Origin of the sequence: Paenibacillus sp. 2TAB19, from assembly GCF_052115185.1 — a bacterium.
GTDB lineage: Bacteria > Bacillota > Bacilli > Paenibacillales > Paenibacillaceae > Pristimantibacillus.
In genome coordinates this window covers 1-47,647 of the sequence record NZ_JBFRGE010000049.1, presented here as the reverse complement: position 1 = coordinate 47,647, position 47,647 = coordinate 1, and the positions used below count along the sequence as shown (strand labels likewise).

Sequence of the window (47,647 nt, the reverse complement as noted above, 5' to 3'; positions counted from 1 at the left end):
GGGTTATGGCAGGCCGCAGTCTACCCTATGTACAAGATTTATTTGCAGTGTTATCCGAAATCTATCGCATTTCCATTCATAAATCGATCGTTTGCATACTGGCTCCCTATGCCCACAGCTTCAAGAACGTGACCAACCCCATGCTCCGGCATCGTTTCGACGAACACACCCCGCGTTATTTCACTAAACATTTTTATCAGCCGCCACACGGACCCGAGTCTCCGGCCGTCCCGCATTATCTCGACCTAGGCGATCTTCCATTCGATTTCCGCTTGATTCGGATGGAATGCTTTTACAACGATATCTTTCATTCGCCTATTTACGAATCCGAAGAACTGGACGAACTTGGGCGGCTTCAGAACAATATCGTGGATGAAATCATGTATCATTTTGTCGTTGTAAAGGAGAACATCTCCCCATTCGAGCTTGACCAATTGTCACGCCAATCCCATATGGAACCCTCCTGCGTACAATCACTGCGCAAAATCGAAGAACCACCGGAATTAATGGAAGAACTAGAGCCGCACCTTCCAAAAGAGAGTGAAATCGTACCGCCAACGCCCCCGAAACGTTCCTTGGCGCAAAGACGCCACCACAAAAAGGCTCCGCGAATTTCAAACAGCCCCAAGAAACGATTCCGCTATTTTCGATAAATTAATTGCCTCGTCCCCATATGGACAGACAAAATCAAAAGTTTAGGCTCATACTAATGAGTTGGTAGAAACTTTTATGGAGTTGTCTTTCGGAAAGGGAGGTGAATCAACATTCCACTCATCGTGCGGGCAACTGTTAATGCAACAGGCGCCATTACCTTTACGGGAAACACTTTGGGTCTCAGTCGTTCCGAGGTGTCCGGCGTTCCCGGAACTTCCGATAGCATCGGCGCATTCGTTACAACCAACACCGCTTTGCGATACGGCACCTATCCTTTTGGCACCACGGATAATTATTTGCTCAACAGCTCATCGGCCGTCCTGAATCTTCCCGCGGGCAGCTCCGTGCTTTACGCAGAGCTAATCTGGGGCGGCACTTACGTTAATGGCACCACCAATCTGACGGCAGCCATTAATAATCCGGTATCCTTCGCGACCCCCGCCGGTACCTCCAATGTATCGCCGGACTCCGCTACGAGCAACATCTTTGACCTGGGCGGAGGAGCCCTTGGTTATGTTCGAACGGCAAATGTGACGTCGCTGGTTCAGCAAGGCGGCGCAGGAACTTATACAACAGGTCGGGTTGTCGGCACATTAGTTATCAGCAATGATCCGACCGCCAACAATGCCGGATGGACGCTCGGCGTCATTTATCAGAATGCCTCGCTTCCATTCCGCAATATGTCTCTGCGGGCAGGAGCGGTTCTTGTTCAGAGCACCTCGTCGGCTGTTACGACTACGCTTACCGGTTTTTCGACGCCTGTATCCGGTGTGCTCGGAGGGCGTGCCTTGTTCAGCGCCCAAGAGGGAGATGCCAACCGTACCGGCGATCAAGCGCTCTTCGGCCCTACAACTGCGGCCTTGGTCGCTTTGTCGGGTACGAATAATTTCGCCAACAACTTCTTTGCCTCCCAGATTAACAACGATTCAGGAGCGGTAAATACATCAGGCACCTTCGGAAGCCGCAACCAGACCAACGGCGCTCCCGGAAGTAATATTGTGGGGGGAAGACAAGGCTGGGATATTACCAATGTGGATGTATCAGCCCGATTGGTCAATAATCAGACATCTGCCGTACTTCAATTAACAACCTCGGGCGATGCCTATGTACTGAACGCCAATGCCTTGCAGATCGATATTAACGCACCTAGAGTCGGCGTGACCAAATCCGCTAATGTAGCCGGCTCACTGACCGGGGATACGATCCGATATACGGTTACCGTCACCAATACAGGAACGGCCAATGCGACCGACATGATCGTAACTGACAGCCTTCCGGCCGGATTAACCTTCGTTGCGGGAAGTGTCACGGTCGCAGGCGTACCGCGACCGACGGGCGATATTATAGCCGGCGTTCCGGTTGGCACGCTGACGCCCGGTGCGTCCATTGCCGTGGCTTACAGTACGCGAGTAACGTCCATGCCCGGCACGCAACAGCTCGTCAACACAGCCAATGCCTCCTTCAACTTCCAAAGCGTTGCCGGCGGCCCGATCACCCCTGCCGTGATTCCGTCCAACGGAGTAACCGTGCCGGTGTATTCGCCGATTCTGGCCATGAACAAAACGGCAAKCACGGCTAATGCGACTGTAGGAAGCACGGTCACCTACACCATTGTTGTCGCCAACTCCGGCAATATTGCCGGCACGACGACCGTAACGGACCCGATTCCCGCTGGCACTTCATTCGTGCCGAACAGCGTGACCGTGAACGGCGTGACGGTGCCGGGAGCCAATATTGCTACCGGCGTTTCGGCAGGGTCCATTCCGGCGGGCGGCTCGGCTACCGTTACCTTTCAGGTATTGGTTCAAAGTCTGCCTTCTCCCCCGCAGCTGGTGAACCAAGCTAAGGCCGCGTATACGTTCACCGTTCCCGACGGCCGAACCTCATCCGGCTCGGCAGCATCGAACACCGTGACCTTGCCTGTTGCCCTTCCGAATGTAACTGTCGTCAAAAGCGCCAGCGTACCGGACGCTTCTGTTGGAGAAGCTTACACCTATACCGCCGTGATCGCCAACAACGGGACCGCTGCCGTCACGAATATGACTCTGACCGATGCCATGCCGAGCGGGGCTGGTCTTGTATCGGGCAGCGTAACCCTGAATGGAACGCCTCAGCCGTCAGCCAATCCCGCAAGCGGCATTGCCATCGGCACCTTGTCTGCGGGCAGTTCTGCAACCATCTCGTTCCAAGTAACGTCTTCATCGCTCCCCACGCCCGCGCAATTTGTCAACCGAGCTTCCGTGGCGTACAGCTCCGGAACGTTCAGCGGCGTATCGTTGTCCAATACCGTCACCGTCCCTGTCTATCAGCCGATTATCGCTACAGTGAAATCGGTTAACCAAAGCGTCGCCACCGTCGGAGATACATTGACCTATATGGTATTCGTCTCGAATACCGGCAATTTGGCCGCGCAAGCAACTTTAACGGATACACTTCCGGCAGGTACCTCCTTTGTACCCGGAAGCGTGACGGTCAACACGGTCTCCATCCCGGGCGCTTCGCCGATTGTCGGCATATCTCTCGGCTCCATTGCGCCAGGAAGCTCTGTTCCTGTCACGTTTCAATTCGTCCTGAACACGCTGCCCTCACCGCCGCGGCTCGCGAATCAAGCAACGACGGCGTATTCGTATCAACTGCCGAGCGGGCGCCCATTTACAGGCTTTACGTCGTCTTCCAATGTGGTCGACATTCCGGCTACCTCGCCTAATCTGACCGTCACCAAAGCAGTTAACAGCACGATTGCTACGATTAACGACATTTTGACATATTCGATCGCCGTCACCAACAACGGCGTTGCAGCCGTTACGAATGCCGTTTTCTCAGATAACCTTCCAGCCAATACGGTTTTTGTAACCGGCAGTACCGTCGTGAACGGCATACCCTTGCCAAACGCCGACCCTAGCGGAGGCATCTCGCTTGGAACCATTGCCGCAGGGGCTACCGTGCCGATTACCTTCAACGTCCGTGTAGCAGCCGTAGCGCCGACCATCCCGGTACAATTAAATAATCGGGCCAATGTGAGCTTTACTTCGGGCAGTTTTACCGGTTCCTCCTCTTCAGCAGTGATCACAACGGCCGCCTACTTACCTGTCATTGACATAGTCAAGGACAGCAGTGTCAGCACATTGACCGTAGGCGATACCTTTGCGTATTCACTGACTGTCAATAATACCGGCAATTACCCGGCTGAAGTTCGATTGGAGGATATGTTACCGCCTGAGGTTGTTTTCGTGCCGAATAGCGTCATTATTAACGGTTTCCCGAATCCGGGTGTCGATCCGACTACAGGCATCCCGCTGGACACGGTATCCGCAGGCGAAATCAATGTCGTAAGCTTCTCGGTTACGGTCGTATCCCTGCCCAATCCACAGCAGCTCTCTAACCAATCCAATGCTTTATACAGCTATACTTTGCCAGACGGAAGAATGTTTGAGAGCAGTTCCGCTTCCAACACGGTCGTCGTCTCCGTATCCGCACCCAATGTCTCCACATTCAAAAGCAGCAACAGCAGCTTATCGGTAGCCAGTGGAGATGCGGTCATGTATACCGTATTGGTCACAAACAACGGGGCGGCTCCGATCAACAACGCGGTCGTAAGCGACATGATGCCGCAGGGCACCAGCTTTATTACCGGAAGCGTGTTTGTAAACGGTGATTCCGTGCCGCTTGCAAATCCAGCTCTCGGCATTCCAATCGGTACATTAGCCCCCAACGCTTCTGCTACCGTAACTTTCGAGGTGATGGTCAACATGCCCACTCCATCCGTAATTTCGAACCAATCTACGGTCAGCTTTACTTCGGGCGCTTTCTCGTCGGCGTCCCAGTCCAACAACGTGAATATTCCCGTTACGCAGCCTGTCTTTACGCTCGTGAAGTCTTCGGATACGACCAACGCTTCAGTTGGAAGCTCGGTTACATATTCCGTCGCCGTCTCCAACACAGGCAATCTGGCGGCACAGGTTATATTGACCGATGCCATTCCCGCCGGCACAACGTTTATTCCGAACAGCGTGGTCGTTGGAGGCTTACCTGTAGCCGGTGCCGATCCGGCTACGGGTATTCCGGTTGGGTACGTGGCTGCAGGGGCAACCGTGCTCGTAACCTTCAGTGTGCTGGTCGCTACTCTGCCGAGTCCTCAGCAGCTTGCCAACCAGGCCACGGCAGACTATACCTTTGTACCGCCGGATGGACGTACGCTGTCAGGCATTGCTCAGTCCAATATACTGACCATTTCCGTTTCCGCCCCCAACATTTCAATTGTTAAGAGCTCCACGAGGACCAATACGACAATCGGAGACATCGTTCCCTATTCCGTTAGCGTCACCAATACAGGCATTGCGGCAATAACTAACACGATATTTACCGACCCTATTGCTCCCGGCTCGTCCTTCGTGACCGGATCGGTTACGATCAACGGCGTGCCTAACACGGCCGCAATACCGGCCGCGGGCATTTCGCTAGGTCCGATCGCGCCGGGAGCAGTGATCACGGTCGCCTTCAATGTCCTGGTGGAATCCCTTCCTCCTTCCGGCTCTCTCATCAACCAATCGTCTGCAACCTTTACTTCCGGTGCCTTCTCGGGGACAGCCTTCTCCAACACCAACGTCACACCGGTTAACCAACCGATTGTGACAGCTTTGAAATCAGCGGGAGTCACGGCCGCAACGGTTGGGGATACACTGAATTACACCATTGCCGTTACGAATTCCGGTAACTACGCCGCTACGGCAACAGTAACAGACACCATTCCGACGGGAACCTCTTTCATTCCGAACAGCGTTATCGTGAATGGCGTGCCTCATGCCGCAGAATCGCCCGTAACGGGAATCGCTGTCGGCTCCGTTGCACTGGGAGCAACCATTCAGGTTACCTTCTCCGTCTTGATCGAGTTCCTGCCTACGCCGCAGCAGCTTCTCAATCAGGCCTCGGTCAGCTTCGCGTACACGCTGCCTGACGGACGTCCGTTCAACGGCTCGATTACGTCCAATACAGTTACGGTAGGCGTAACCGCACCGAACGTTTCTGTAGTCAAGACAACGCTCACTACCGCCTCCACCGTCGGGGACACTATCGCGTACAACATTAATGTAACGAATAACGGAATTGCGGCAATCAGCAATACACTGTTAACTGATCCGCTTCCTGCAGGCACTGCTCTAGTTCCGGGCAGCGTGACCGTCAACGGCGTAACTCAGCCATCTGCAAATCCGGCAGCAGGCATACAACTCGGCGATATAGCGGCGGGAGCCTCCGTCCCGGTCACCTTCAGCGTCACGGTTACTTCGATTCCGAATCCGGCTGTCGTCAATAACCAGTCGTTCGTCAGCTTTACTTCCGGCGCCCTCTCGGCAACGGCATTCTCGGAGATTATAGCTACACCCGTGTTCCAGCCATCTCTGACCGTCAACAAAACAGTCAGCAGCACGAACGCCACTGTCGGAGATACCATTGTGTACTCGTCAACGATTACGAACGGCGGAAATATCGGAGCAACGACTACGCTAACCGATCCGATTCCGGCCGGAACCACTTTGGTACCGAACAGCGTACTGTTGAACGGAGCCAGCTTGCCCGGCGCAGACCCTGCCGCTGGCGTACCGCTTGGCGTGGTTGCGCCTGGAAGCCCCGTTACGTTAATGTTCTCTGTCATCATCACATCTTTGCCGCCAACCCAGCAGCTGGTGAATCAGTCTATGGCGGGCTTCAGCTACACGTTGCCGGATGGACGCGTCTTTACGGGATCGGCCCAGTCGAACACAGTCACCTCGACCGTTTCTTCGCCAAATGTGACTACGGTCAAGAGCACAACCTTTACAGCAACAACGATAGGCGACATTGTTCCTTTCTCCGTTACCGTAACCAACGCCGGAATTCAAAACGTTACAGACGCTACTCTGTTTGACCCAATCCCTGCCAATACGGCGTTTGTTCCAGGCAGTGTCAGCGTAGACGGCGTCCCGCGTTCCGGCAGCAATCCGGCATCCGGTATCCAGCTTGGAACGATTGCGCCTGGCGGCAGCKTTGTGGTCAACTTCAACATCACCGTCACGTCCTTGCCGACTTCCGGCTCCTTCAGCAACCAGGCTACCGTCAGCTTCACGTCCGGCGCGTTCTCGGGAACATCTCTGTCCAACACGGTTACGCTGCCTGTAGCGCAGGCGATTATCGGCGTTGTCAAGAGCTCCAGTGTACCTGTCGCAACAGTTGGCGATACAGTCGTCTACTACTTGAACGTCACCAATACCGGAAATACGACAGCTACGGTTACGCTCACGGATCCGGTTCCAGCCGGAGCGGAGTTTGTCCCCAACAGCGTCATTATCAACGGCGTGCCTCAGCCAGGCGTTGATCCCGACATGGGCATCGTAGTCGGTACCGTTGCGCCTGGAGGAACGATTACGGTTACGGTTTCCCTTCAATTAACCATCGAGACGCTGCCGTCTCCGCAGCAGCTGGTCAACTCGGCCGTGGCTAATTTCTCCTTCTTGCTACCCGACGGAAGAACGGGCATCGGCTCGGCGCAATCCAATATCGTTATCATTCCGGTATCCTCTCCGGATGTCAGCGTGGTCAAGAGTACGCTCGCTGTTGACGCTGTTTCCGGAGATGAGATTACTTACTCGATTCTTGTTACGAATAACGGCATTTCCACCGTCAACAATGTCGTGGTCATTGACCCGATTCCGGTCGGCAGCACCTTTGTCGCTGGCAGCGTCACCGTGGATACCGTATCGGTACCGACGGCGAATCCTTCGGTCGGCATCGCCGTAGGCTCCATATTAGCAGGAGCCACATCAACCGTAACCTTCCGGGTGCTTGTGTCATGACACCCGATATGGCCAAGGAAGAAATTCTGCTGAACCAATCGCGGATTCTTTATAACGCAGGCGGTACTGCATTCGTTACGTATTCCAACACGGTGWGCACGCCTATCGTTGGCCCTGTCATCACCTTGGTCAAAAGCTCGGAATCGACTCAAGTCTTTCCCGGCTTGCCGGTCATATTCGCCGTCAACATTACTAATACGGGTAACCGGGAAGCGGATATCACCCTCTATGACCTGCTGCAGGAAGGAACGGACTTTGTCCCCAACAGCGTACACCGGGATGGCGCGCCTCTTCCGGGCGCCAATCCCGTGACCGGACTGTATCTAGGCAGAATCGGAATGAATCAATCCGTGAGAATTACTTTCCAGCTTATGACCTCCATGCAGATTACGAGCGAGCAGCTTGGTAACCAAGTGCGGGCAGATTATACGTTCCTCGCGGCTGGAGGGAGGTTGGTCGAGGACAGCGTTTTTTCCAATACCGTCACGCTTCCGGTCATCCGAATGAATAAACCGGATGTAACGATTACCCTTACGGTGAACAAAGCCCTCGCAAGTCCGGGGGAAACCCTTCGGTATACCGCACGTGTATCGAACAATGGGGACGTCGCCGCCGATGTGATTCTGTTCGCCGTCATACCGGGCGGCACGCTATTCGTTCGTAACAGCATTACCTTGAACGGCGTTATGCAAAGCGGGGAATTGGTGACGACAGGTATCGCGCTAGGAACGGTTGCCCCTAGAAAGCAGTCTGTCGTCACCTTCGAGGTGATGATTACAGGCAGCAATATTGTGTCGCCGGCTCAAGTTTTAGTTAACCAAGCCAGCACGGAAGGCACTTACAGAAGTACGGGCGGAGCGGTTGCACGACTGGATCCTTCGTTTTCCGGAACGGTTTCTACAGAGGTCTGTTATCCGCACTTTCAGCTTGAAGTAACAACGAATCCTCTCGTCGTAGAACCAGAGGCGGTTGTCGATTATAACGTCGTGCTGACGAATACCGGGAATTGGGCAGCGGATGTTACTCTGAATCGCCTTACGATCAGGCAAACCTCCCTAATACGCGGATCAATCCGCATAAATGGGGTGCCTGCCGCAGATCCGGATGCCTCCGGCTCCATTTCTTTGGGGTATGTATCACCGGGAAGAGCCGTTCAAATCAGTTATCAGATTTATGTGAGCCCGCTAGTAACGAGCTATGTCCTGCGAGGCATTGTCACAGCTCACTATTCGTATGAGCTGAACGAAATCTATCATCATGGAGAAGTGAACTCGGGCGGTTACGTCATTTACATTGAAAACTCGGATGAATAGAAAGGTGCCCCTCGGGGCACCTTTCTTTGTTGTTTCCGGCCATGTCTTATACGATTTTTCGTACAATGCCCCTGACTCCTTACGACTTCCTTCGCACTTTATGTGGTTTATCGTACAAAAATCTTATCTTATAACCGTTGCCAGCCTGTATTATACGATATTTCACACAATGCCCTACCTGAGGAACATTACCTGTCTGAATTGTACGATTTCTCGTACAATCTTCTGACTCGAGAGCGCTTTTTATCTATGAGAGCAATGGTCCTTCCAGCGATGTCCGACTCTGAATTAACGAACAAGAGGGTGCCCTTTGGGGACACCCTCTTGTTGTTAGATTGTACTAAATCTTGCTGACTACTTCCCTATTCTGAAGCAAGGCTACCAGGTAAGCCAATGTCAATCCTTGGCCCCAGCCTTGCACTCTCTTCTTGGAGATGACTTTATAATCCTCTGAACTATACATGACCGCCGTGCCTGCAGATACATTGCGGACCGAGCCGTCTTCATCAATGTTGGCCAAGATCCCTTTATAAGCCTTGGCCATATAGTCTTGATGAAGAGGATGCGCATAGGATACCAGCGCGGCAGCAATACCGGCGGAAGCAGACGTTTCCTCGTAGGAAGTATCATCATTCAATACCGTGCGCCACAGACCGTCCGGTGATTGCAGCCTCGCTAGAGAGCTTAATTGATCGCCAAGCGCACCGCCGATTTGCATCCACATCGGCATGAAGGGATTCAACATTTTGTAAGCTTGTGCCATCGTATAAGCGGCCCATGCATTAGCTCTGCCCCAGTAAATGCCGGACAGATGATCTTGCCTCACATTATCCCAGGCGTGATAGAATAAGTTCGTCTTCGTGTCCTGCAAATATTCTTCATGCCAGTAAAATTGATTAAGCGCATCGTCGATGTATTCCTTTTTGTCTAGTTTGAATCCAAGGCGAAGCAGGAAATAAGCTGCCATGAACAACGTGTCCGCCCACGCCTGCTCCGGAAAATCATTTTTGGACGATACCGTGTGCTGGAACACGCCATTCCCGAATCGGATCGCTTCCTTGCTTAAATATTCAGCTTTCATCAAAGCCAAATCCAGATACTTCTTGTCTCCCGTGGCTTCATGCAGGGTCAGCATCGTATGGCCCATGGCACAAGCATTAACCATCATTGGCGGCAGACCGAGCTCCAAATACTCGTCCACCCATTTGACTAGAAAATCGATGTATTCTTGATTACCCGTTACTTCCCAAGCTTTGCAAATCCCGTAATAAGCTACCCCGCAAGACCAATTCCAAGTGAAATCCATGTTCATGGTTCGGCGAACTACACGGTCAATAAGTTCTTTTACTTCCGCTTCGTTGCATTCGAATTTGCGCATATCATCTATTCCTCCCTATCCTTTCTCTTGTCAAAAGAAACGATTCTCATGCTCCAAGATTAACATGAAGATAGGAGTGATTTCTCCGCATTTATACACATCTATTCTCCAAACCCCGCAAATATTGATATAATAAAAACAGTCTAACGCCAGTGAAAGGAGCTTTCCATATGACTGTTCAATCGCTTCCCGACACGCTGCTCCTCGGCTCAATAAACGAACCCTTGTGGATCGAATTCGACCGGAGATTCGGCCATCATTCCATGACGAACACCCACTACCATAAGTCGTACGAAATTTATTATTTATACAGCGGAGAGAGGAACTTCTTTATCGGAGACTCCGTCCACCATGTTCACCCTGGCGATATGGTGCTCATCGACTCCGACGTCGTCCACAAAACGTCAGGGCTCAGCGAGCCCAATCACGTACGGGTCGTTCTTCATTTCGGCGAAGCCTTCTTTAATGGCATTTCGCAGGAGGATATAGATCTGCTTTTGGCCCCTTTCCATGATGGTCATCCGCTAATCAGACTGAACCTGCAAGAACGGATGCACGTGGAAGAGCTGCTTGGTTCTCTGTTGACCGAACTTAACGAGCAGCCTCCAGGCTATCAACTGCATATCCGGAACATGGCTATTGAACTAATGCTGTTCACCGCTCGCCATATTCGGAAGCGCAAAACATTGCCTAATATGGAGCTTACACCCGTCCAGCAGAAAGTAACGGATATTATACGTCACATTAATCTGCACTACCGGGAACCGCTCCATTTGGACGATATTGCCAACCATTTTTATATTAGCAAAGGCCACTTGTGCCGTGTCTTCAAGGAAGTCACAGGCTTTGGCTTTACCCAGTACATCAACATTACCAGGGTCAAAGAAGCCGAAAACTTGCTGCGCGAAACGAACTGGAGCATTACTCAAGTGTCGGAACACTGCGGATTCGAGAACTTCTCCCACTTCGGCAGAGTGTTCAAAAAGCTGTCTGGCCTATCTCCCCGTACGTATCGAAAAGAACGATCTCGATCGGTCTAAATATAATATGAGCTTTTTAAAAGTAATTATTTGACATCGGCACCGCCTCAATGTTATATTGTGCATACACAACATACACAATTATGGAGCGGAGGTACGATATGCTGGCCTTAGAGATCAAAGCATTAAACAAAAAGTATGAGCATTTTCAATTGAAAGACGTGTCTTTTCAACTGGAAAAAGGTTATATTATGGGCTTTATYGGAGCCAATGGCGCAGGAAAAACAACCACTATCAAATCCATCCTGAACTTGACTCGCATGGATAGCGGCGAGATTCGTATTTTGGGCAAAGATTTGATCAAACACGAAGTCGAACTAAAACAAAATATCGGCTCGGCGTTTGGGGATATCGATTTCTACACGCGCAGCAAAATCAAGACCTTAACGAACGTAATCAAAAAGTTCTATCGCAATTGGGATGATCAAGCCTATCATAATTATCTAAAAAAATTTAACTTGAATGAGAATAAAAAAATTGCCGAGCTATCCACCGGTATGAAAGTAAAATACAACTTGGCCTTAGCTTTATCGCATGGCGCAAAAATCCTTATCCTGGATGAGCCTACGAGCGGACTTGATCCGGTTGCGAGAGATAATCTGCTGGATATTTTTCAAGAGCTGGTCGAAGATGGCGAAATCACCATCCTGTTCTCCACCCATATCACTTCCGACTTGGAAAAGTGCGCGGACTATATTACTTACATCCATAACGGACAAATTATTAACAGCTCCGAGAAAGAACAATTCATCGACACCTATCGTCTGGTGAACGGGAGCAAAGAGCAATTGGATTCGATCAAGGACAAGTTGATTTCCTATAAGAAAAATTCATTCGGCTTTACTGGCTTGATCCATACGAGCGATTTCGATTCCTCTTCGGATATCAAATCAACCGCGCCCAATCTCGAAGAGATCATGATCTACTTCTCGAAAAAGGAGGATAATGATGTATAACTTACTGATGAAAGAAATGAAGTTAGGCGTAAGTCCCTTCTTTTATGTGATGCCTTTTTTGACGGGCGCCTTAATGTTTATTCCCTCATGGTTGTATTTCCTAGTCATCCTTTACTTTTGCTTCATTACGATACCGAATATGTTCGCAGGCTATAAAACGCAAAACGATCTCATATTTACGAGCATACTGCCTGTAACCAAAAATGACATGGTAAAAGCAAGGGTATCCGTTATTGTCATTATGGAATTGCTGCACCTTGTAGTGGCCATGATCTTTGGCTTCATCAGTATCCGCTTATATCCGAATTTGATCTACTATTTCTTCCAGCCCTCGTTAGGATTCTGGGGACTATGCTTCGTCATGGTTGCGATCTTCAACATCATCTTTATATCCATGTATTATAAGACAGCCTACAAATACGGCGCTGCGTCGATTGTTTCCATAACGGCTGCCATTTTGTTCGCCATAGGGGCGGAATGGCTCGGAATACAAAATTCGTTCGTGCATGATCTTTTCAAAGGAACCGGTGCCGATAATCTCGCTCTTCAATTTGGAATCCTGATCACGGGCATAGCCATATTCGCGATTTGTACGTATATCGCTTATCGTATTGCCATTAAACGGTTTGAGAAAGTGGAAATCTAATGAACATAGCTATATCGAACACCTCTGAGAAGCCTATTTATCAGCAGCTTTTTGAACAAATCAGCGCACAAATCCTGAAGGGCGAACTAGAAAACGGATATAGCTTGCCTCCCATACGCCAAGCGGCCACAGAACTTCGCGTCAGTATCATTACCGTCAAAAAAGCATGGGAGGAGCTCGAGCGGCTTGGTTTGATCTACACCGTAACCGGCAAAGGATGTTTTGTTACCGAGCTCTCCCCCGATGAAATGCTCCAAAAACGAAATGAAATGATCCTGAAGCAAATGATCATCGACACCTCGTATTACAAATCCTTCGGGCTTTCTGTAGAGGAAGTGTTTGAGCTTTTGAAGGAAATTTATTGATTATAATTTAATTGGAAAAAATCAGCAAACAAAAAAACGCATCCCTCAGGGTGCGTTTTTTCAACTAATATTACACCGTAAACTTCTCGTTATTTTGAGTAGTTAAGGAGCTCTCCTTCTGCGACACTCAAGATCGCATCCATAGATTGAATCGTCATCCTCCTCTGCCAGATATTTGTACGGATGCTGCAGATATATGTTGAATTTGCCCTTTCAAATCAAGCTAATAAGGCCGTTGCGGACAGAGACGTCTCTATCAATGGCATCCCGTTCAGTGTGAGATCATTACGGACCGAACGAACCGTAATCATCCCATTTCAACAGTAATTACGGGTTTGGCATGCTTTTAAAGCTATCTGGGTCCGTAATGACTACAAATTGTCCGATATGCACCGTTTAGAGCCCATATTGTCCGTACTTCCACAGCCTCATTATTTTACAGATCGAGACCGAGATCAAGTACGTTGTTCAGCATGTGCATGATGATCGCCACCGACTGATTGCGGTTAGCGGTACCATTCGGTGCGAACTTACCTTCGCCGACACCGTTCACGATGCCTGCTCGGCTAAGCTGATCGATATGGTCTGCAGCCCAATGACCGCTGATATCGGAGAACTTTGATACTCCGTTAGCCTCGCTCATGTTCAGCACACGAGCTAGGATTGCAGCCATCTCGGCGCGAGTGATCTCTTGGTTAGGATTGAACGCGCCATTGCCTGCACCATATACGATACCTGCGCGATGCAATGCTCTAATGGATGCATCTGCCCAGTGACCATCCGTGTCGGAGAAGGAACCGTCCTCTCCTGTCGTATCCATACCTAACGCACGAACGATCATCGAAGCGAATTCAGCTCGGGTTACATGATCCGAACCTTTGAACTCACCGTTAGGATCGCCTTCGACAATGCCAAGCTGCGAAGCATATTCGATTGCTTTTGCAGCCCAATGCGTCCCCGGTACGTCAGAGAAGTTGGCCGGCGAATTCGCTTGCAGCGCTTGCTGTACATTAGCCTTTATCTGCTCTGCGTTCGCGATGGCTTTGTTCAGTACCGGCTTCTCCGGAGTGGGCTTCTGTTCCGCGGTACCGGAATCCGTTGACGAGTCAGGAACCGTCGGAGTTTCCGGATTCGGTGTCGGATTTGGCGTCTGCTTCGTCGTCACCTTGATCTTCAGTTCCGCTGGCTCGCCTGCGCTGAACACGAAGGTCAGGACATCATCATTCGATAGCGTTGCCAAGTAGCTCTTCTTGATCGTAACCGTTTGCTTGCCGTCCAAAGTTGCAGCAGCGAGGCTGTAATCGGTGTCAGCAAGTACAGTATCACCCTTCTTGATTCCTGTGAGCGTGTTTCCTTTTAGTATAACCGTAACCGTGATGTCAGCTCTAGCATTCTTATAGAACGTTGCCGTCGTTGCCGAAAGCGTAGAATTCACCGCTGGCGCATCCGTATAGTAGAGGTTGGGCGCCGGAAGCTGCATCGCCTGAACTTCGTCTCGTATGTCTTCACCCAGGTAGAAGCTCAAATGCTCCGGCTGGTTGTACATAGCGTTCTGCGAGTTCGCCGCCAAACGATACTGCGGATCATGCATCAGCGTGAAAATCACATTGTCCGTCGGAATATCCGTCGTGTAGATTCTTAAAGAATTGTTGTCGCTAGTGCGAACAAGAACCTCGTCGCGCCAGTCTCCGAGGATATCGGCGATCAGGCTTGGATTCGCCTTTGTTCCGTTGTTGGAATAGGTTCCGGTCAAAGTCTGAAGCGTTGTAAGCTCGCTGTTCCCGGTTTCAATCTCATAATTAAACTTCGTGATGGATGGCGCGCCTGTTGTGGTCGAATTATCCGGCCCGTCAAAGAACTCGCTAAGCAGGTCTCCGTCCCAATACAGGATGAAGTTAACGGGAGCCTTGTTAGCTACGCCAATGCCTCCGACATCGGTTGTAATAACCTCGCCGCTCACAACATTGTACATAGGCGTCGATATTCCCCAAACCTCGAAGCCCGGCAAAGGAGTTACATTCGCCGCAACGCCGCGCCCAACATCGCCTAGGTTTGCCGCATACGTCCACACAGGCTCCCCTGTAGAACCGCGAACCAAGGTTACATTGTTCGGAGGCCCGGCTTCATGCGGCTGGAACACATAGATCTCGTTGCTGCCCGGAACCATTGCGGCTACGTGCAGAGCGTCACCGTGACCCGCAGCTACTGTACCCCTGGTTCCGTTGGTGCTCCACAGGAGCGTTCCGTCTTGGTCGATCGTGACGCCGCCCAGCACTACCTCGGTATAACCGTCAAAATCCACATCGGCAATCTGTAAGTTATGATTGCCTTGATTACTGCCGGCGTTCCAATTCGCTAGCGTAAACGTCCAGAGTTCCACAATGTTGCCGTCTATGAACTGATAAGCAGCTGCAAAATGCGGACCGTAGTGACCTCGCACCTCGATAACCGTAGGATAAGGCTCCGCGCCATACTCGCCATTCTTCGGCATATAGGCCGCCGCTCCGTTGAAGCGATCGCTGCGGTTATTGTTGGTGTCGCCCCAGTTGGAGGTTATGTTGTACGGCGCAAAATAATCGACCGTATCACCCGGCGTGCCTGTTTCGCCGTTGAATACCGTTAAGGTTTCCGGGCCGGACGCCACTCTGCCAAGCGCCGTATTGTTGACCTGGTTATCATTTGACGGGTTTTGAAGTCCGCCTACCCATACCGCTTCAGGGTCGCCCAATACCCAAGCCGGAGTGTCAGTCAGGTCATCGATCGTACCGTCCGCTTTAGGAAGATACCCCCTGGTTCCGTCTGCTGTTTTAACCGAGAACTCGGCTTTTCCGTCCTGATCCAGATCATAGAAGTTGAACGCGCTGTGATGCGCGCTGGATACGATATTGATACCCAGGTTGATTCTCCACAGCAACTTGCCCTCAAGGGTATACAAGTCGAATATCGTCTCGCCGGTATGCCTGTTTGTAAGGCCCGGGTCTTGCGCCTGAGACGGATACCATTTTACAAGAATCTCATATTGTCCATCACCATCAACATCCGCTACGGAAGTGTCGTTGGCTGTGTAGGTAATAGGATCCGCACTGGATGTCGCGCCGTAAGCAAGCGCCGGGTTTGGACGATCCGCCGGCCTCTGCATCGGAATATCGATATGATTGTTGGCCCATGCAGTTGCAGGATTGCTTATTGCGCCGGTACTTATCGTCTCTACCTCGTAGAAATCTCCGGTTGTACCGCCTGCGTCAACATAATCCAGCACAGCAACCGGTGACGTGTTGACCTTATCGCCGTTTCTGTACACGTTAAATGTTAAGCCCTTGTTATATTCCGAAGCGAGCAATCGCCATGTTACAAGTATGCCTTCTCCGCTGTTTGCCGGAACGGCTACAACTCCTCTGTCCAGCCACTCCATTGAGTACGGCTCGGATGTCATTTTGTCTTCATAGCGGTTCTCAATGTAAAGCTTCGCTGATACTCCCATTCTGTTGACTGCTACGCCAGGTACACCCGCAAGCGTTCCTACATAGGAGAATACGCCCTGCTTATTCGGGTCATAAACCAACTCCGCGGCTGTTGCAGACCATGGGGCTTCTGTCAATTCCCAGGTTACGCCTACCGATTCGGTAGTGCCGCCCGCCACCTTAACATTAATGGTTGCCGGCAGATTAAGCCCTGCCTCATCAGCCACATCCCCGATGTAAACCGTCTTAAACCAACTCTGCCATGTATTATTGTCCGCTGCCCCTGGACGCTCCGGCAAGAAGTCATATGGCAGCACTTCTGTTATCGTGTCCGATGAAAGAGGCTTTGTAAAGAAGTACAAGTTATCGACGCCATTATCTACAACGCCGAGGTTATTTCCTCCAGCACGCTCGCCAGTAAGAACGAACGAGCTTATCTGGCTTCCCTCAAAAGGAACCGTCAGCACCGACGGCTCCGCCGCGGCATTATCCCTCGGAACAAGGGAAACCGTAGCGATCATCGTGTCAAAATCAAACTCTATGCCTACCGTATACCATATATTAACCTCGTTATAAGTAAACGCATGGTAACGGTTGCTGCTCCAAAAATTAGCCGGGTTAGAGCCGGTTGGTCCCGGTAAAGCCCCTGCAAACGCGCCTATTGTCCTTGCGCCGTTATAGGTGCCTGTTCTTAAACTAAGCAGAACATTGGATCCATCCTGGAAACTTAAATTAAACGTATTCTGCGCGGTGGAAACCGCTGGAACCTTCCAGTCCAAATTAGCATATACCTTGCTGCCGGAAACGGCATACGGCAAATCTCCCTTACCGCCGCGGTTGCCTGAACCGGACGCGGCAAATCCGAAATAATTATTGACTTGCGGAGCRTCTTCTCTGGCAAGCGTATGGTATGTACCGCCAGCGAATATCCATAGCGGGGTTGCAGCGTCACCTGCAAAATTGCTTCCGAATTGCTGCGTGTACCCATCTGCTAATAGGGCAGAAAAGTCCGGAGTAGGCTCCGTAATCGACGGCACATAGGTTACATTGATACGTACGCTGTTCGTAATGGAACCGTCCATATTGGACACAGCCGTAAGAGTGGCCTCGCCTTCGCCGACCGCAGTAACGGTTACGCTGTCATCATCGTTTACAACGATAGCGGCAATGGTATCGTCACTGATCGACCATTTAAACGTTCGGTCGGTTGCATTGATAGGCATGACAACCGCGCTGAATGTGGCTGAATGCTTGTCGGCAAGCGAACCTTCTCCATATTCCAAATTAGCGGTGGAAGTTGGGGATATGGTTATTTCGCTCGGGTTGATGATCGGTTTTACTCCACCGGACGAAGCGGCCTTGAATAGGATATTATCAACGCGCATTCCATAGGTGCTTTCATCCCAGTCAACGCCCGTAACCGCGTTAAACCTTGCCCAGGTCTGTCCGCTTGCCCGGCTCGCGCCTATGCTCATGCTGGTCAGCTCATCGGAGCCTATTGCGATTGGCTGAGGCGTGGTGTATGCCAGTGAACCGCCGTCGGTAACGCTGATTGATGCCTCTTGTGCCAGAAGATCAACGTTTATAGTTGCCGAAAGTTTGGTCAAGCGCGGCACGCCTGTTAGCGCGTTAGTGGCACTTCCTATTGCCGGAGCGTTATTGGCTGTCATATTTCCTGTGTAGTAGGATACGGTTGCCGGTGAGTTCGCATTAGTTCCGCCTCCGGCAGTTCGAAGCGTTACGACTTGATCCGCACCGTCGTTAAGGCGGACATCGAGCGAGTTCGCGCTAGGGCGGGTAATGTCAACCCACCAGTCAAAGGTGACTTCAACCTGATCTTTGCCGGTAAGGTCATATTCGCCGCTATCAAGAGGAAGAGTCCACCAATAACTTGCTTGTTTGGCCGTGCTCGAATCGGTATCGGATGGAGGTTGAACGCGAAGTACTTTGGAGTCAAAATCAGCTACCGTAATTGATCCGGAGCCAGTGGCTGCCGGAGCGCCGGTTACGGTCCCTGCCAGCTCGCCATCCTCAAAATCCAATACATTGCCCACTTCTGTCAAAGGGGTTGATGCGGTGCCCCCATCTTCTTCCGCGCCCAAAACCACCGCGGGCATAAGCATAAATGCCATGGAAACGACGAGCAGTACAGACATGTACTTCTTAAGCCTTCTCTTCATTTACTTCACTCCTCCTAGCCATGCATAGAGTTGCAAGTCCCGCCTCATTAAGCTCATTCTCCGGTTCCCCTTCGCTAAAGCGCTTTCAATTCTCGTGCTCTCACCTCGCGTCTGTAGGGATATACTGAACCGAATATGGATGTTCTTACAGTGGCAAGAATGTGTTTGAAGTATAATCCATCACCGACTTTTTCGTATATGATGATTATTGATTGTCATTGTCATTTTTGATTTTGTATCAACAATCATAGGTAGAATCAAAAATGTTCTATACGGCCAAGACAATTCAAGTAAATCGAATCCATCATTCTCCTCAAATCAAAAATCCACAACCTCACCCGGTTGTGGATTTACATCGTCTCGTTACTTCTCCCGCTCCAGCAAATATCGGGCCGAAAATTGGTCCGTAATTAGTACGTTCGCGTACCCACCGGTCAACGCACCGAAGATACCGTCTACCTTCTTTGCCCCGCCGGCAACTAGAATGGACTGTTCCTTCCGCTTTAGCTCGTCCAGGCTGATGCCGATCGTCCGTTGATCAAGCTCCTCCGAGCAAATGTCGCCGGCCGTGTCGATATAACGGGAGCAGATGTCTCCTGCCCCTTTCGCTCGAATAATAGCCAGTTCCTCCTCGGTAAAATAGTTCGCTCGAATCAGCACCGAATCCTCGGACGGAGCTCCTACTGTCACCACGGCGATATTAGACTGCTTGCCTAGCTCCAAAATATTGCGGATATGGCGATCCTTCTCGATCGTCTGCTTCACGATCTTATGATCGACCAGCGCCGGCAACGGGATGAAATACGGCATGGTGTGGAATGCTTTGCCGAACAAATGTAAAACTTCATACGCATATGTATTCGTCTCCGAGTGGCTGACGCCGCCGTTCAACTGTACGACCTTGACGTCGCGGACAGGCTTGTCCTTCAGATGAAGCGCCACTTGATACAGCGTCGTCCCCCATGTAGCGGCGATAATGTCGCCATTCTTGACCGTATCATATAGATAGTGGGCCGCTGCCTCGCCGATGTACTTTTTGACAACGCCGTCCTCGTAATGCGGCACCGATGCGACTACCGCTTTCCTCAGCCCGAACTTCGTCTCCAATCTTACCGCAAGAGCACCGTTGTTTTCTCCCGGGTGGACGATCTTGATTTGCACATACCCTTCGTCCTTCGCTTGCTGCAAGAATCTCGAGATCGTCGGACGCGAGACGCCAAGCTTCTGGGCGATTTCCTCTTGATTGTGATTTAGTTCATAATATAGTCTTGCCGCATCTATCATTTTGCTAAGCTTATCTTCCGCTCGCTCATCCGCCATTAGCACCCAACTCTTCTCAACATGAATCATTATTTTCTTCAAAACTATACCAAATGGCCGTCCTATTGACAATGACTGCCGCGCATGCAAAAGAGCCCCTGCCCACTCGCGAATGCAGTGAACCGGGACTCTTGCACAATCTGGTTAGCTTATGGTCTCCTTATTGCTTGTTCTTCAAATACTCCAGAACGGAAAGCAGCAAGGTAACGACCTCAGCCCTCGTTGCGTTTAATTCCGGCTCGAACCGGTTGCCGCCCATGCCTTCAATCAAGCCCTCTGCATAAGCAGCCGCAATATACGGACGAGCCCACAGCTTGATGTCATCGGCATCGGTAAACGTTGGCACTGCATCGGGATCGACCTCAATGCCCAGCGCCCGCACTAGAATGATGGTCATCTCCGTCCGTGTCAACGGATTGGACGGACGCAGCGTATTGTCCTCATAACCAGCGATGACTTGTTCCTTGACCAACTGGGCGAAAAATGATTGCGCCCATGCCGGCACTTGATCGGCATCCGCAAAGTTCAATTCGCCGCTCGATGAAACATCAAGCTTAAGCGCTCTGCCTATCATCGTAACAAACTCCGCTCTTGTCGTTTGGCCATCAGGACGGAACGTACCGTCCCCGTAACCGCTAATAAAGCCCGCTTCGATAGCAGATTCGATCGACTCCGCGGCCCAGTGGTTGCCCACATCCGTAAACGAAACTTCCGGCGCCTCCGGAGTAGGAGTAGGTGTCGGTGTCGGTGTAGGTGTAGGTGTCGGTGTCGGTGTCGGTGTTGGCGTTGGTGTCGGCGTTGCCGTCGGTTCCGGTGTTGGCGTTGTTACCGGCGGTTTTGGCGTTGGCTTCGGTGTCGGTGTCGGTGTCGGCGTCGGTGTCGGCAGCGGACTACCGTTCAAATCAACGATCCTTCCCTCGACTGCTGACGTAGACGCCGTAATCGTTCCAACCTTCTGGATATACTTCGTAAATACCTCGTAATCCGGCAAATAAAGCAGATTAACGCGTCCCTCTTTATAAGCCTTCTCCAGCGAAGCGTAGAAGTCTCCGCCTTTGGCCGTGAACGCATTAGTTGCCACTTCATAGGTCGCGTTCAGATCAAGAGGAACATAGCTGTTGCCATTCTTCACCTCTATGCGCACGACGCGCTCGTTCACCGGCTTGGTTGAATCATAGTCGAATCGCATGCCCGCAACATGCGGGAACCGGCCGTCCTTTGTCGTCGTAATGGTGGAGACACCGTTCTCCATTGCTTCCTTGATTTCTTGTCCCGTTAACGAAATGGTAACCAGATCGTTATTGAACGGAAGAACCGTAAGCACTTCGCCTTGCGTAATCGCACCTGCATTGATCGAGTCGCGGATGCCGCCGCCGTTCTGCAGCGCGATGACCGCATTCGTGCCAGCCGCCTTGGCTGCGGCCAGCATGCCGTCAGCAATCAGATTGCCGAGATTCGTCTCCTTCGAGCGTACGTCCGCTCTTACGCCGTTCAGTATGACTTCCGTATTGCCGACCTCCGTACCCGAAAGCTCAACAATACCCGGTTTATACTTGGTATCGAGGATCTCTTTCGCTTCCGCATCCTCGGCCACGACATACGCCGTGCCGTTCTTCGCGTCAATGGAGATCAGCTCTTCGTCCCATTCCGTCAGAACGCCTTCATCGTTAAACATAACTTCGAGTCTGCCAAGGAATTGGCCCTTCTCCCCGGTTTGCACGATAAGCTTCGGCGCGTTCGGGTCGGTATTGTCGACAACCGCTTCGTCCAGCTTGGTATGGCTATGACCGCCGACAATAATGTCGATGCCGTTAACCGCTTTGGCAAGCTCAACGTCCGCATCGTAGCCCAGGTGGGATAGCACGATGATTTTATTAATGTTTTGCCCCTTCAGCATGGCAACCGCAGCAGCAGCCTTAGCCTCCGCGTCCTCGAACTTGACGTCGCCAGGCGAAGCGATATTCGCCGTATCCTCCGTCGTCAAGCCGATGATTCCGATCTTCTCGCCGTCAACATCCATAATAAGCGCCGGATAGATCGTTTTGTCGCTGCCCGGATTTCCGATTTCATTCTTGAACATCTCTTTCAGAATCGCATCATCCGAGAAGTTCACGTTAGAGGAAACGAACGGGAACTCGGCATTGCCGATAAAATCGGCAAGCACTCGCGAGTTTTTGTCAAACTCATGGTTGCCGAACGTCATCGCGTCGTAACCGACCAAATTCATGAATTCGAGATCCGCTTGACCCAGATACTTGTTGAAATACAGCGTACCGGAGAACACGTCGCCCGCATCGACAAGAATCGGATTCGTCGCGCCCGCTTTCGCATCCTTAATCGCCGTCACGCGGCGAAGGACGCTATTCGGCGAGCTGGTTGTATCCAAATTCGCATGCGTGTCGTTCGTATGCAGAACCGTAAGCGGGAAGCCGGACGGCTTCTTCAGGTCGAGCTGCGCCATAACGGCGTCATGATCGGATACCCGGCCGTCCGACGGCGAGAAGTCCGCGTTCAAGTGGACAACGTCCGCCTCAGCGCTTGCAGTCAGGTTTTTGCTGACCAAAATATGGTCAAGCACCTGCGAATTGCCGTCGAACGTATACGTGTACCGTTCGTTCAACGGAAGCTCGTCGATCAGATTGTCGAGCTCGTTTCCTTTCAATATCTGTGCCGTTGGAGTGAATTGGAAGTCGTTCAAGTCGCCTAGAGCGACAATATTGGCCTCCGAATTTTTCGTAAGCACATCCTTTACAAAGCCGTTCACGATTGCCGCGATTTGATGACGCTGCGCTTCGCTCGACAGCACAGGAGGTTGAACGACGCCGAATGGCCCGTTGTCGCCGCCTTTGGAATTAAAGTGGTTGGCGATGACGATTACTTTCTCGCCTTTGAATTCGAACTGAGCCGCAAGCGGCTTGCGCGAGCTGTTGAATGCAGGGTTCGTCGGATCGATTCGGCCCGGATTGTAGTTCAATTCATTCGTAGCGGCTGTGTATCCAACAGCTTCGATCGCGGAACCTTTCCGATCGTTCTCGCTGCTAGAGAGGCTTACGCGATCCGGATTGTAAAGGAACCCTACGCGAATATTTCCGCCTGGCGCTCCGCCATCCTGGTTGTTCTGAGGAGCGATGTCCGTGTAGACGTAATCGGGACCGCCTTCAGCTTTGATCGCGGCGATTAAGTCGGATGCATCCGCTTCAACCGTGCCGTTATTCGTTTCGCCGTTGCCGTCCTGCATCTCGACGACGCCGATAATATCCGGTTTCTTCATGTTGGATACGATCGATTCGGCCAATTTCTCCGTCTTGGTCGCCCCTACGCCCGGGTAATAATTTTCAATGTTATAAGAAGCGATTAATAATTTATCGTCGTTGATTTCAAGCGTAGTCGTTTCACGCTCGAACGTATTTTGGGTAATAGCCGGCAAGCCGTTCCATGCCGGAATCACCTTGAAATTGCCGTTGTTGTAGCCAATAACGCCTGTTACGTCGCTATTGAACTTGTCGCCTGTACTGACTTCCTGACCCGGATCGCCGTACGCGATCAAGAGACGCTGCGGATTCAGGTTGTTCAGCTCTTTAAGCACCAACCCTCCTGCAGCCGTAACAACGTCGTTTGCATCATTTTCGATTCTTGTCGGTATATTGTACAGCATGGAGTTGCCGTTTCCGCTTGTCCAATACGGACTCAAAATCGTAGGCGTTGGCAGCTTAACGAGCATGCCCTCCAAGGATTCATAGAAGTCGATGGCATCCTCCGATGGCTGGAACTGCGTCATCGGAACGGTGTCATTGTCGATGATGGATGATGGAATCACTCTGCCGTTCTTGCCAAGCGTGACGGCTTCAGGCATCGCCCCGGTCGGAGATAAGATTGCTCTTGCGGTCATCGTAATTTGCGTAGACGTTAAATTGCTTGTGCTTCCTTCATTGTACTCGGATACCGCACCCGTCACCGCAACCTGGCTCCCGATTGTCGGCTTCAGCGATTCGTTCGTGCTGTATACGAAGATCCCTTCGGAAGTGTTGATGTTATCATCGGGATTCGGATCCTGCATGAAGAACCCTTTGTAAGCGCCCGTGGCGAAGGTGTAACCGTACTGCGTTACGACGCCTTCAACGTCCGTAACCGTCTGTCCCGCATATTCCGACGAATGGGATTCGCCCTGAATATCGTGGATGCGCGGGGCCACCGAAGCCTCGTATTCGAACGTATAGACATCGCTAGTCTGTCCGCCGGCAACGGCTATCGCTTTAATGACAACGTCTTCGCTTACCGTAATCGGTTCGTCATAGAGCTCGCTTGCAGCCGTTGGGCTAGTACCATCCAGCGTATAGTAAATCACAGCTCCGCTAGTCGGGCTCGAGAGAGTTACCGAGCTTCCGATAATAATTCGGCCTGCTCCCGGACTTGCATTTACCGAAAGCATATCCTCTACCAGCGCGGCATCGTTTAGCGGAATGAACTGATAATCCGCGTTAAACTGCTTAATCACACCCGTTATTTTTTCAAAAGTTTTATTTACCGATAATTTCGATAGGCTGGAGTAGATTGTAAAGGTGTTGCCGCCTTGGCTAGCGGTTACTTTGCTTCCTTCTTTGMCGGTGATCGTCACATCTTCAAGCGTAACGAGCTCCGCCTCGTGAGCCTCGCCGTTAGCCGCCGACAAATCCGCGCCCGTTAACAGCTTTGGTTCCGGTACGCCGGCATCCTGCTGGGCGACCTCATAAGTTAGCCCGGACTGAGGCTTAATTTCCTCTAGATTACTGTAAATGTCCATAACGCCGCCGACCTCGACAAGGTCTCCGACCTCCGCAAACGGCGAGAATCCGTACAACACGATACCGCCCGTTTCGTCCTGAATGTACATTTCGGCACCGTCAATGTGCGTCACGACGCCTTCGGTCCACACATTTTGCGCCTTAGCGGTCGTACGCGCCGCAGCAACGCCCGACTTTTCCAATATCGTATAGTCGAAAGTCGACTCCGGGCTGTCCGCCATACCTTGCGCCTGCGCGTAAGCTTTGATCGTTGTCGCTTCGTTTATTACGATCGGTCCCGTATACGGCTCGAAGTCTTCCGTTCCTCCCGATCCATACACGGAAGCATAGACAGAGGCACCAACCGTTGCAGACTCCAACGAGATCTCCGTACCTGCAGGCCAAGCATTGGGCCTAGGCGAGGCCGTAACGGGACTTACGGCAAGCTCGTTATAGCTGCTGTTGCGAGGATCCGGCGTTTTAACTTCAAAATCGGCCGAGTTATTATCCGTATCCTCTCCGCGACTGCCTTCCGCTGCGCCTGCAGCGGCCTTCCGAATAGCTGCGGTCGTGTTCGATAATACAGGGGTCGGACTCGTCTCTGATAAGTTTGCCGACCCGAAGCCTACCAAATCGATTGTAGTATTAGAACCGTCAACCAAATCCACTTTCCCGTTCGTGCCACTCAAGAGTAACGTTCCGACTGCATCGGGAGCAGGCAGATCCTTCGTCCCGCCTGTGCCTGCCGATTGCTTAATTAGAAAGTAGCCTTTGGCATTAATTGTGCCATTTATAGCCGTAACATTAGCAGCATCAAACGGATTAGCAGCACTGGCATAACGTACCTTCCAATTCGTCATTGTGACCGGAGAATCGGTGGGGTTGTACAACTCGATAAAATCATTTTTGTACTCTGCCCCGTTGTTGCCTCCGCCCCCGTACACTTGCGAAATGACAACATGATCAGCCGACGCTGCCCATACTGGCGCGCCAATGCTTCCGAGCGTACTGCCGACTACCATAACCGCCGCTAGCATCATACCTGTCTGTCTCTTGATACGGGAAATCCAATGCAACATCTTTCTTTCTCTCCTCTCTCCTACCAAAAATTTCACAATAACTAGCATTACATCCTTAATAGAGTAGTTCTCATTTGTAATCAAAGCATCAAAATGAAATTAAGTTCTAGTAAACATGAACATTTGTTCAGATGCGACAACAAAAATCCCCTTCTGCAGACATGCACACGATCTGGTTACAGAGTGTTTGCACGATGAAGTAAGGGGATCTAATCGTTTGGGCCCAACCGGAACGAGCCGCATCATTCTATGTCATATATACTAACATCACTTATGCTGGCTAGTATACAGTGGAGCCATACATCTGTCAATCGGCTGAAATAACTTGATATTTTTCGCGGAAATCTATCAAAACCGACACTTTCCGAGTTGATCAACAGCCACTCACATTCTAAATTGGAGGAAAATTGTGTTATATTGTAGAATAATAAAAGAAAAACAAATAGAAGGCGGAACTATGTACCTACAAAACTTAAACTATTTAAAGGAAAATCGTTTGGATCTATACTATAAATTAATTACTTTAGAGCAATTAGCATCGTTAGACAAGTTGGATATTCAGAGAGAATATCATTTATATAATAATTTAGCAGTGAAGCTAGACAAACAATCGATCTATTTGCATAACCAACACGATCCGTGGCAGGAAGCTGCTCAAATCCTTCAAAACGCAGACGATCAATTGTCTCAGACGGAGCATCACGTCCTTTTCTTCGGAGTCGGGCTCGGCTACCTTATTCGCAAATTCAGCAAGGCTTACCCCCAGGTGCCTTATTCTATTTACGAGCCGTCGGCAAAAGCATTGCATGCATTTCTATCGGAGGTTTCGCTCGAAGAGCTCGATGTGACTATGTTGCGAAATCTTTTTATCGGCTTCGATCAAACACAAACGTATCAAGATCTGAAATCATTCGTTTATCAGGTATCCGTCAGTTTTACCATCTTGACTTTGCCCGCTTATCGGAGAGCCTTCCAACCGTTGCATGCTCATGTATTAAAGACTATGGAGAATATTGTCGATAATAAGAAACAGATCATGCAAATCAACAATCATTTCGAGAAAAAGTGGGTAAAAAACAGCCTGAGCAATTTCCAATATACGATTCAGTCTCGAAGTATATTCGATTATCAGAATCATTTTCGGGACAAGCCCGTGCTGTTGGTCGCCGCAGGCCCATCACTTCAAGACGAAATGGAGAACATCAGAAATATCAAAGAGAACGGCTCCGCCTACATATTTACAGTGGGTTCGGCTATCAATACGTTCGTTGAATACGGCTTTGTTCCCGATGCCGCGTTTGCCTATGATCCAAACGAAACTACTCAAAGGGTATTTCACCGGGCCAATCGCGAAAATAATGATGCCTTCCCCTTGGTGTTTGGCACAACAGTCGACCAAAACACGTTACAACAGTTCCCGTGGTTAAAAATATACGTACCGATTAGTCAGGATCCGGTTTCGTCCTATTATTTCGACAAGGAGCATACTTCCATCATTGTTCAGGATGCCTCATCCATTGCCATTATTACGCTGCAGGTTCTACAGGCATTAAAATGCTCTACGATTATTTTGGTTGGGCAAAACTTCGCATATCGAGACAATAGCTACTATTCGAAAGGGGTTCCMTATGCTCCTCAAGAAGGGGATGCCGACCTCCCGGTCATCAGCGTAACGGGGCAGAAGGTTAGAACGACGAAGGMTTTGAATTTGATGCGCAAGGAGATGGAGCATTATATACGAAAAAATCCGGCGATCCCCGTCATCAACGCGACTGCGGATGGCGCAGCTATTGAGGGAACAATCTTCAAGCCATTAGCGGAAATCATGAATACGCGAATTGAACCAGGAAGCGTAATGAAGGAATGGTTCATGCAGCCGGACGATAATGAATTGAACGCCGCCTTTTTACTATCCAGAAAGGAGAAAATGATACAACAATACGATGAGCTGCAACGCCTCTTTGGAGGAATCCAACAAACGATGATGGCGTTGAAGACAAATCAACAACCTAACGTATTTCAGCGATTCGACGGCCAGTTTAAGGAGTTGCAGCAGAATCTGTTCTTCCGCTACTTTTTACAACCGATGAATCGGGTTCAATACGAAATGTTATACAGCAAAATGGTAACCGTCAAAATAGAGACCGACTTATCCATTAAGGCAGAGATTGTTCTGTCCCTTTTCGGCRAATTTTTATATCAGTGCTATGAAGACTATATATCGATAGCTCCTGACTTTAAGGAGTTCAACCAAATAATAGAACGATACTTATTGTCGAAAGGATTGACTGCAAATGAAGCAAAAAAAGAGTAGTAAAAATAATAGTATAAAAATATTGACGATTGCAACCGCGTCTACGCAAATGATAAATATATTCGCACCTTATGTAGCGCATGCCGCAGCGACGCCCTTGGCGTATGATTCTGCCATCCAATCTAGCAAGACCAGTTTGCCCGTAAACTTCCTATCCCTTGATGAAACGGCCGATACGGTCGCCCCATTAATAGTCTCCGTCTCGCCCGATGACGATGCGGAAGCACCGCTTTCGGGTAGCTTAAGCCTCACCTTCGACGAGGATGTCAACTTCTATTACGGAGATATTCGCTTGTACAAGCAGGGCGATGCTTCGCCGGTTCTCGACATTATCCTTTCTGGCGGCACCGCCATCCATGACGAGAATGTTCTAGTCGAGCTATCCGGTTCAACGCTTACCCTTACTCCATATTTTCAACTGGAGGAGAACACGACGTACTACGTACAGATCGCGTCTGGCGCGCTAGTGGATCACTCCGGAAATCCATTCAGCGGTATTTTGGATACGACGACTTGGGACTTTACGACGGTTAACCTACCACCGTTTCTTTACGACTATAACCCTTCCTCTACTACGGTGGGAGAAGATACCAATCTATTCCTAGCTTTTCATGAACCCGTTCGTCTGGGTACAGGCGATATCCACATTCGACGATTAGCCGATCATTCCATCGCCCAAACCTTCGCGATTGCCGATGGCGAGATGCAAGGAGCCGAAGCCCAGTTTAGCGGAAATAACGTGATGCTGGATCCCAACGTGGATCTGTCCGGCGCTACGGCCTACTATGTCGAAATTCCTAGCGGAGCGTTCGAGGATCTTGACGGTCTATCGTTCTCGGGACTAATCGATGCGGAGTGGCGTTTCAATACTTACGATCTTGTCCCGCCGCAGCTCGTCTCCGTCTCACCCAATGACGATGAGGAGGCTCCGCTTTGGGGCAGCTTGACGCTCACGTTTAACGAAGATGTCATGTTCGGTTACGGAGACATTCACTTGTACAAACAAGGCGTTGCTTCGCCCGTTCTGGATATCTATCTTTCTGGCGGCAGCATCTTCTCCGATAGCGACGCCCAAGTGGAGCTATCCGGATCAACGGTTACCCTATCTCCCAACTTTGAACTGGAAGAGAACACATCGTATTACGTACAAATTACGTCTGGAGCGATCGTGGATCTGTCGGGAAATGCTTTCAGCGGTATTTTAGATACGACCACTTGGGATTTTACGACGGTTAACTTACCGCCGTTTCTTAACGACTTTACGCCTTCCTCGACTACGGTGGGGGAAGATACCAATCTTTTCCTAACTTTTCATGAACCTGTTCGTCTAGGTACAGGCAACATTCATATTCGCCGTCTAGCCGATCAATCTATCGCGCAAACCTTTGCGATTGCCGACGGCGAGATCCAAGGTGCGGATATTGAATTTAGCGGAAATAACGTGATGCTGGATCCCAACGTGGATCTATCCGGCGCAACGGCCTACTATGTTGAAGTTTCTAGCGGATCGTTCGAGGATTATAGCGGCCTGCCGTTTTCCGGACTAGTCGGCGCGGAGTGGCACTTCAATACCTATGATCTAGTTCCGCCGCAGCTCGTCTCTATCTCGCCCGACGATAATCGGAAGGCTCCGCTTTCGGGCAGCTTGATCCTCACGTTGGACGAAGATGTCATGCTCGGTGACGGGGACATTCGCTTGTACAAACAAGGTGTTGCTTCACCCGTTCTAGACATCTACCTTTCAGGCGGCAGCGTCTTTGCTGATGGCAAAGCCCAAGTAGAACTATCCGGCTCTAGGGTTATCCTTACTCCATACCTTGCGCTGGAGAAGAACACGTCGTACTACGTACAAATTACGTCCGGCGCGATTGTCGATCTCTCGGGAAATGCGTTCAGCGGTTTTATGGATACGACTACCTGGGACTTTACGACAATTAGTAGCGCGCCATCAAAGCCACCTGAAGATAATCAAACCTTACCTTCCGATAATAGCGGCGGTAATACAGATGAGGATATTACGCCACCAACTTTAGACAATGCTAATGTGAAGATAATCGTACAAGCCTTCAAGCCGTTAGAGGGAAGCTCCGTTAACATTCCCGTAAGCGGTACGCTTTCGAATCATACCCTGGTGTATTATTATGATAGCGTCTATAAAGCTTGGATTGCGGTCCCCACTTCGGTAAATGGAAATCTACTAGGCGCGGAAGTGCCTCCAGGAACCTGGATTTCCGTACTGGAGAATAAAAACGTATATCAACCATCGGATTCCAATGCGAGCTGGGCAAATATTGATATTTTAAAAATGATGAGCCTTAATGTTCTTCAAGGGTTTACCGACAATACGTTCAAACCTAATGTAAGCACTACTCGTTACCAAATGGCCGTTGTCATTGCCAAAGCGCTAAACTTAAGTATTACCGATATTCATTTAAGTACGTCAGAAAATAATGAATGGCTTAAATCCATTCCAGCTTGGGCCCAACCGTATGTCGCGGCGGTGCTTCAATATGGAATTATGGTAGGCAACGGTGGCGATTTCGATGGAGAAGGAGCTCTTACAAGGGCTCAATTGGCCACGATGATAGGGAAGCTAATTAAGGATGCAGACGCTTCTGCCGACAAACATCTGTCTAATTTCACTGATGCTTCGCTAATACCAAGTTGGGCAACAGAAGGCGTGCAACGGGCACTCGACAATGGTATTCTTCAAGGCTATCCCGATGGCAGCTTCAAACCCGAAGGAACGGTAACAAGGGCCGAAATGGCTGCCATTATTTTAAGACTGATGGACTATCTCCAGAGCGAAAAAACGAAAGAGGCTTAATATTGTAGCGGTTAAGGGGTTTTGGATGGAGAACGCCGCCACATCTGGACGAACAGGCCGGCAATTGATATACTTGCCGGAGTAGACAGGCCTATAACGTCCAGAAACAGGGGGCAAGGGATGAGAAGATACAATTTTATAAGACCGCTAATATTGATAGTAACCGCGCTGCTGACGAAAAGTCTGATTACTAACCTTTGCATGTTGTTTGGTTTAGAGCAGGAAATAGCGTCCAACTTAGGATTCATGGCAATGATCGCTGTCGCACTTATCATCTATACCCGCATGATGAAAAAACGCCGCAAATAAAAAAACAGTTTCCAATACAGCAAAAGACCGCCGGTTAAGGCGGTCTTTTTGTTTTACTCCTTCACGGCGCCTAGCATAATACCCGATACGAAATACTTTTGCAGGAACGGATATACGATCAGCATCGGCACCATGGCGATGAATACTTTAGCCGAATTCAGCGTCCGGTTAGACAGCTCCGACAGCTTCTTGTATTGTTCGGGGGTTAGATTGGTGCCAACCGGAATGTTGACGACAAGCTGCTGGATATAGGTTTGGAGCGGATATTTAGCGGAGGTGTTCATGAGCACCAATCCGTTAAAAAACTCGTTCCAATGATATACGCTAAGGAACAACGCCACTGCGGCAAGAACCGGAATGGAGCATGGAATATACACCCGGAACAGGACTGACCAAGGACCGGCGCCGTCGACTACGGCCGCCTCATGCAGCTCCTTCGGCAAATTGCGGAAGAAGTTCATGATCAAGATTACGTCGAATACCGGCACTCCTCCGCCAAGCACCAACGCCCAGATCGTATCGATCAAATGATAGTTTTGAATGGTAAGATACCAAGGGATCAATCCCCCGTTAAACAGCATGCAGAAGACAAGCACCCACATGAACGTATTGCGCATTTTGAAATCCTTCTTGGGCCTTGCCAGCGGATAAGCCATTAATACCGTCATCAGCAAGGCGAATCCCGTACCGAGCACGGTGCGTTGGATGGAAATCCAGAACGCGTTAAAGAACAGACTGTCGCTAATAATCTCCTTATACGACGACAAGGAGAAACCGATAGGAAATATCGTAACCAAGCCCGCATTGGCGGCCGCTTTCTCGGAGATCGATACACAGAAAGTGTACCAAAGCGGGTATATGCAGCTGACGAGAAGAAGACCGAGGACGACGATATTGGCAATTTCAAACGTCCGCGAGCCTACCGTTATATTTCTGACCAATGCAGCTCCCTCCTTCAGAATACCGTGTAATCGGCATAGCGATACGCCAGACGATAGGATATGAATATGAGCACAAAGCTAATGACCGACTTGAACAATCCGGCAGCCGTCGCGAGCGAGTATTGCAGATTTTGCAAGCCCAGCCGGTACACCCATGTATCCAAAATATCCCCTGTTGAATACACAAGCGGGTTATACAGGTTATACACTTGGTCGAAGCCGGCATTCAGCACGTTGCCCAAGCTTAAGACACCCAGCAACACAACCGTAGTCGACAGAGCAGGCAGCGTAACGTGCCGGATCAACTGCCAACGATTGGCCCCGTCAATGGCGGCCGCCTCATACAGATTGAGATTAATGCCCGTTAGCGCCGCAAGATAAATAATGGCGTTAAAGCCGAACTCCTTCCACACGTCGGTGCCGATGACGAGCTGCCGGAATATACCCGCATCCGCCATGAATAGCTTAGGATCGAAGCCGAACATCCCGATAACCGTATTGACGACGCCGTAATAGCCGAAGATCCCGATGACAATCGTTGACATAATAACCCACGACAGAAAGTGCGGCAGGTAAACGACGGTCTGTACCAGCTTTTTGTAGCGCAAGCTGCGAAGCTCGTTCAGCAAAATGGCAAAGACGAGCGGAACAAGCAAATTGAGCGCGATTTTGCCGACAGCGATAATAAACGTATTGATGATGACCGTCTTGCTGTCATTCAGCTGAAACATATACTTGAAGTTTTCGAGTCCCACCCACTCGGATTTGAACATCCCCGCTCCCGGGTTAAAATTCTGAAAAGCCATCACAATTCCGGTCATAGGCACGATACTGAACATCACTAGCCAGACCATGCCCGGCAGCAGCATCAAATAATAATGTTTCTGATGGCCTAATTTCCTCAATGCGTCTAACCTCCCTTCTTCCTATCCGTATAGCAAAGCTTGCGGAGTGCACTTCGAAACCGCAGTGCCTTCCGCAAGCTTCCGCCATTTTATTTCTTCAAGAGCTCCGCCACTTCCGCCGTGATCTCGTCTCCGCCTTGGGACTTCCAGTCCTTCACGAATTTGTCGAAGGAATCGATGGACGCTTGGCCAAGGATGATCTTCATCACGGTTTCGTCCTCCATCTTCTTCAGGTTGGCCCATTTCGTTTCCATCGTAGGCGTCTGGTTGTAGGTGACGCTAAATACCTTCTTGTCGATAGGAATCGTCGTGAACGGACGATCGCCGATCATGATGGAGTACAAACGCTGGAAATCGCCGAAGTTAGCCGTGCTGAAGTTGCTCACATTCAGATCGTCGTACGGAGGCTTAATGACGTCCCTCACCTTTTTCGCATCCGCATACATCAATTTGTACAAGCTGTTCGGCTTATTGTAATCCTCTGGATCGGTCTCGCCTTTCAGCACTTTCAGAAGCTCGACATATTCGTATTCCGTTTCATTAGCTGCAGCCATAACGTTGCGAAGCGGATACCAGCCCACGGCAACGGATAAATCAAAGGTCGCTTCATCGCGCACAAGAGCGTTATTCATGATCATGATCGCTTTGACGACATCCGGTTTGGCGTTTTTGCTAATAATGGTGTAGGTGCTGCCCGTCGTTTTCATATGCGCATTCCACTTGTTATCATCGGAATAGACCGGATAGGCCTGCCAGTTCGCCGTCGGATCGTTCTTGAAGGAGTCCCCGTTGCCGTAGCCGCCATTCCACCATGGACCAAAGAAAATGCCTGTCTGATTGGCATTGATCGGATCCCCTACGTTGTCGCGTGTGCCTACCTCGGGATCGATAAGCCCTTTTTTGTACCAATCAGCCAGCAAAGCCAATGATTTTCTTGTATTGTCTGATATCGTTCCGTACGATACCGATCCGTCGCCATTGTCAAGCCAGTAGCCCGGATACGCATCCATCGCGCCAAAAATCGGATCGAATCCGCCCATATTGTTGGAGGAAACAAGGAACGTGGAATACGGGAAAGTATTTTTGGATGGACCGGCAATACCGATCGTTTTGTCCCCGCCAAGCTTATTATCGATAAAAGCTTTCGCCGCCTTTTCAACATCCGACACCGTCTTCGGCACGGGCAGCTGCAGCTTATCGAGCCAATCCTTGCGAATCCACAAGACGTGAACGCCGTCGGTATCCACCGTAATGTTCGGGAGCGCAACCATCTTGCCCTTGTAGCTGGCATTTTCCAATGCACGGCCTTCGGTGCTCGCCATAATGTCCTTCACCTGAGAGGACTGATATTGCTGGAATATATCGGTGATGTCATAGAGCAATCCCGAGCTGGCCGCTTTGGTCATGAACGAGCGGTCGTCGACAACCATGCCGTCCGGCAGCTTGCCCGAAGCGATCGTTAAGCTGACCTTCTGCTTGAAATCGTTGCCGGTGGCCGCGGTCCAATCCACGATGACGTTGATGTTGTACTTCTCCTTGAGGTAGCGCGTGTATTGGTTATTGCTTACGCTGTCGCCTTCCGGCAGCGTTTTGTCTGTTGGATCTACCACCATGCCGATGTGAACGTCAACAGGCTTGTCAAATTTGGAGAAGGCCAAATCGTCTCCCGAAAGCTGGGAGCTCGAGTCTGGTTGTGAAGACGCTTTCAAATTATTCGATGAATCATTGGAAGAAGTACATGCTGTCAAGGTTAGGCCAAGCAATACGACGGAAAGCAGCATTGCCATATTCTTTTTCATCTAATCCCTCCCTAAGAGAATGGCGAAGCAATTCTTGTTTTGTAAGCGGTTGCTTCGTTTCTTGCCTTCTCATTGTACATTGGAAGCGGAGAAAAAAAGTCGGACGGTTGTGCCGTGTTTTGCGACGAATAAGGGGCCGAGGTAGATGTTTGTTCGATAAGATGAAATCATTCTTCCCCCCTGTGGAACTGAGCACGAAATTCGGAGGGCAAGAGGCGAGTCTGTTCATAGAAGAGGTGGGAAAAATACTTGGAGTCGTTGTAGCCTACAGCATGAGCAACCCACGCGATCGACTGATTCGTTTCGCATAACAGACGCTCGGCCGCTCTTATCCGCTCTTGTCTTAAGTAATCATTGAACGTCGTGCCCGTCAGCTTCTTAAAGCATTGGCTAAAATAGCTTCGGCTCATGTGCACATGATCGGCGACGTCCTCGGCATGCAGCGTATTCGAAGCCTGCTCGCGAATGAACAGCACAGCCCTCAGAATGCTGGTCGTCGTATTGGTGAAATCGGAGGATGCCGCAACGTGCGCATACACGCGTTTCCTGTAATCGCGCAGCCATTCAACCGCCGACCGGACGTCATTGGCATCTGACCGGAGCTCGGCATCCATTGCGATAACGGTCTCCATTTGTGACAACACACGCATGAACAGACCTTCCAGACGGCGAAAAGAAACCTTGGCTTCTACGGTCCTTTTGCATAAGCGCTGGAAGACCGATTCATTATAAAGCCAATAGTGCGACCGCCACTCCTGCTCCAGCCCTCTCCATTCTTCTTCCTCCTGTAGGCAGACGTCTTGCTCGGAAGCAGCCACAGGCGCGGATACCGCGGGAGGCTTGGCTGAGTGATGAGGCTTTTCTCCTGTCATTTGCTGCTGGATTCGGTTCAATATTTGCTCGTCGTCCTCCGATTCCAGACGCACCTTCGATATATAATCGAGCACCCCCATGCGATAAGCCGTTTGCACATTCTCGAACTCTTCATGAAAAGATAAAATAACGGAGCGCAGCCCAGGAAATCTTTGCCGCGTGACTTGAAGCAGCTCCATTCCCGACATGACGGGCATCGAAAGATCGACGAACATGAGATCCACCTCATGCCTTTCCATAAATTCGAGCGCCTTCGCGCCGTTCGCCGCTTCGCCGACTACAATCATATCGTGATTGGTCCAAGGCATAATCGAAATGAAGCCTTTGCGGGCAAGCTTGTCATCGTCAACGATTAATACACGAATCAAATCGCTCTCTCCTTTCTATACTGCTGAATGGGAAGGGTTAACGTAACGGTTGTGCCGTGATTCGGAGTGCTTTCTATACCCATACGAGCTTTATAGCCATAAAAGGATTCAAGCATCGATCGGACATAACGAAGTCCAATCCCCCAGCCTGTCTGCTGCTGATCCGGCGTATCGCGCTGCAATAAGGCAAGCGTCTCCTGACTTAGCCCTTTGCCGTCATCGCGAATCATAATGCGCACCATCTGCGCGGTTTCGTCAGGCGAAATACAGATTTCCAGCTTGCCGTGATCGTCAAGGCCATGACAAACGGCATTTTCCACGATGGGCTGCAGGATAAACCTTGCGACAGGACTATCGAGATAGGTCCCTTCCGCAATATCCAGCTTCACCTCGAAATCATGCCGCATCTGCTGCAGTTCCAGATACGTTCGCATGACGTCTATTTCCGTCCTGAAAGTAGCCGTACCCTCCGACTTGCCCAAGTTATAGCTCAACAAAAAAATCAACGAGGAAACAAACTTCTCAATCTCCGACTGCTTATGCATAACCGCCAGCCAACGCACCGAATTGAGCGTATTCATCAGAAAATGCGGGTTGATTTGATAGGCTAGCTTCTCGATCTCCAGCTGATGACGGCGCTTTTCCTTCTGCTCCACATCCATAATCAGCTGCTGAATTTGCCGCTTCATAATATTAAACTGATCGAATATCCGGTCAAATTCATCGATCCCCGTATGGTATGAGCTAGTTCCCATATAGCCCTTACCAAACGTCCTCATTTCCTTCTCTATCAATCGAAATGGCCTGTTAATGAGCCTCCGCAATAATAAAGTGAGCATGAACATCATCAGAAGGGCAACGGCGAGAATCCAATACATATGGTTTTTCCACGTATAGAGCTCATGATTGTAGTAGGAGACGGGAAGCAGCAGCGTGATGCCGTAGCCGTAATCGCCTGTCATCCGATTCCATACATAATCGCCCGTCACACCCGATTGCCCGCTGAGCTCGAGAGGCCCGCCGTCCGCAAAAGCAGTTGAATTGCTGCTATAGGTCACCATGTCCGCCGTATCGGTGAAAACAAGCGTATAGGGCATGTACAAGTTTTCCGCAAGCGAGTTCATATCAGTGGTAATATCCGACTTGGCTTCCACATAAACGACTAGCTGCGTTCCGTCTGAAAAGGTAACCTCCCGTGTCACCGACACAACCAGATCATCGCTGAATCGGCATAAAGATTTATGCGGAGACTGGTATTTCAGCTCCCCGATACCGGCGACACTAGGCAAGGATTCCAGCGTGAAGTCACCGCGCAGCGGCAAATTGGATTGATAAGCTTTCCCGCTTGCGGGGTTAAAATACATCACCAGCTGCATAGCCGGATTCGAAAACGTAATTAATCCAATATTATAGGAAATATCGCGTGAGAGAAGACGCTGACTATATGGGTCGGCGGTAGAGATATACGTTTCCATCAGGTGACCCACCGTGCCTTCCGGCGTCATCTGCTGCGTAACCTGAAGCAGGTTATTGTACATCTGATTCAACTTTGATGTTTGCTGGTACAGATCAAAAGCCATTGAGGTCTTTATTTTATCGCGCTGCATCGTGTAGATCGCATTGTAGGAAACGGACGCCATTAAGACGGCGCATCCCACAAAGCCAACAGTCAGAAACACCATAATTCGTTTGCGAAGAGAGGAGAATTGAAACCGGTTGCGAAGCATATTCAAGAAGCTTGTCTTCCTACGTTCCGTTCGATTAGACTTTACCTGGCGATTGCCGAGCACCTCCACCACCTCACAACGAGTATGGAGCAATATTCGCCGCTTGGCGTGTTTCTCCTTCTTTGGGTGCGGGCAGACTGGGAAATGCTCTTGATCAATAATTGTTCCATTCCATTTACTTGAAACGAAACTTTCCAATCCCGCTTTGCAAAGCGAGCGTCATATTCTGCAGCTCGTTGGAGGCTGCTGCCACCTCCTGGACCATCGCGTTTTGCTCTTGTACGGAAGACGCTATCGTGCTGAGCTTGTCAGCGTTTTCCTCCGCCACATCGGCAACCAGCTGTGCCCCCTCCAGCATCGCCGCCATTTTCACAGACTGGATTTGCATTAAAGCGGCAATTTTATGGATGRCTTCAACCGTACGGTTCACCGATTGCGCAATCAAATGCAAATGGCTGATCGTTTCGGTTGTTTTGGACGATTCGTTATGGATGAGCTGCGCTTGCGTCTCCATTCGGCCGACGGCCACCGTCAGGTCGGTCTGTATCGCTTCAATTAATCCGCCGATATGCTTGACCTCCATCGAGCTATGGTTGGCCAGCTTCCTAATTTCCACCGCCACCACCTGAAACCCTTGACCATGTTCGCCGGCATGGGCCGCTTCTATTGAAGCGTTCAGCGCCAGCAGATGGGTCCGGTCCGAAATGTCCTCCACGACGCGGATAATATCTTGAATTTGCTCCGCATGCTTCTCGAGCTTATTGACGATGCCGAACGTTTCATTGCCTTCTTCGGCAAGTCGCTGCATCGCAGCCGATAACGAATCGATCGCTTCGTTGCTGCTGGCCATCGAGTTCTCCATTCGCACAGCATCCTGCTGAGCCTCCACCGTACATGCCTTCGCGTCGGCGGAAATGCCGGCTATCTCCTCAATGGAAGCATACATCGTTCGAGAAAGATGCGCCTGCGTATCGGTATTGCCCGATATTTCGTCCACCTGTTCCGATATGGCTGTCAGCAGCATAGCCGCTTGCTCCGCCGCCATTCGCAGCTGCTCCACTTCCGTGCCTGTCGCATTCGAATGCGCGTCGATATCGACAACAATACCGCGCAGGCTGGCAATCATCTGGTTGAACGAAATCGCAAGCTGCTTCAGCTCGTCCTTCGATTTCGGAATGTCAACGCCCGCCTTCAAGTCCCCTCCTGCCGCTAATCCCGCTGCCCGGTGCAGGTCGTTAAGCGGCTTCACGAGCCACCTTGCCGTCAGCCATCCGAGCAGCCCTGTCCAAAACACGCCTAATGCGAAGGTTAGCAGCATAAATATCCACGACTCCATGTTCGGAGCCAAATAATCCTTTAACACGAAAATAAAAAAGGCGCTCGTTCCATACGTCGTTATAGCTACTATCGAAATGCCTACCACAATTTTAGTAATCAGGCTTGATTTCATTGGTTCGCCTCCCCGTTGCTGCATAAACTTCCGTCGTTTGCATTATAGCAATCTAACGGTACGGCCAACTGTGACAAACATCACAGGAAGCTTTAAATAAAACGTAAAAGCCGGCATCGCCGGCTTTACTTCGATTCTATCGGCCGTTATTGGGCCGGAGCGTTCATGATCGTTACGATTTCGTCCAGAAGCCGGTCAAGCGTAATCGGATCATCATAGTTGAATTTGCTATTCAACCAGAAGACGCGGTTTTCCTTAACGGCAGGCTCGATGCCCGCTTCATCCCAGTCGTCGAACAGAATAAGATCGGGTTGAAGGCTCATTCGTAGCCGTTGCGTTTGCCGACTGAGTCGGCTCCAATGTCGCGGAAAACTCAACGGAATTCGAAGCTCCACACGCCGAAATAAGCAAGGTAAAAAGCAGCGTTCCCATGATGTCATTAACCAAATATGATAATCATTATCATATTTGCGGTTATAAACGTTTCTTGCAAGATGTTAATGCAAAAAAAGCTGACTACGATTAATTTCCGTTGTCAGCTTTGCCTGTTGTGCAACTATGAGATTCGTAGACTATTTTCAATATACCGTGTTTTTACTCCATCCTGTCTCCTACGCTTTTATGCGAGAAGTAGACGGAATACATCTCGTCCTTCACTTCATATAAAGGGATGAATCGGAATCCGCGATCGATCCTCTTCGTCCGATAATATCCCGGGTTCCACCAAGAGTGATTTCGTTCACGATCCGGCTGGAGCAGCTCTTCCGGCTGAGACGGCTCTCCAACCAAAATTCGCTCCTCATGCGTTAGCCCAGCAAGCACGATCGGGCCATCCATGAAGGCGAACATCCCCGAATTGCCTGGCAGCGGCTCGGTTTTCAATGTCTTAGGAAGCTCAACCTTTACAACGTCACCATCCTTCCATGCTCTTCTCACTTGAACGAAGGAAGAGGGTTCCATAGGGGCGGCATCTAATGGGTTTTCACCGTTAACACGGATGATCGGCGTACCGCTTATCCACCACGGAAGTCGAAGGTTCAGATCAAAGGTTGATGGGCTGTCGAGACTGATCGTTATGTTATAGACGAAATGGTCCGGACGATGAACCGGAATCGGCGGCATATCGACTTTCGTAATGGCTGTCATCCCGCTTACGGACCAGTTGTTTAAAGGGTAAATTCCGTATTGGCCATCCTGCTCGATCCGAATGGTCAGATTGGAATCTGCGCGTCGATGATGAAGCTCGGAAGGAATCCACTGGCAGATGGATATGCCATCCTTTTCCTCCATGAATATTTGCGGTTCGTACGACGCGTTCGCCTGCAGCAAGGTTCCATGACAGCACCAGAAATGCTGTGTCGCGGATCCCCATGTTTTTTGGCTGCCAGGACCTACGCCAAGAAAATAAGAGATCATCCCGGTAGCCCCGTGCTGATGAGACAGGACGCCATTGTAAAATCGACGTTCCCAGTAATCCCCGTAAGAAGCGTCACCTGTCCAGCGCAGCAGTACATGGGCAAGTCTCATCATATTGTAATTGCAGCAATGTTCTTGCCCGACTCCAAGGCGTGCGGCCATATCCATATTGGGCATCCACAACTCCCCATTATCGCCCGCCCCCGTTGCAACGTAACCCCTTTCGGTTACGGCGCAGCGCCAGAACGCCTCCACAACGTTACGGTAACGCTCCTCTCCTGTTACTTCCCATACTCTTGCGGCACCCAATATCTCAGGGATTTGCGTATTGGCATGTTTGTTCGTTAGACAATCCTCTCCTGCAAGAAGAGCATCAAAAAAACGTCTCCGATCATATCGCCTAATAAGTGCCAGATGTTTCTCATCGCTTGTCTTTCCATATAGATCCGCCCATACCTCGAGCATGCCGCCTGTTTCCAGATCAAGCAGCTCATCCATCTGTTCTACAGAGAATTGGCCTGTCCATCGGTAGAACCAGTCTGCTATTCCGGACATGATCTTTAAAGACTGTGCATTGCCGGCTGCCGCGTACATATCGTAAAGGCCCATGAGCAATTTATGGATCGTATAGTGCGGCGCCCAGACGAATTTGCCCGCGGCAATCCGATGCATATACGTTTGCGGAAAAGCAGCCAGCCATTCGCCTCCGTTCGACTCCTGGCATCTCGCAAGCTCATTTACGATATAGTCGGCTTTCCCCTTAATAAGCGGGTCTTGCGTTTGTGCGTAGATTTTAGCCGCGGCCGATAGCCAGTGCCCTATAATATGACCGCGCAGCTCGCAGGTCGGCGACTCCCAGCCCCAGTGCCAATGATCAGGACCGTCCATATTGCTTGTAGTCGCGCTTGTGGTCCCGCCGTTACCGCTGTAGCTCCAAAGCCCGGCCTCCAAATAGAAATTACGGAGCAAATTATCGTTAGTCAAACTCATTAGATAGCTTTTATTTAATTCAAATCTAGATTTGATAGGACCATCACTAAGCTTGATCTTACCTAATGGGAGCTCCTTCAATCGGCTTTCCATACTCATTACCACCTTCATTATATTTGTGTTAGTATTTATTCTAATCATCTATAGATTCTAATGACATGCAGAATAATTTGTTTTCCCTATACTTTTTTTGTGTTTTCACATTAACCATTCAGGAGGCATCATTCATGAAGTCTTCGCTCCATATCACCGCGGAACGGTTTCCGCTCGTAAGGGACATGGGATGGAACGTCACCAGCCACACCTATACCCACCCAGACAGGATATTGGATTATCATGTCTTTCTCTATGTGTCGAAAGGCAGCATGCAATTGATTGAGGATGGCAAGCCCTACATCGTGGGCGAACGCGAATTTATGTTTTTGGAAAAGGGGTTGCATCATTGGGGGCGACCGGAGACCACCGCCGGGACGAGCTGGTATTGGATTCACTTCTACCCTGCTGATGATCGGCATCTCGATTACAAAGATCAGGCTCCGCTACCCGAACCGGATTATTACGCTCCCGAACATTACGAACACCGGATTTATCTCCCMAAGCACGGGCTGGCACCGCCCGGAACAGAGGAACGCTTATCAGCGATTGTTAGAGAATCCGAGCAGCGCGACAGCTATCGTCTGACACGGATCAGCCTCAGCGCCTACCGGTTTCTTCTTGATCTTGCTTCAATGAACGCTATATCCTCCAGTAAACGCGGGACCGCAGCTGAACTGGCAGATCGCGTATTGAACTATTTGTCAGCTCACTTGGAAGAGCCCTTCAACGCCAACGATATTGGAAAGCACTTGAACATGAACTACAGCCACATCTCGTCAACGTTCCGCAAGACGACAGGCCAAAGCATAGTAGAGACGCATACGCGGCTCAAGATGAACAAGGCCGTCGAGCTGCTGCGCACAAGTTCGCGAACGATTACGGAAATTAGTGAACAGCTAGGGTATCAGAACCCGTTCTACTTCACAAGAGTGTTCAAGAAAACATTTGGCGAACCGCCTTCCTCCTTCATCCAACAGTTTTATAAGCCATGACCTGTGCAACAAAATAAGGCATCTTGGACGCTAATCCAAAATGCCTTATTTTTTGATCAACAATATATAAGAACATATTCGTATGCGTAACATTGCTTGTCCTAGAATGAGTCCACACAAGCTCGTTCGCATGCTTTTCCAAATGTTGAATACATATGTAAGTATTCGATGAACAGGAGGAAACAAGCTATGACGCAACATGGGCAATCGTTCATGAGAGGTACGTTAGTGTTATCTGTCGCTGCTTTCATTAACCGTATTCTCGGATTTATCAGCGGCATGTATGTTGCTCGCGTACTGGGCGCGGAGGGAATCGGCCTCTTGATGATGGCGGCTCCTCTCCTCCCGCTCGTCATTACGATTACGGAGCTTGGATTGCCAGTGGCCATCTCAAAGCTGGTCGCAGAGGCCCACGCTCGTGGAGAACGAGGGAAAGTGAGACGTATCCTTCACGTCTCGCTAGCCGTCACCAGCGTCTTAAGCATAGCGCTTACGACCATTTCACTATTAGGATCCGAATGGATCGCATCCATCTTGCTGAGCGATCAACGAGCCTATTATGCGATGCTAGCGATTACGCCGATCGCGCCAATTATCGCCATCTCCGCGGTGTTGAAAGGATACTTCCGCGGCATGCAGCAGATGAAGACCATCGCCGCCTCCGATGTGCTCGAGCATACGGTGCAGATCGCTTGTGTCCTCGCATTGGTACACCTATTGCTGCCTTTCGGCATCGCGTATGCGGCCGCGGGTGCAATGGCTGCATCCGTCGTCAGCGAAGCGATCAGCCTCTTATTTCTAGTGGCAAGCTACAAGCTGTACGGAGAATCGAAGGTGCAGGGCGAGACATGGGCGAGTAACGTGAAGCAAGGAAGAAGCACGCTTGGTGAGCTGCTGCAGATCGGACTGCCGACGACCGGTCACGGCGTTACTCACTCGTTATACAGCACCTTCCAACCGCTTCTCATTACATCCAGCCTGGCGCTGGCCGGCATAGGCACGGCGTTAGCCACGAAGCAATTCGGCCTGCTGGCCGGCTATGTATTTCCACTGCTGTTCATGCCAAGCTTTATCACGCAGTCCTTGTCCACCGCTCTCATTCCTGCGATTGGCGAGGCAGCGGCGAACAAGAACAGTCTGCTTATGCATGAGAGGATGAATCAGGCGCTAAGCTTGGGGCTTCTGATCGGCGCGCCGGCGACCGTCATTCTGTTCGAGTGGGCAACTCCGCTTACGACGCTTGTCTACAACGCACCGGAAGCAGGATTGCTGCTGAAAATATTGGCGCCGATGTTTTTCTTGCATTATTTCGACGCTCCGCTGCATGCCATCCTGCTCGGATTAGGCCGCGCTAAAGCTACACTGTGGAACTACGTGGCAGCAACGATCGTCAAGGCTATCGCGATCTTCGTGTTCGGCAGCCAATTCGGCATTATCGGCATCGCGTACGGCATCGGCATCGGAATTGTCATGCAAACCCTGTTAAACTTTTTTTCGATCTCAGGTTCGATCGGATTATATTTGAGCGTTCGTCCTTATATCAAAGTTGGGATCTGTATGATGCTGATGGCGATATGCGGGCACTGGACCTTTGATTATCTTATCAATCAAGGCTTACCGCTGTTATGGAGCGTCATAGCTTCCATCGTTTGTTCCTTGCTCATCTATTTCGTTACACTCGTATTGACGGGTACTTTGAATTGGAAAAGCAAGCTCCAGAGGTTTTCGATTCCGTGGTAAATAATTTTTGTTGCCTTCTTCACACCTACAGCAGCTCGAACCGCAGTTGAAGCTCAGGAGTCTCCGATTTCTCTTCCAGGTGAGACTCGCAGTATCCTAATTCCAGTACCCCGGCGATACGCTCGTTGCCTAGTACCCCAAAAGTTGCGGCACGGCTCCGGTCATACATCCAGTCATGCAGGGTGAAGCGCACGCCTAAGCCCTGCTCATAGGCCAGCAGACGGAAATTTTGAACCAGGCAGGAGACGGCTGCAAAGTCCTCCTCCTGCTTAAAGCGGTCTGCTTCTTCTCTCATCACGACTAGCAGATATGCCGGAGCCGGTTCCTGTAAGCCCTGCAGGAGCCTCCCATTCGGGTTATCGGCAAAAATAAATCTCCATGGCTCGCGAAGCCCATCGTTCGGCGCCCAAACCGCATAATTAAGCAGCTCCAGCATCAGCTGCCTAGGCACTGGACGATCTAAAAACTTGACCGGACTGCTCATTTCTCCGAATAAATCGGTTAGTTTCATTTTCACACCTCCCCTTTCAATTCACCTGTCCTTGATATACGGTCCACTTCTGCTCGGCTGGCGTTCTTTTGCGACTCCTAGGTGTTTTATCAAAGTAACCCAGATGGAGAATGCCAACGAATCTTTCATCCTCATGCAGGCCGATTCCTTGGAAGAAACCTTCATGCTGAATCATGGACTCCGTATCCCACAGCATGCCTAATCCCCGTTCCCAGCCCAGCAGTTGAAAGCTCTGCATGATCCCGCATACGGCCGAATAATTACGGTCATTGGTCAGACGGTCCGACCCTACAGAGGACATGACAATGACATGGGCGGGGATATCGGTAAATCTCTTTTTGAATACATCCAATAGTTTTCCCGGAATCAGCTTACCCAGCTTACTCTGGGACATCTGTGCAAGCATATAATCGGCCAGCCTTTTGTTTGCTTCGGGAGTTCCGGCATATACTACGCGCCAGGATCCAGTGTCTATGGACGGTTGCAACCGGGCTGCGCTGCTCAGCAATTCAACTACCAGCTCTTGCTCCACCGGCCTGGAATTACATTTGCGGATACTTCTGCGTTCCTTGATCAATTCAGCCAATTTCATACCCTACATCCTCCTTCGGATCATCTGGATTCGATGTCTATACTCGTATCCTGAAGAAATTTATGGATCACCTTCAGTTCCATTTCTGAATATCTGTCCAAGAATCGGTAAAAACGTTCTGCTTCAAGCTCATGAAGACGTTCGTGCAGTTCGAAGATTTTTTTGCCTTGCTGCGACAAACGGAAATAACTTTCCTTCTTGTTGTCATTCATTTGCGTGCGTTTGACGAATCCTTCTTCCAGCAGTTTGCTGCCGATCTTGGTAATACTCGCCTTAGACAAATTCATCGCCTCGGCAATCCCCGTATTGTTAATCGGTTCATGCCGCCCGATGCAATCAATCACATGAACCGCGGTCAAATTTTGGGGGAATTTCTCGATGGCTTCCCTTTGGGCGATACTTTGAAAATGTTCGATTTCCGTAACCTTATAACTCTCATAGACATGTAAAAACCGGATATACTGCTCATATAGCAGCTGTTTGGTTCGCTCTTTTGCATCCATCCCTCAATCGCCCCTTATTAACGAGTAAACACTCAAAATTACTTAAAAGATAACATATAAACAAGATTTTAAACCAATATTGTTTACTAGTTAACAATATATCATGGATGATACTGGTTATCAACTAATGTCACTAGGCATATTTCTTCATCATGTCATTTAGAAACTCTCGAAAATCATCAACATATGCTTTAGGTTCTATGATTTCCAAATCCGATCCAAAACCAGCTAAAAACCGGAATCCAATATCGTTTTGCGGCACATCGATTTTGACGATACAGAATTCGGAATTATAGGCTTCAATCCTTTTTTGACCGTACCTTTCAATAAAGTGATCTCTAATTTGATGGGAGATCAATGCTTTAACTGTAATTAATTTCGGTTGATACTGTTGTTCAGCCTTTTGCTCAGTCATAAAATCTCTAGCAACAAATGTTTGGATATCGATATCAAGATTATCCGTTCTGGACAATTTGAACGTTCGATATTCCATTCGATTTAAACAAAAACCCTTCAAATACCAACTCGTTTCGCTAAAATGAAGCTGGTATGGCTCRACCCTTCTATCCGTCTTGACTCCGCTTCGATCTATATAATCGAAGGTTAGCAACCTTCCTTGCACGATTGCTTCTTGACAAGTCTTTAAGATTTGGACAATTTCAGAACGACCGTCCCAATCATAAAATGACAGGTGAATCGAACCTTTCGAAGGTGCTGAGCCGATCATCGATTCCATTTTTTTAATCGTTAGTTCTACTTCGTCACTAAATAGAATTTGTCCTAGTCCGCCCAGTGCGGTTAATATATTCTCCAAGTCTTTACTGCTTAATAGTCGTTTGTCTAACTTGTATTCATCCATAATCCCGTATCCGCCATTAACTCCGTTTATAGAATAAATAGGTATATTAGACATGCCGAGCGTTTCCATATCACGTAAAATCGTTCTTTTGGACATGTTGAATAATTGAGCGAACTCGGTTGCTGAAACGACATTCTTTTGCAGCAAAATCATGACTATAGATATTAATCTTTCGATTTTATTCATATTGACCCTCCCGCCTGAACTTAGAAAAAAAATAAAAAAAGCTATAAAAAGGTGACAACTAAGCTGTCACCTATTATAGCTTATACTTCATGTATGACAAGAAGGAGGTTTTAACATGTCCGTTATTACGTATTTAAATTTTGATGGGAACACCGAGCAGGTCATAACGTTTTATTCAGAAGCGCTACATGCAAGCAAAGTAAAAAAAGTGAAATTCAAGGATTTCCCGCAAGATCCGAACTACCCTTTACCAGAAAACGAGTTGAATAT

27 protein-coding genes and 1 pseudogene are annotated in these 47,647 nt (G+C 49.8%); 12 read left to right on the top strand and 16 right to left on the bottom strand.

Annotated elements, in window-relative coordinates; all coding sequences use genetic code 11:
• From AB4Z33_RS20570 to AB4Z33_RS20560, 3 genes are all read left to right on the top strand, one after another.
• Nucleotides 1-653, top strand: a 653-nt coding sequence (locus AB4Z33_RS20570) for a hypothetical protein (protein ID WP_442051678.1), incomplete at its 5' end; no start/stop codon positions are given.
• A gap of 123 nt (nt 654-776) precedes the next feature.
• Complete coding sequence (locus AB4Z33_RS20565) at nt 777-7,481, top strand: DUF7507 domain-containing protein (protein ID WP_442051677.1); 6,705 nt, start codon at nt 777-779, stop codon at nt 7,479-7,481.
• Nucleotides 7,478-8,794, top strand: a complete 1,317-nt coding sequence (locus AB4Z33_RS20560) for a hypothetical protein (protein ID WP_442051676.1) — start codon at nt 7,478-7,480, stop codon at nt 8,792-8,794. The genes AB4Z33_RS20565 and AB4Z33_RS20560 overlap by 4 nt, the downstream gene beginning before the upstream one ends.
• Before the next feature lie 340 nt (nt 8,795-9,134).
• Here AB4Z33_RS20560 and AB4Z33_RS20555 read toward each other — a convergent pair whose 3' ends face one another.
• Nucleotides 9,135-10,172: a glycoside hydrolase family 88/105 protein gene (locus AB4Z33_RS20555; protein ID WP_442051675.1), complete on the bottom strand. Its 1,038-nt coding sequence runs from the start codon at nt 10,170-10,172 to the stop codon at nt 9,135-9,137.
• A gap of 170 nt (nt 10,173-10,342) precedes the next feature.
• Between AB4Z33_RS20555 and AB4Z33_RS20550 the strand changes: the two genes are divergently transcribed.
• The 4 genes from AB4Z33_RS20550 (at nt 10,343) to AB4Z33_RS20535 (ending at nt 13,179) form a co-directional block, all read left to right on the top strand.
• Nucleotides 10,343-11,212: an AraC family transcriptional regulator gene (locus AB4Z33_RS20550; protein ID WP_442051674.1), complete on the top strand. Its 870-nt coding sequence runs from the start codon at nt 10,343-10,345 to the stop codon at nt 11,210-11,212.
• A 101-nt stretch (nt 11,213-11,313) separates the two neighbouring features.
• A complete protein-coding gene (locus AB4Z33_RS20545; RefSeq protein WP_442051673.1) occupies nt 11,314-12,168 on the top strand; it encodes an ABC transporter ATP-binding protein in 855 nt (284 codons plus the stop codon).
• The gene (locus AB4Z33_RS20540; protein WP_442051681.1) at nt 12,161-12,814 is read left to right on the top strand and encodes an ABC-2 transporter permease; all 654 of its coding nucleotides are present in this window, start codon (nt 12,161-12,163) and stop codon (nt 12,812-12,814) included. Before AB4Z33_RS20545 ends, AB4Z33_RS20540 begins: the two co-directional genes overlap by 8 nt.
• Entirely contained in the window at nt 12,814-13,179 is a 366-nt protein-coding gene (locus tag AB4Z33_RS20535) for a GntR family transcriptional regulator (protein ID WP_442051672.1), read from the top strand. Before AB4Z33_RS20540 ends, AB4Z33_RS20535 begins: the two co-directional genes overlap by 1 nt.
• A 436-nt stretch (nt 13,180-13,615) precedes the next feature.
• Here the strand turns inward: AB4Z33_RS20535 and AB4Z33_RS20530 are convergent, their stop codons facing one another.
• The 3 genes from AB4Z33_RS20530 to AB4Z33_RS20520 form a co-directional block, all read right to left on the bottom strand.
• Nucleotides 13,616-18,820 (bottom strand): rhamnogalacturonan lyase family protein, encoded by a 5,205-nt coding sequence (locus AB4Z33_RS20530; protein ID WP_442051671.1) that lies wholly within the window; start codon nt 18,818-18,820, stop codon nt 13,616-13,618.
• A gap of 363 nt (nt 18,821-19,183) precedes the next feature.
• Entirely contained in the window at nt 19,184-20,140 is a 957-nt protein-coding gene (locus AB4Z33_RS20525) for a sugar-binding transcriptional regulator (RefSeq protein WP_442051680.1), read from the bottom strand.
• 160 nt (nt 20,141-20,300) lie between these two features.
• Nucleotides 20,301-25,979: a 5'-nucleotidase C-terminal domain-containing protein gene (locus tag AB4Z33_RS20520; RefSeq protein ID WP_442051670.1), complete on the bottom strand. Its 5,679-nt coding sequence runs from the start codon at nt 25,977-25,979 to the stop codon at nt 20,301-20,303.
• A gap of 409 nt (nt 25,980-26,388) precedes the next feature.
• On the opposite strand from AB4Z33_RS20520, the gene AB4Z33_RS20515 reads away from it, so the two are divergent.
• Both AB4Z33_RS20515 and AB4Z33_RS20510 read left to right on the top strand, forming a co-directional pair.
• Nucleotides 26,389-28,293, top strand: a complete 1,905-nt coding sequence (locus tag AB4Z33_RS20515) for a motility associated factor glycosyltransferase family protein (RefSeq protein WP_442051669.1) — start codon at nt 26,389-26,391, stop codon at nt 28,291-28,293.
• 49 nt (nt 28,294-28,342) lie between these two features.
• Nucleotides 28,343-31,120: an Ig-like domain-containing protein gene (locus AB4Z33_RS20510; protein ID WP_442051668.1), complete on the top strand. Its 2,778-nt coding sequence runs from the start codon at nt 28,343-28,345 to the stop codon at nt 31,118-31,120.
• A gap of 362 nt (nt 31,121-31,482) precedes the next feature.
• Here the strand turns inward: AB4Z33_RS20510 and AB4Z33_RS20505 are convergent, their stop codons facing one another.
• The 8 genes from AB4Z33_RS20505 to AB4Z33_RS20470 all read right to left on the bottom strand — a co-directional run bounded on the left by AB4Z33_RS20505 (nt 31,483) and on the right by AB4Z33_RS20470 (nt 41,991).
• Nucleotides 31,483-32,370, bottom strand: a complete 888-nt coding sequence (locus tag AB4Z33_RS20505) for a carbohydrate ABC transporter permease (RefSeq protein ID WP_442051667.1) — start codon at nt 32,368-32,370, stop codon at nt 31,483-31,485.
• Nucleotides 32,371-32,384: 14 nt separating this feature from the next.
• Nucleotides 32,385-33,275: an ABC transporter permease gene (locus AB4Z33_RS20500; RefSeq protein WP_442051666.1), complete on the bottom strand. Its 891-nt coding sequence runs from the start codon at nt 33,273-33,275 to the stop codon at nt 32,385-32,387.
• A gap of 89 nt (nt 33,276-33,364) precedes the next feature.
• On the bottom strand, nt 33,365-35,074 hold the full coding sequence (locus AB4Z33_RS20495; protein ID WP_442051665.1) for an extracellular solute-binding protein: 1,710 nt from the start codon (nt 35,072-35,074) through the stop codon (nt 33,365-33,367).
• A 167-nt stretch (nt 35,075-35,241) separates the two neighbouring features.
• Complete coding sequence (locus tag AB4Z33_RS20490; RefSeq protein ID WP_442051664.1) at nt 35,242-36,315, bottom strand: helix-turn-helix domain-containing protein; 1,074 nt, start codon at nt 36,313-36,315, stop codon at nt 35,242-35,244.
• A complete protein-coding gene (locus AB4Z33_RS20485) occupies nt 36,312-38,042 on the bottom strand; it encodes a sensor histidine kinase (protein WP_442051679.1) in 1,731 nt (576 codons plus the stop codon). Before AB4Z33_RS20485 ends, AB4Z33_RS20490 begins: the two co-directional genes overlap by 4 nt.
• Nucleotides 38,043-38,217: 175 nt before the next feature.
• Entirely contained in the window at nt 38,218-39,492 is a 1,275-nt protein-coding gene (locus tag AB4Z33_RS20480; protein ID WP_442051663.1) for a methyl-accepting chemotaxis protein, read from the bottom strand.
• Between the two features lie 146 nt (nt 39,493-39,638).
• A complete protein-coding gene (locus AB4Z33_RS20475) occupies nt 39,639-39,815 on the bottom strand; it encodes a hypothetical protein (RefSeq protein WP_442051662.1) in 177 nt (58 codons plus the stop codon).
• A 271-nt stretch (nt 39,816-40,086) separates the two neighbouring features.
• Nucleotides 40,087-41,991, bottom strand: a complete 1,905-nt coding sequence (locus tag AB4Z33_RS20470) for a beta-L-arabinofuranosidase domain-containing protein (RefSeq protein ID WP_442051661.1) — start codon at nt 41,989-41,991, stop codon at nt 40,087-40,089.
• Nucleotides 41,992-42,125: 134 nt separating this feature from the next.
• Between AB4Z33_RS20470 and AB4Z33_RS20465 the strand changes: the two genes are divergently transcribed.
• Nucleotides 42,126-42,986, top strand: coding sequence for an AraC family transcriptional regulator (locus tag AB4Z33_RS20465; protein WP_442051660.1), 861 nt, complete (start codon nt 42,126-42,128; stop codon nt 42,984-42,986).
• A 189-nt stretch (nt 42,987-43,175) separates the two neighbouring features.
• A complete protein-coding gene (spoVB, locus tag AB4Z33_RS20460; RefSeq protein ID WP_442051659.1) occupies nt 43,176-44,726 on the top strand; it encodes a stage V sporulation protein B in 1,551 nt (516 codons plus the stop codon).
• 25 nt (nt 44,727-44,751) lie between these two features.
• Here spoVB and AB4Z33_RS20455 read toward each other — a convergent pair whose 3' ends face one another.
• The 4 genes from AB4Z33_RS20455 to AB4Z33_RS20440 all read right to left on the bottom strand — a co-directional run bounded on the left by AB4Z33_RS20455 (nt 44,752) and on the right by AB4Z33_RS20440 (nt 47,377).
• Nucleotides 44,752-45,237 carry a nitroreductase family protein gene (locus AB4Z33_RS20455; RefSeq protein WP_442051658.1) on the bottom strand — a complete coding sequence of 162 codons (486 nt, stop codon included), beginning with the start codon at nt 45,235-45,237 and terminating at the stop codon, nt 44,752-44,754.
• Nucleotides 45,238-45,253: 16 nt separating this feature from the next.
• Entirely contained in the window at nt 45,254-45,829 is a 576-nt protein-coding gene (locus AB4Z33_RS20450) for a nitroreductase family protein (protein WP_442051657.1), read from the bottom strand.
• A 20-nt stretch (nt 45,830-45,849) separates the two neighbouring features.
• Nucleotides 45,850-46,332, bottom strand: a complete 483-nt coding sequence (locus tag AB4Z33_RS20445; protein ID WP_442051656.1) for a MarR family transcriptional regulator — start codon at nt 46,330-46,332, stop codon at nt 45,850-45,852.
• Between the two features lie 133 nt (nt 46,333-46,465).
• On the bottom strand, nt 46,466-47,377 hold the full coding sequence (locus tag AB4Z33_RS20440; RefSeq protein WP_442051655.1) for a helix-turn-helix transcriptional regulator: 912 nt from the start codon (nt 47,375-47,377) through the stop codon (nt 46,466-46,468).
• Between the two features lie 115 nt (nt 47,378-47,492).
• Here AB4Z33_RS20440 and AB4Z33_RS20435 point away from each other — a divergent pair.
• Nucleotides 47,493-47,647: pseudogene (locus AB4Z33_RS20435) on the top strand (VOC family protein); the annotation flags it as partial.

Excerpts from the sequence above, each read along its gene's own strand:
- AB4Z33_RS20555 (WP_442051675.1), bottom strand. The coding sequence starts at position 10,172 with ATGCGCAAATTCGAATGCAACGAAGCGGAAGTAAAAGAACTTATTGAC.
- AB4Z33_RS20550 (WP_442051674.1), top strand. The coding sequence starts at position 10,343 with ATGACTGTTCAATCGCTTCCCGACACGCTGCTCCTCGGCTCAATAAAC.
- AB4Z33_RS20540 (WP_442051681.1), top strand. The coding sequence starts at position 12,161 with ATGTATAACTTACTGATGAAAGAAATGAAGTTAGGCGTAAGTCCCTTC.
- AB4Z33_RS20535 (WP_442051672.1), top strand. The coding sequence starts at position 12,814 with ATGAACATAGCTATATCGAACACCTCTGAGAAGCCTATTTATCAGCAG.
- AB4Z33_RS20525 (WP_442051680.1), bottom strand. The coding sequence starts at position 20,140 with ATGGCGGATGAGCGAGCGGAAGATAAGCTTAGCAAAATGATAGATGCG.
- AB4Z33_RS20510 (WP_442051668.1), top strand. The coding sequence starts at position 28,343 with ATGATAAATATATTCGCACCTTATGTAGCGCATGCCGCAGCGACGCCC.
- AB4Z33_RS20495 (WP_442051665.1), bottom strand. The coding sequence starts at position 35,074 with ATGAAAAAGAATATGGCAATGCTGCTTTCCGTCGTATTGCTTGGCCTA.
- AB4Z33_RS20485 (WP_442051679.1), bottom strand. The coding sequence starts at position 38,042 with ATGCTTCGCAACCGGTTTCAATTCTCCTCTCTTCGCAAACGAATTATG.
- AB4Z33_RS20475 (WP_442051662.1), bottom strand. The coding sequence starts at position 39,815 with ATGAGCCTTCAACCCGATCTTATTCTGTTCGACGACTGGGATGAAGCG.
- AB4Z33_RS20470 (WP_442051661.1), bottom strand. The coding sequence starts at position 41,991 with ATGGAAAGCCGATTGAAGGAGCTCCCATTAGGTAAGATCAAGCTTAGT.
- spoVB (WP_442051659.1), top strand. The coding sequence starts at position 43,176 with ATGACGCAACATGGGCAATCGTTCATGAGAGGTACGTTAGTGTTATCT.
- AB4Z33_RS20455 (WP_442051658.1), bottom strand. The coding sequence starts at position 45,237 with ATGAAACTAACCGATTTATTCGGAGAAATGAGCAGTCCGGTCAAGTTT.
- AB4Z33_RS20450 (WP_442051657.1), bottom strand. The coding sequence starts at position 45,829 with ATGAAATTGGCTGAATTGATCAAGGAACGCAGAAGTATCCGCAAATGT.
- AB4Z33_RS20445 (WP_442051656.1), bottom strand. The coding sequence starts at position 46,332 with ATGGATGCAAAAGAGCGAACCAAACAGCTGCTATATGAGCAGTATATC.